The organism is Streptomyces odontotermitis, from assembly GCF_050510915.1.
In the GTDB taxonomy this organism is placed as follows: Bacteria; Actinomycetota; Actinomycetes; order Streptomycetales; family Streptomycetaceae; genus Streptomyces.
The window spans coordinates 1-54478 of the sequence record NZ_JBNJLS010000001.1; the positions used below are offsets into that span (position 1 = coordinate 1).

The 54478-nt window shown below is 71.5% G+C and carries 59 protein-coding genes (1 of these 59 cut by a window edge); 23 read left to right on the forward strand and 36 right to left on the reverse strand.

The features are described 5' to 3' along the window. Positions 1-284: 284 nt before the first annotated feature. Positions 285-926: a DNA-3-methyladenine glycosylase gene (locus tag ACQB60_RS00005; protein WP_496923692.1), complete on the reverse strand. Its 642-nt coding sequence runs from the start codon at positions 924-926 to the stop codon at positions 285-287. A 170-nt stretch (positions 927-1096) separates the two neighbouring features. On the opposite strand from ACQB60_RS00005, the gene ACQB60_RS00010 reads away from it, so the two are divergent. From ACQB60_RS00010 to ACQB60_RS00020, 3 genes are all read left to right on the forward strand, one after another. Continuing rightward, on the forward strand, positions 1097-1879 hold the full coding sequence (locus tag ACQB60_RS00010; RefSeq protein WP_384839616.1) for a sporulation protein: 783 nt from the start codon (positions 1097-1099) through the stop codon (positions 1877-1879). 47 nt (positions 1880-1926) lie between these two features. Continuing rightward, complete coding sequence (locus tag ACQB60_RS00015) at positions 1927-2469, forward strand: YbhB/YbcL family Raf kinase inhibitor-like protein (RefSeq protein WP_496923693.1); 543 nt, start codon at positions 1927-1929, stop codon at positions 2467-2469. A 158-nt stretch (positions 2470-2627) separates the two neighbouring features. After that, entirely contained in the window at positions 2628-3134 is a 507-nt protein-coding gene (locus ACQB60_RS00020; RefSeq protein ID WP_496923694.1) for an HNH endonuclease, read from the forward strand. Between the two features lie 80 nt (positions 3135-3214). Here the strand turns inward: ACQB60_RS00020 and ACQB60_RS00025 are convergent, their stop codons facing one another. The 3 genes from ACQB60_RS00025 to ACQB60_RS00035 all read right to left on the reverse strand — a co-directional run bounded on the left by ACQB60_RS00025 (position 3215) and on the right by ACQB60_RS00035 (position 5548). Further along, positions 3215-4153: an SPFH domain-containing protein gene (locus tag ACQB60_RS00025; RefSeq protein WP_496923695.1), complete on the reverse strand. Its 939-nt coding sequence runs from the start codon at positions 4151-4153 to the stop codon at positions 3215-3217. A 93-nt stretch (positions 4154-4246) separates the two neighbouring features. Next, the gene (locus ACQB60_RS00030) at positions 4247-4678 is read right to left on the reverse strand and encodes an NfeD family protein (RefSeq protein WP_384839628.1); all 432 of its coding nucleotides are present in this window, start codon (positions 4676-4678) and stop codon (positions 4247-4249) included. Positions 4679-4750: 72 nt separating this feature from the next. Then, positions 4751-5548 (reverse strand): ABC transporter ATP-binding protein, encoded by a 798-nt coding sequence (locus ACQB60_RS00035; protein WP_384839631.1) that lies wholly within the window; start codon positions 5546-5548, stop codon positions 4751-4753. 121 nt (positions 5549-5669) lie between these two features. Here ACQB60_RS00035 and ACQB60_RS00040 point away from each other — a divergent pair, with 121 nt between their 5' ends. Continuing rightward, positions 5670-6452, forward strand: a complete 783-nt coding sequence (locus ACQB60_RS00040; RefSeq protein WP_496923696.1) for an Rv1486c family protein — start codon at positions 5670-5672, stop codon at positions 6450-6452. A gap of 75 nt (positions 6453-6527) precedes the next feature. Here ACQB60_RS00040 and ACQB60_RS00045 read toward each other — a convergent pair whose 3' ends face one another. The 4 genes from ACQB60_RS00045 to ACQB60_RS00060 form a co-directional block, all read right to left on the reverse strand. Then, entirely contained in the window at positions 6528-6767 is a 240-nt protein-coding gene (locus ACQB60_RS00045; RefSeq protein ID WP_384839638.1) for a chaplin, read from the reverse strand. 250 nt (positions 6768-7017) lie between these two features. After that, on the reverse strand, positions 7018-7263 hold the full coding sequence (locus tag ACQB60_RS00050) for a chaplin (protein ID WP_384839642.1): 246 nt from the start codon (positions 7261-7263) through the stop codon (positions 7018-7020). Positions 7264-7420: 157 nt separating this feature from the next. Continuing rightward, on the reverse strand, positions 7421-8083 hold the full coding sequence (locus ACQB60_RS00055) for a response regulator (RefSeq protein WP_496923697.1): 663 nt from the start codon (positions 8081-8083) through the stop codon (positions 7421-7423). After that, entirely contained in the window at positions 8076-9221 is a 1146-nt protein-coding gene (locus ACQB60_RS00060) for a GAF domain-containing sensor histidine kinase (protein ID WP_496923698.1), read from the reverse strand. Before ACQB60_RS00060 ends, ACQB60_RS00055 begins: the two co-directional genes overlap by 8 nt. Positions 9222-9756: 535 nt before the next feature. Here ACQB60_RS00060 and ACQB60_RS00065 point away from each other — a divergent pair. Beyond that, the gene (locus tag ACQB60_RS00065; RefSeq protein WP_496923699.1) at positions 9757-10467 is read left to right on the forward strand and encodes a transglycosylase SLT domain-containing protein; all 711 of its coding nucleotides are present in this window, start codon (positions 9757-9759) and stop codon (positions 10465-10467) included. Between the two features lie 117 nt (positions 10468-10584). Here ACQB60_RS00065 and ACQB60_RS00070 read toward each other — a convergent pair whose 3' ends face one another. Then, the gene (locus tag ACQB60_RS00070) at positions 10585-13176 is read right to left on the reverse strand and encodes an ABC transporter ATP-binding protein/permease (protein WP_496923700.1); all 2592 of its coding nucleotides are present in this window, start codon (positions 13174-13176) and stop codon (positions 10585-10587) included. 265 nt (positions 13177-13441) lie between these two features. On the opposite strand from ACQB60_RS00070, the gene ACQB60_RS00075 reads away from it, so the two are divergent. Beyond that, complete coding sequence (locus ACQB60_RS00075; protein ID WP_496923701.1) at positions 13442-15286, forward strand: streptophobe family protein; 1845 nt, start codon at positions 13442-13444, stop codon at positions 15284-15286. Positions 15287-15434: 148 nt separating this feature from the next. Next, on the forward strand, positions 15435-16667 hold the full coding sequence (serB, locus tag ACQB60_RS00080; protein WP_496923702.1) for a phosphoserine phosphatase SerB: 1233 nt from the start codon (positions 15435-15437) through the stop codon (positions 16665-16667). A 191-nt stretch (positions 16668-16858) separates the two neighbouring features. On the opposite strand, the gene ACQB60_RS00085 is transcribed toward serB, so the two are convergent. The 4 genes from ACQB60_RS00085 to ACQB60_RS00100 form a co-directional block, all read right to left on the reverse strand. Next, positions 16859-17377: a SixA phosphatase family protein gene (locus ACQB60_RS00085; protein WP_496923703.1), complete on the reverse strand. Its 519-nt coding sequence runs from the start codon at positions 17375-17377 to the stop codon at positions 16859-16861. An 87-nt stretch (positions 17378-17464) separates the two neighbouring features. Further along, positions 17465-17689, reverse strand: coding sequence for a hypothetical protein (locus ACQB60_RS00090; RefSeq protein ID WP_496923704.1), 225 nt, complete (start codon positions 17687-17689; stop codon positions 17465-17467). Between the two features lie 176 nt (positions 17690-17865). Beyond that, positions 17866-17982, reverse strand: coding sequence for an SGM_5486 family transporter-associated protein (locus tag ACQB60_RS00095; RefSeq protein WP_107102012.1), 117 nt, complete (start codon positions 17980-17982; stop codon positions 17866-17868). Positions 17983-18038: 56 nt separating this feature from the next. Beyond that, positions 18039-19370 (reverse strand): CynX/NimT family MFS transporter, encoded by a 1332-nt coding sequence (locus ACQB60_RS00100; RefSeq protein WP_496923705.1) that lies wholly within the window; start codon positions 19368-19370, stop codon positions 18039-18041. Positions 19371-19466: 96 nt separating this feature from the next. Here ACQB60_RS00100 and ACQB60_RS00105 point away from each other — a divergent pair, with 96 nt between their 5' ends. Continuing rightward, positions 19467-20153, forward strand: a complete 687-nt coding sequence (locus ACQB60_RS00105; RefSeq protein WP_496923706.1) for a FadR/GntR family transcriptional regulator — start codon at positions 19467-19469, stop codon at positions 20151-20153. A 54-nt stretch (positions 20154-20207) separates the two neighbouring features. Here ACQB60_RS00105 and ACQB60_RS00110 read toward each other — a convergent pair whose 3' ends face one another. The 3 genes from ACQB60_RS00110 to fabG form a co-directional block, all read right to left on the reverse strand. Beyond that, positions 20208-20573 (reverse strand): hypothetical protein, encoded by a 366-nt coding sequence (locus tag ACQB60_RS00110; RefSeq protein ID WP_496923707.1) that lies wholly within the window; start codon positions 20571-20573, stop codon positions 20208-20210. Positions 20574-20700: 127 nt separating this feature from the next. Beyond that, positions 20701-21462: an enoyl-ACP reductase FabI gene (gene fabI / locus ACQB60_RS00115; RefSeq protein WP_496923708.1), complete on the reverse strand. Its 762-nt coding sequence runs from the start codon at positions 21460-21462 to the stop codon at positions 20701-20703. A gap of 5 nt (positions 21463-21467) precedes the next feature. Further along, positions 21468-22187, reverse strand: coding sequence for a 3-oxoacyl-[acyl-carrier-protein] reductase (gene fabG / locus ACQB60_RS00120; RefSeq protein WP_496923709.1), 720 nt, complete (start codon positions 22185-22187; stop codon positions 21468-21470). Between the two features lie 217 nt (positions 22188-22404). Between fabG and ACQB60_RS00125 the strand changes: the two genes are divergently transcribed. Genes ACQB60_RS00125 through tyrS form a run of 3 tightly spaced genes read left to right on the forward strand, consistent with a single transcriptional unit; the run spans position 22405 to position 26685 of the window. Then, complete coding sequence (locus ACQB60_RS00125) at positions 22405-23928, forward strand: TldD/PmbA family protein (protein WP_496923710.1); 1524 nt, start codon at positions 22405-22407, stop codon at positions 23926-23928. Next, on the forward strand, positions 23925-25364 hold the full coding sequence (locus ACQB60_RS00130; RefSeq protein ID WP_496923711.1) for a metallopeptidase TldD-related protein: 1440 nt from the start codon (positions 23925-23927) through the stop codon (positions 25362-25364). Before ACQB60_RS00125 ends, ACQB60_RS00130 begins: the two co-directional genes overlap by 4 nt. Before the next feature lie 52 nt (positions 25365-25416). Then, on the forward strand, positions 25417-26685 hold the full coding sequence (gene tyrS / locus ACQB60_RS00135) for a tyrosine--tRNA ligase (RefSeq protein WP_496923712.1): 1269 nt from the start codon (positions 25417-25419) through the stop codon (positions 26683-26685). Positions 26686-26787: 102 nt separating this feature from the next. Here tyrS and ACQB60_RS00140 read toward each other — a convergent pair whose 3' ends face one another. Beyond that, positions 26788-27063, reverse strand: coding sequence for a GlsB/YeaQ/YmgE family stress response membrane protein (locus ACQB60_RS00140; protein ID WP_384839692.1), 276 nt, complete (start codon positions 27061-27063; stop codon positions 26788-26790). Between the two features lie 212 nt (positions 27064-27275). Between ACQB60_RS00140 and ACQB60_RS00145 the strand changes: the two genes are divergently transcribed. Both ACQB60_RS00145 and ACQB60_RS00150 read left to right on the forward strand, forming a co-directional pair. Beyond that, positions 27276-27662: a DUF3099 domain-containing protein gene (locus ACQB60_RS00145; RefSeq protein WP_496923713.1), complete on the forward strand. Its 387-nt coding sequence runs from the start codon at positions 27276-27278 to the stop codon at positions 27660-27662. A gap of 188 nt (positions 27663-27850) precedes the next feature. Continuing rightward, the gene (locus ACQB60_RS00150; protein WP_496923714.1) at positions 27851-28084 is read left to right on the forward strand and encodes a hypothetical protein; all 234 of its coding nucleotides are present in this window, start codon (positions 27851-27853) and stop codon (positions 28082-28084) included. A 341-nt stretch (positions 28085-28425) separates the two neighbouring features. Here the strand turns inward: ACQB60_RS00150 and moaA are convergent, their stop codons facing one another. The 3 genes from moaA to ACQB60_RS00165 all read right to left on the reverse strand — a co-directional run bounded on the left by moaA (position 28426) and on the right by ACQB60_RS00165 (position 31603). Continuing rightward, positions 28426-29430 carry a GTP 3',8-cyclase MoaA gene (moaA, locus tag ACQB60_RS00155; RefSeq protein ID WP_496923715.1) on the reverse strand — a complete coding sequence of 335 codons (1005 nt, stop codon included), beginning with the start codon at positions 29428-29430 and terminating at the stop codon, positions 28426-28428. A 179-nt stretch (positions 29431-29609) separates the two neighbouring features. Beyond that, entirely contained in the window at positions 29610-31235 is a 1626-nt protein-coding gene (locus ACQB60_RS00160; RefSeq protein ID WP_496923716.1) for a monocarboxylic acid transporter, read from the reverse strand. Beyond that, complete coding sequence (locus ACQB60_RS00165) at positions 31232-31603, reverse strand: DUF485 domain-containing protein (protein ID WP_496923717.1); 372 nt, start codon at positions 31601-31603, stop codon at positions 31232-31234. Before ACQB60_RS00165 ends, ACQB60_RS00160 begins: the two co-directional genes overlap by 4 nt. Before the next feature lie 360 nt (positions 31604-31963). Between ACQB60_RS00165 and ACQB60_RS00170 the strand changes: the two genes are divergently transcribed. From ACQB60_RS00170 to ACQB60_RS00185, 4 genes are all read left to right on the forward strand, one after another. After that, entirely contained in the window at positions 31964-33523 is a 1560-nt protein-coding gene (locus ACQB60_RS00170) for a S8 family peptidase (protein WP_496923718.1), read from the forward strand. Positions 33524-33537: 14 nt separating this feature from the next. After that, the gene (locus ACQB60_RS00175; protein ID WP_496923719.1) at positions 33538-35121 is read left to right on the forward strand and encodes a S8 family peptidase; all 1584 of its coding nucleotides are present in this window, start codon (positions 33538-33540) and stop codon (positions 35119-35121) included. A 141-nt stretch (positions 35122-35262) separates the two neighbouring features. Further along, the gene (locus tag ACQB60_RS00180) at positions 35263-36669 is read left to right on the forward strand and encodes a CoA transferase (RefSeq protein ID WP_496923720.1); all 1407 of its coding nucleotides are present in this window, start codon (positions 35263-35265) and stop codon (positions 36667-36669) included. A gap of 81 nt (positions 36670-36750) precedes the next feature. After that, entirely contained in the window at positions 36751-37806 is a 1056-nt protein-coding gene (locus ACQB60_RS00185; RefSeq protein ID WP_496923721.1) for a CopD family protein, read from the forward strand. Positions 37807-37837: 31 nt separating this feature from the next. On the opposite strand, the gene ACQB60_RS00190 is transcribed toward ACQB60_RS00185, so the two are convergent. The 8 genes from ACQB60_RS00190 to ACQB60_RS00225 form a co-directional block, all read right to left on the reverse strand. Next, the gene (locus tag ACQB60_RS00190; RefSeq protein ID WP_496923722.1) at positions 37838-38881 is read right to left on the reverse strand and encodes a zinc-dependent alcohol dehydrogenase family protein; all 1044 of its coding nucleotides are present in this window, start codon (positions 38879-38881) and stop codon (positions 37838-37840) included. A 21-nt stretch (positions 38882-38902) separates the two neighbouring features. Next, positions 38903-39592: a lysoplasmalogenase gene (locus tag ACQB60_RS00195; RefSeq protein ID WP_496923723.1), complete on the reverse strand. Its 690-nt coding sequence runs from the start codon at positions 39590-39592 to the stop codon at positions 38903-38905. Further along, complete coding sequence (locus ACQB60_RS00200) at positions 39589-40485, reverse strand: sterol desaturase family protein (RefSeq protein WP_496923724.1); 897 nt, start codon at positions 40483-40485, stop codon at positions 39589-39591. Before ACQB60_RS00200 ends, ACQB60_RS00195 begins: the two co-directional genes overlap by 4 nt. 148 nt (positions 40486-40633) lie before the next feature. Continuing rightward, complete coding sequence (locus tag ACQB60_RS00205) at positions 40634-41368, reverse strand: VIT1/CCC1 transporter family protein (RefSeq protein WP_496923725.1); 735 nt, start codon at positions 41366-41368, stop codon at positions 40634-40636. A gap of 47 nt (positions 41369-41415) precedes the next feature. Continuing rightward, positions 41416-42651 carry an amidohydrolase family protein gene (locus tag ACQB60_RS00210; protein ID WP_496923726.1) on the reverse strand — a complete coding sequence of 412 codons (1236 nt, stop codon included), beginning with the start codon at positions 42649-42651 and terminating at the stop codon, positions 41416-41418. 14 nt (positions 42652-42665) lie between these two features. After that, positions 42666-43961, reverse strand: a complete 1296-nt coding sequence (locus ACQB60_RS00215; protein WP_496923727.1) for an amidohydrolase family protein — start codon at positions 43959-43961, stop codon at positions 42666-42668. A 17-nt stretch (positions 43962-43978) separates the two neighbouring features. Further along, positions 43979-44863, reverse strand: coding sequence for an SDR family NAD(P)-dependent oxidoreductase (locus ACQB60_RS00220; RefSeq protein WP_496923728.1), 885 nt, complete (start codon positions 44861-44863; stop codon positions 43979-43981). Next, positions 44863-45660, reverse strand: coding sequence for an acetoacetate decarboxylase family protein (locus ACQB60_RS00225; RefSeq protein WP_496923729.1), 798 nt, complete (start codon positions 45658-45660; stop codon positions 44863-44865). The genes ACQB60_RS00220 and ACQB60_RS00225 overlap by 1 nt, the downstream gene beginning before the upstream one ends. An 82-nt stretch (positions 45661-45742) precedes the next feature. Between ACQB60_RS00225 and ACQB60_RS00230 the strand changes: the two genes are divergently transcribed. The 5 genes from ACQB60_RS00230 (at position 45743) to ACQB60_RS00250 (ending at position 49468) form a co-directional block, all read left to right on the forward strand. After that, positions 45743-46378 (forward strand): TetR/AcrR family transcriptional regulator, encoded by a 636-nt coding sequence (locus ACQB60_RS00230; RefSeq protein WP_496923730.1) that lies wholly within the window; start codon positions 45743-45745, stop codon positions 46376-46378. 31 nt (positions 46379-46409) lie between these two features. Then, complete coding sequence (locus ACQB60_RS00235) at positions 46410-47420, forward strand: DEDDh family exonuclease (RefSeq protein WP_496923731.1); 1011 nt, start codon at positions 46410-46412, stop codon at positions 47418-47420. Positions 47421-47535: 115 nt separating this feature from the next. Continuing rightward, complete coding sequence (locus ACQB60_RS00240; RefSeq protein WP_384839753.1) at positions 47536-47769, forward strand: metallothionein; 234 nt, start codon at positions 47536-47538, stop codon at positions 47767-47769. A gap of 95 nt (positions 47770-47864) precedes the next feature. Next, entirely contained in the window at positions 47865-48647 is a 783-nt protein-coding gene (locus ACQB60_RS00245) for an SURF1 family cytochrome oxidase biogenesis protein (protein WP_496923732.1), read from the forward strand. A gap of 65 nt (positions 48648-48712) precedes the next feature. Beyond that, a complete protein-coding gene (locus ACQB60_RS00250; RefSeq protein ID WP_384839759.1) occupies positions 48713-49468 on the forward strand; it encodes an SDR family oxidoreductase in 756 nt (251 codons plus the stop codon). 33 nt (positions 49469-49501) lie between these two features. Here ACQB60_RS00250 and amaP read toward each other — a convergent pair whose 3' ends face one another. From amaP to ACQB60_RS00275, 5 genes are all read right to left on the reverse strand, one after another. Continuing rightward, positions 49502-50080, reverse strand: coding sequence for an alkaline shock response membrane anchor protein AmaP (amaP, locus tag ACQB60_RS00255; RefSeq protein ID WP_496923733.1), 579 nt, complete (start codon positions 50078-50080; stop codon positions 49502-49504). A 3-nt stretch (positions 50081-50083) separates the two neighbouring features. Further along, positions 50084-50776 (reverse strand): DUF6286 domain-containing protein, encoded by a 693-nt coding sequence (locus ACQB60_RS00260; protein ID WP_496923734.1) that lies wholly within the window; start codon positions 50774-50776, stop codon positions 50084-50086. Further along, complete coding sequence (locus ACQB60_RS00265; RefSeq protein ID WP_496923735.1) at positions 50773-51117, reverse strand: Asp23/Gls24 family envelope stress response protein; 345 nt, start codon at positions 51115-51117, stop codon at positions 50773-50775. The genes ACQB60_RS00260 and ACQB60_RS00265 overlap by 4 nt, the downstream gene beginning before the upstream one ends. A 3-nt stretch (positions 51118-51120) precedes the next feature. Beyond that, on the reverse strand, positions 51121-51309 hold the full coding sequence (locus tag ACQB60_RS00270) for a hypothetical protein (protein WP_496923736.1): 189 nt from the start codon (positions 51307-51309) through the stop codon (positions 51121-51123). A gap of 82 nt (positions 51310-51391) precedes the next feature. Continuing rightward, complete coding sequence (locus ACQB60_RS00275) at positions 51392-51880, reverse strand: Asp23/Gls24 family envelope stress response protein (protein WP_496923737.1); 489 nt, start codon at positions 51878-51880, stop codon at positions 51392-51394. A 103-nt stretch (positions 51881-51983) separates the two neighbouring features. On the opposite strand from ACQB60_RS00275, the gene ACQB60_RS00280 reads away from it, so the two are divergent. Next, the gene (locus ACQB60_RS00280; protein WP_496923738.1) at positions 51984-52733 is read left to right on the forward strand and encodes a nucleopolyhedrovirus P10 family protein; all 750 of its coding nucleotides are present in this window, start codon (positions 51984-51986) and stop codon (positions 52731-52733) included. A 109-nt stretch (positions 52734-52842) separates the two neighbouring features. On the opposite strand, the gene ACQB60_RS00285 is transcribed toward ACQB60_RS00280, so the two are convergent. The 3 genes from ACQB60_RS00285 to ACQB60_RS00295 form a co-directional block, all read right to left on the reverse strand. Continuing rightward, positions 52843-53622, reverse strand: a complete 780-nt coding sequence (locus tag ACQB60_RS00285; RefSeq protein ID WP_496923739.1) for an enoyl-CoA hydratase/isomerase family protein — start codon at positions 53620-53622, stop codon at positions 52843-52845. Between the two features lie 114 nt (positions 53623-53736). Then, a complete protein-coding gene (locus tag ACQB60_RS00290; protein ID WP_055550175.1) occupies positions 53737-53958 on the reverse strand; it encodes a helix-turn-helix domain-containing protein in 222 nt (73 codons plus the stop codon). A gap of 335 nt (positions 53959-54293) precedes the next feature. After that, positions 54294-54478 carry the 3' end of an ABC-F family ATP-binding cassette domain-containing protein gene (locus ACQB60_RS00295; RefSeq protein WP_496923740.1) on the reverse strand. It continues 1414 nt past the right edge of the window, so 185 of the gene's 1599 nt are visible here — the last part of the coding sequence; its start codon lies beyond the right edge, outside the window; the stop codon is at positions 54294-54296.

The following is a 54478-nucleotide window of genomic DNA, read 5'->3' on the forward strand; positions in this document are numbered from 1 at the left end:
TTTTATTCTTGCGTTTCCGACTCTATCAGACTCTTTCGTGTCCGATTCCCGGTCGGCGGGATTTGTCTTTTGGCCTCGCGGCCTTTCGACATTCACTACGTTAGCCGATTTCCCGAGCAACTCATAATCGAGGCCCGCGAGTTCGAATTCCGACATGCGGGCATGCGAAATACGGCCCCGCTGAGGGGAAGTCGTAGGTAGTGGTTGGCCGCTTCCGGCTGCTGGCTGAACGCCGTACCCGGTTCAAGCGGCTCGGGCTACATTACGGACCGGCCAGGGGCGCGTCAAGTTCGGCGGCGACGGGGCGTATGGGCCCGATAAGGGCTCACCGTAGGGTCGTTGGCGATCCAGAAGCGCCAGGGGTGGACGCCGCCCTCGCCCGCGACACCGGTGCGCGGTCCGCTTCTGACCTGGTCGGTGCGGGTGGCCGTACCGGTGAGGAGCGAGAACGGGGCTCCCCGGCCCGCGCAGACGTCGGCTCCGTCGAGGGATCGGTCCACGTCAAGGGCCGTGGCGAGGCGGGCCGGGCCTTTGGCCAGTTCCTTGTCGTTGCGGGCCGAGAGTCGTCGCTCGCGGGCGAGCTCGGCTCCGGTGGTGATCTCGCCCGCGCGCAGCAGCACCGCCCGTGCCTTGCCCTCGGGTCCGCACACCAGGTTCATGCAGTGCCACATGCCGTAGGTGAAGTAGACGTACACGTGTCCGGGCGGGCCGAACATCACGCCGTTGCGGGCGGTGCGGCCGCGATAGGCGTGTGATCCCGGGTCCGTCTCCCCCGCGTACGCCTCGACCTCTGTGAGGCGGAGCTCGATCGGCCCGTCCGGTGTGCTGCGCACGAGGATCCGGCCCAGCAGGTCGGGGGCGACCTCCAGGACGGGGCGGTCGAAGAAGTCCCGAGGCAGGGGCGTACGGTCAGGGGCCGCGATCATGGCGTACGAGCGTAGTGCAGGTAGTGCGGATGGTTCGAGCGGACGGTGGGCAAGGGGCCTTGGGCTTGCCAGGGTGAAGAAGCGGAACCGCGCACGGGCCCATCGCGTTTGTACGGGTCAGGAATTGAGCATCGAGTCGACCACAGGCCGGGGGCCTGGGGAGGAGAGTCATGGGGTTCAAGAAGCTGCTGGCGAGCCTGGGGGCCGGCGGGGCGTCGGTCGAGACGGTGCTGACCGAGGTCAATGTCGTGCCCGGTGGCATCGTCCAGGGCGAGGTGCGGATCCAGGGCGGCTCCGTCGACCAGCAGATCGAGGGGCTCTCCGTCGGTCTGCAGGCGCGGGTCGAGGTCGAGGGGCAGGACCAGGAGACCAAGCAGGACATCGAGTTCACCAAGGTGCGGCTCGGCGGGGCCTTCGAGCTCAAGGCCAACAACGTGCACGCGGTGCCGTTCGGGCTCGAGATCCCCTGGGAGACGCCCGTCACGACCATCGACGGGCAGCAGCTGCGCGGCATGAACATCGGTGTGACGACGGAGCTGGAGATCGCCCGCGCCGTGGACTCGGGCGACCTGGACCCGATCAATGTGCACCCGCTGCCCGCGCAGCAGGCGATCCTGGACGCCTTCATTCAGCTCGGCTTCCGCTTCAAGAGCGCCGACATGGAGCGCGGGCACATCCGGGGCACGCGGCAGAAGCTGCCCTTCTACCAGGAGATCGAGTTCTACCCGCCGCAGCAGTACCGCGGCCTGAACCAGGTCGAGTTGAGCTTCGTCGCGGACGACCGGGCGATGGACGTCATCCTGGAGATGGACAAGAAGCCGGGGCTCTTCAGCGAGGGCAGCGACAGCTACAAGTCGTTCCAGGTGGGTCTGCACGACTTCCAGGGCACCGACTGGTCGGCCTACCTGAACGAGTGGCTGTCCCAGGTCGGCAGCAAGCGCAACTGGTTCTAGGGTCGGTCCGGAGAGTTGTCGCCGATGCAGATCCAGGAGGTGTCGTCGTGACCGAGCAGGCCAAGAGGGCCCCGCTTCCCCATGACTTTCATCCGCAGGTGCCGTCCTTCACGGTGGTGAGCGAGGACTTCGAGCCCGGCGCGGTGCTCAAGGACGCTCAGGTCTACGCGGCCGGGAACACCTCGCCGCACCTGCGGTGGGAGGGCTTCCCGGCGGGGACGAAGAGCTTCGCCGTGTCGTGCTTCGACCCGGACGCCCCTACGGGGAGCGGCTTTTGGCACTGGTCCGTCTTCGACATCCCGGTGTCGGTGACGGAGCTGCCCACGGGTGCGGGCAGCGGCAAGTTCGAGGGGCTGCCCGAGGGCGCGGTGCAGGTGCGCAACGACTACGGGACGCGGGACTTCGGGGGCGCGGCGCCGCCGCCCGGGGATCCGGCGCACCGCTATGTGTTCACCGTGTACGCCGTGGACCAGGAGAAGCTGGGCCCGGACGCGGACGCGTCGCCGGCCGTCGTGGGCTTCAACCTGCGGTTCCACACGCTGGCTCGGGCGCAGGTGCTCGCGGAGTACGCGGCCCTTCCCGACAGCTGAGTTCAAGGCTGAGCGTTCACTGAACGTTTGCCCGCCCCTGGTCATGGAAGTGATCAGGGGCGGGCATTTTTATTGCGTTGTCCATCTCGGCGTGCCCGGCCAGAGTTGATCCAAGCCCGCCAGGGGTGGGCCGGTGCAAACGGGAGGTGGGCAGGGAAATGCGGGACACACTGGTGCTGAACGCGAGCTTTGAGCCGCTCTCGACGGTGACGCTCCATCGCGCCGTCGTCCTGGTGCTCCAGGACAAGGCCGTCGTCGAGCAGGCCCACCCCGGACTCCGTATGCGCGCGGCCGCCGTTGACATTCCGGTGCCCCGGGTGATCCGGCTCTGCCGGTACGTCCGGGTGCCGTTCCGAAGACAGGCTCCGTGGTCGAGGCGCGGTGTGCTGGTCAGGGACCAGCACCGCTGCGCGTACTGCGGCAGACGTGCGACGACCGTGGACCACGTGGTGCCGCGGTCCCAGGGCGGCGCGGACAGCTGGCTGAACACGGTGGCTTCGTGCTCGGCGGACAACCACCGCAAAGCGAACCGGACTCCGGAGCAGGCCGGCATGCCGCTGCTCCGGCAGCCGTTCGAGCCGACGCCTGCGGATGCGATGCTGCTGGCGCTGGGGCGCGAGGAGTTGGCCGCGCTGCCGAAGTGGCTGCACGAGTCGGCCGCCTGACCGGACCCCGTGTACGTGAAGGGGCCCACCTCCCTCTCGGAGGCGGGCCCCTTCACGTACGCCTGCGTGCGTGTGCCAGGTCAGTCCAGCGGCGGCTGTTCGCGGCGCTCGGTGGCGGTGGAGCCGCCGCCCGAACCGCCGCCCATGGGGTTGAAGTTGCCGATGGCGCCGCCGAGGCCCTTGAGGGCGTCGCCGATCTCGCTGGGCACGATCCAGAGCTTGTTGGCGTCGCCCTCGGCGATCTTCGGGAGCATCTGGAGGTACTGGTACGAGAGAAGCTTCTGGTCCGGGTCGCCGGCGTGGATGGACTCGAAGACCGTACGGATCGCCTGGGCCTCGCCCTCGGCGCGCAGCGCGGCGGCCTTGGCCTCACCTTCGGCGCGCAGGATCGCGGACTGCTTCTCACCTTCGGCGCGCAGGATCTCCGACTGCCGGACACCTTCGGCCTGGAGGATCGCGGCGCGCTTGTCACGGTCGGCGCGCATCTGCTTCTCCATCGAGTCCTGGATGGAGGTGGGCGGTTCGATCGCCTTGAGCTCGACGCGGTTGACGCGGATGCCCCACTTGCCGGTGGCCTCGTCGAGGACGCCGCGCAGGGCCGCGTTGATCTCCTCACGGGAGGTCAGGGTCCGCTCCAGGTCCATGCCACCGATGATGTTGCGGAGCGTGGTGACGGTCAGCTGCTCGATGGCCTGGATGTAGGAGGCGACTTCGTACGTGGCGGCGCGGGCGTCGGTCACCTGGTAGTAGATGACCGTGTCGATGTTGACGACCAGGTTGTCCTGGGTGATCACCGGCTGCGGCGGGAAGGGCACGACCTGTTCACGGAGGTCGATACGGTTGCGGATCGAGTCGATGAACGGGACGACGATGTTGAGGCCCGCGTTGAGCGTTCTGGTGTAGCGGCCGAACCGCTCGACGATGGCCGCGCTGGCCTGCGGGATGACTTGGATCGTCTTGATCAGGGCGATGAAGACCAGCACCACCAGAATGATCAGGACGATGATGATTGGTTCCATCGTGGTTCCCCGTGCCCTTCTTGCCTCGGCGCTCGCGGCGCTTCCGGAGTCTCTGGAAGATCTTGGAGATCTCGCGGGTCGAGTCTCTCAGAGTCAGAGGACGACCGCTGTCGCTCCGTCGATCTCGACGACGTCCACTTTCTGGCCCTTCTCATAACTCTTGTCGGCGTCGAGCGCGCGGGCCGACCAGATCTCGCCGCCGAGCTTGATGCGGCCGCCGGAGGCGTCGACGCGCTCCAGGACCACGGCCGTGCGGCCCAGCAACGCCTCGACTCCGGTGGCGAGTTGGGGGCGCTGCGTGCGATGGCGGTTGGCTATCGGCCGTACGACGGCGATGCCCGCGGCCGAGACCGCGACGAAGACGAGGGCCTGCATCACCGGGCCACCGCCGAACCCCGCGGCCACCGCGCCCGCGACGGCGCCCACGGCGAGCATGCCCAGCTCGGGCATCGCGGTCAGGACGAGTGCGATGCCGAGCACCGCCGCGCCGATCAGCCACCAGACCCATGCGTCGATGTTCTCCACAAGGTCATGGTAGGACCGCGGGTCCCCTTACGGACAGGGCGCCGATCAGCCCGGCGGGACCACTCGCGCCCGTCAGCTCAGGGGCAGGCCCGTGGCGCTCCAGCGCTCACCCTTCTGTTCGACGACCAGCGGCAGGCCGAAGCAGAGGGAGAGGTTGCGGGAGGTGAGCTCCAGCTCCAGCGGGCCCGCGGCCATGACCTTGCCCTGGCGGATCATGAGGACGTGGGTGAAGCCCGGGGCGATCTCCTCGACGTGGTGCGTGACCATGACCATCGAGGGGGCGATGGGGTCGCGGGCGAGGCGTCCGAGACGGCGCACGAGGTCCTCGCGGCCGCCGAGGTCGAGGCCCGCGGCGGGCTCGTCGAGCAGGAGCAGCTCGGGGTCGGTCATCAGGGCGCGGGCGATCAGCGTGCGCTTGCGCTCGCCCTCGGAGAGGGTGCCGAACTTGCGGTCCAGGTAGTCGGTCATGCCGAGGCGGTCGAGGAAGGCGCGGGCGCGCTGCTCGTCCACCTCCTCGTAGTCCTCGTTCCAGCCCGCGGTCATGCCGTAGGCGGCGGTGAGGACGGTCTGCAGGACGGTCTGGCGCTTGGGCAGCTTCTCGGCCATCGCGATGCCGGCGACGCCGATGCGCGGGCGGAGTTCGAAGACGTCCGTGCCGGGCTTGCCGAGGGTCTCGCCGAGGATCGTGGCGGTGCCCGAGCTGGGGTGGAGGTAGCTGGAGGCGACGTTGAGGAGGGTGGTCTTGCCCGCGCCGTTCGGTCCGAGGATGACCCAGCGCTCCCCCTCCTTGACCGACCAGGAGACCTGGTCCACCAGAGCCCGGCCCTCTCGGACCACGGATACGTCCTCAAGCTCCAGTACATCGCTCATGAGCGCGCTGTCTCCCAATGCAGTGTCGGTCGTCGCGTGCGTCTGTGGACGCAGCCCCCGGATAAAACCTACGCCACTGGCCGAGCACTCCCGTCGCCAGACCGGTCCTTAGGCTGTGGTCATGCTCTCGGAACCACGCTCAGGACGGTTGGCCTCTTGGGGAAATGCCCTTTTGGCCGGACTTATTTCACCGGATGACGCGGTGCTCGCGATCGTCGGCGAGGACGCGGTGCACCGGGTCGAGGGGCTTCCCGGCGAGTCGGCGCCCGTGGGGCTCACGCTCGCGCTCGGGCGGCTGCGTTCGCTCGGGGTGACCGGCTTCCGGGTCGCGCTGCCGGCACCGGGCCATCCCCTCGGGCTCAGCGGCCCGCCGGAGTTCAACGCGCGGGCGCTCGATGCGGAGGAGGCGGTCGTCGCGTTCGGGGCGCCGCACGGCCTGGTGCCGGAGGTGTACGAGGCGGGGCCCGAGGGCGACGTACACGTCGAAGTCGTCTGGCACTGCCTGCCCGTACGTGAGGCGCCGCCCGCCGACGTGCCCTCGCTGGGCGAGGCGGAGCGGGAGCTCGCGGAGGCGCTGCGGGAGGCCACGGCGGTCCTCTCGCGCCTTGACGTGGCGGGTTCGGGGCCGGTCGCGGAGGCGGCGGTCGACGCGTACCGGGCGCGGGCCGAGCGCGGCCGCGAGGTGCTCGCGCCGGGCTATCCCCCGCGGGCGGTACGGGTGTTGGAGCTGGCGCAGCGGGTCGGCCTGCTGGTCTCGGTGGCGTACGAGAACGGCCACGGCGGCGCCGTGAGCGCCTCCGAGATGGCCGCCCGGGCCCAGGCCCTGCGCCCGGTGGAACGGACGGCCAGGAGGGCCCAAGTGGCCGCCTACAACGCTTACGTGGAGGAGCGGGAGCGGAGCTGAGGGTGTGTTGTTCCGCACAGCAGAGGGCCCCACGGACCGGGTGGTCCGTGGGGCCCTTGTGCCTGTGGTGGCGCGTCAGCCGTTCGACGAGGTGTTGTCGAAGGTCGGGTTGAGGGCGCCGATCACGTTGCCGCTGTTGCCCGTGGCGTTGACCGGGACGTGGACCGGGACGGTCGCGGCGTTGCCCGCGCCGACGCCCGGGGAGTTCTCGGCCTTGGCGTTGCCGTCCGCGTCGGCGAACGCGGCACCGGCGGAGGCGCCCGCGGCGAGACCGGCGACGGCGATGGCCAGGGCGGCCTTCTTGGCGATGTTCATGGGAAGTGTTCCTCCAGCTATTTCGTAGCGACCCCAGCCGCGGAGTCGCACGCTGAGAAACGCCTGGGCCGACCGGATGACACGGGGCGGCTGGACGATGCCCCCGTTTGGATCAATAGGCCGACGATCTGCGGAACTTGAGGGCGCCCGGCGCGTTGGGAGGGTTCCTGCCGATGCCGTGCGCACACACCAGACCGGCCCCTCGGGAATCCCGAGGGGCCGGTGGTCACTGCTGGACCAGAGGCGTGCGTCAGCCGTTGAAGCCGTCGTTCGCGAAGGTCGGGTTGAGGCCGCCGATCACGGTGGCGGTGTTGCCCACGGCGTTCACGGGGACGTGCACCGGCGCCTGGACCAGGTTGCCCGAACCGACGCCCGGCGACTTGACGGCCTTGCCGTTGGCGTCCGCACCGTCGTGGGCGGAGGCGAGACCAGCGCCCGCGGCAACCAGTCCACCGGCCACCATGGTGATGGCCGCAGCCTTCTTCAGGTTCTTCATTCCTAGATCCTCCTTGCGATCGCCACGGCCAGCCGCCGCAGCATGCACTGGAGAACGCCCGGGCCCGCCGCAGGATGCGCCATCCGGGGGACATCCACACGACGGTATGAATCTCAGTCCGGAACTAGACGCTCCGCTCTGCCGGTTCGGCGCCTGTTCAGCCGGTCACGCCATGGCGTACGGCCCACAGGGCGGCCTGGGTGCGGTCCGCGAGGTCGAGCTTCATCAGGATGTTCGAGACGTGCGTCTTGACGGTCTTCTCGGAGAGGACGAGGGCACGGGCGATCTCGCGGTTCGAGCGGCCGTCCGCGATCAGGCCGAGGACCTCGCGCTCCCGCTCGGTGAGCGAACCGCCCCTGCCCTGGCCGCCGTTGGCGTCCTCCTGCGAGAGCAGGGCGCCCGCGACCTCGGGCTGGAGCAGGACGTGGCCCGCGTGCACCGAGCGGATGGCGCCGGCGAGGGCCTCCGGGTCGACGTCCTTGTAGACGTAACCGGCGGCGCCCGCGCGCAGGGCCGGGACCACCGTGCGCTGCTCGGTGAAGCTGGTGACGATCAACACGCGTGCAGGGTTGGACAGTTCGCGGAGCTTGCGGAGCGCCTCGACGCCGTCCATGCCGGGCATCTTGACGTCCATGAGGACGACGTCGGGCTTCAACTCCTCGGCGCGCTCGACCCCTTCGGCGCCGTCCGACGCCTCGCCGACGACCTCGATGTCGTCCTGGATCTCCAGGAACGTGCGCAGACCGCGGCGGACCACCTGGTGGTCGTCGACCAGCAGCACCCGGATCCCTGCCGCGGGGCTCGACTCGGACTCAGCCACCGGGCACCTCCATCTCGATCGTGGTGCCCTTGCCGGGCGCCGATTCCACGGTCAGCCGTCCGCCGACCCCACCGGCCCGGTCCCGCATGGAGACCAGGCCCAAGTGCCGTCCCGCGCGGCGTATGGCCCGCGGGTCGAAGCCGCTGCCGTCGTCCGTGACGCTGAGGACGGCGGCCTGGCCGCGCTTCTCCAGGACCACGGAGACCGCGCCCGCCCCGGAGTGCCGCAGGGCATTGTGCAGGGCCTCCTGGGCGACCCGGAGCATGGCCTCCTCCTGGGCCGCGGGCAGGGCGCGCACACCGCGGCTCTCGAAGGTGACGGCGGCGGAGTGGGCGCGGTCGAGGACCTGGATGTGGGTGCGCAGGGTCGCGACCAGGCCGTCCTCGTCCAGGGCCGCGGGGCGCAGCTCCACCACGGCGGCGCGCAGCTCGTCCGCCGCCTCCGCCGCGAGGGCCGCCACCTGCTGGAGCTCGCCCTTGGCGCGCGTGGGGTCGCGGTCCACCAGGGCGGCCGCGGCCTGGGCCGTCAGGCGCAGCGAGAAGAGCTTCTGGCTGACCGCGTCGTGCAGCTCGTGGGCGAGGCGGGAGCGCTCCTCGGCGATGGTGAGCTCGCGGCTGCGCTCGTACAGGCGGGCGTTGGTCAGGGCGATCGCGGCGTGCTGGGCGAGGATGCCGAGCAGCTCCTCGTCCGCCGCCGTGAAGCCGCAGCCGCCTTCCGGCTTCGGGCACCGCTTGTTGGCGAGGAAGAGCGCGCCGAGCGTCTCGTCCCCGTACCGGATGGGGAGGCCGAGGAAGTCGGACATGTCGGGGTGGGCGGCGGGCCAGCCCTCGAAGCGGGGGTCCTCACGGACGTCGGCGAGGCGCTCGGGCTCGGCCCTCTGCAGCATCGCGGCGAGGATGCCGTGCTGGCGGGGCAGCGGGCCGATGGCCTTCCACTGCTCCTCGCTGACGCCGTCGACGACGAACTGGGCGAAGCCGCCGTGGTCGTCGGGGACCCCGAGTGCCGCGTACTCCGCGTCGAGCAGCTCGCGCGCGGAGGCCACGATCGTCTTGAGCACGTCGCGCACCTCCAGGTGGCTGCTCATGGCGAGGAGTGCGGAGCTCACCGCGGTCAGCCCGGTCCGGGGTCCTTGACTCATGGCCTCACCGTACCGGCGGGCCGCGAGGAGGCGGATCGGACCTGGGACGGCCGCCGCCTAGGGCTCGCGGCGTAGGCCGTGGGTCCCTCTCCCCTATATAGCGATGAGGGAGACCCCTATATAGGCAGTACGGACGCTTTGTCCGTTCTCTGCCCTTGGGAGGAGCCTGGCGCCGGGGGCCTCCTACTTCCGGATGAGGGTGCTCACGGAGAGCGTTGCTTCGGCAACTACTGGTGAGACTGTTACGTGTTCGATGTGAGCCCGCACATAGGGCGCACATCACGTACGAAGGCGCCTAGTTGATGAGAATGTCCTTTACAGGCGGGGCGGGGGCGGGGCGCGGGTGAGGACGGCCACCCCGTGATCCACTACCTCGGATCGTACGTCACACCTTTGCCACAGAATTTTGCGGCCGCTAAGAATTGCTCCCGTCGCTCGGCGCCGCGGTCTTCGCACCGCGGCGTTTGTGCCGGAGAAGCAACCTGTCCCCCGCCGGACGAGAGCGACCTCCGCTATTTCGAAGAGGTCCACTGCCATGTCCAAGCACGCCACTCCTGGTCATAGTCGCAACACCCTGACCAAGGCCCAGAAGCTCTCGATCGCCGGTGTCGCCACCCTCGGTGCCGCGGCCCTCGCGTTCTCCCTGGTTCCGGGCGCGGGCAGCGCCACGGGCGATGCCGCGCAGTCCGTGGACGCCGCCCCGGTGGCCTTCGCCGCCCCGGCCGACGCGCAGCAGGCCACCCACGCCAACGTGACGAAGCAGCTGGCCAACGCCGACAAGCAGGCCGAGGCGAAGAAGAAGGCCGACGAAGAGGCCGCCGCCAAGAAGAAGGCGGACGAGGAGGCCGCGGCCAAGAAGAAGGCCGAGGACGAGCGCAAGGCCAAGGAGGCCGCCAGCCGCGCCGCCGCCCGCAAGCCGGTCTACGCCAACAACCTCGACGGCTGGATCCGCCAGTCCCTGGACATCATGAAGGCCAAGGGCATCCCCGGCAGCTACGAGGGCCTGCACCGCAACATCATGCGCGAGTCCACGGGCAACCCGAACGCCATGAACGGCTGGGACGTGAACGCCCAGAACGGCACCCCGTCGATCGGCCTGCTCCAGGTCATCCAGCCGACGTTCGACGCGTACCACGTCGAGGGCACCGCCAACAACATCTACGACCCGGTCGCCAACATCACCGCCGCGGCCAACTACGCCGCCGACAAGTACGGCTCGATGGACAACGTGAACGGCGCCTACTGAGCCCCTGAACAAGGGGACCTCTTCAGCGAGGCTCAGCGAACGACGCCGAAGGGCGGCACCCCGTGCGGGGTGCCGCCCTTCTCGCATGTGCGCGCGCCGCTACCTGTGCGCGTGCCGTTACTTGCGCATGACCTCCGGCTCGTGCCGCCGCAGCAGGCGGGCGACCGCGAAGCCGCAGGCGACGCCGAGCAGCAGCAGGACCGTGATGTTGAGGCCCCACTGGCCGACCGAGTGCTCCCACAGCGGGTCCAGGTCGTTGGGCTTCTTCACGTCCCACGGCGGCATCAGGTGCGCCAGGTCGAGCGTGGAGCCCGCGCCGGCGATGGCCCAGCGGGACGGCATCAGCCAGGCGAACTGCTCGAGGCCGGGCGAACCGTAGATCTGGAAGAGCACGCCGGTGAAGACGACCTGGACGATCGCGAACATCACCAGGAGCGGCATGGTCTTCTCGGCGGTCTTCACCAGCGAGGAGATGACCAGGCCGAACATCATCGAGGTGAAGCCGAGTGCGATGATCACCAGGCAGATCTCGACGGCCGGCGGCATGATCAGGCCCTCTTCGGGCAGCTCCCGGGGCGCGAAGCCGATGGCGCAGATGATGACGCCCTGGAAGGCCGTGATCACGCCGAGGACGATGACCTTGGACATCAGGTACGCCGAGCGGGACAGGCCGGTGGCCCGTTCGCGCTCGTAGATGACCCGCTCCTTGATCAACTCTCGTACGGAGTTGGCCGCGCCGGAGAAGCACATGCCGACCGCGAGGATCAGCATGATCGTGCCCGCGTCGCCGTTGAACTTCACCGGTGGCTTCGGCGGGGCCAGGCCGAAGTCGGCCGGGATCACGACGCTGACGATGCCGAGGACCGCGGGCAGGATCACCATCAGGCCCATGAAGCCCTTGTCGGAGGCGATCACCGAGGTGTAGCGGCGGATCAGCGTCCACAGCTGGGAGCCCCAGCCCTGCGGCTTCGGCGGCCGGACCGCCTGGGGCGGCGGCATCTGCGCCGACTGCGGGGCGACGGCGTCGATGTCCGCGGCGTACATCTGGTAGTGCTGCGAGCCCTTCCAGCGGCCCGCCCAGTCGTAGTCGCGGTAGTTCTCGAACGCCGAGAAGACGTCGGCCCAGGTGCTGTAGCCGAAGAAGTTGAGCGCTTCCTCCGGCGGACCGAAGTAGGCGACCGAACCGCCCGGCGCCATCACCAGGAGCTTGTCGCAGATCGCCAGCTCGGCCACCGAGTGCGTGACGACGAGGACCGTGCGGCCGTCGTCGGCGAGGCCGCGCAGCAGCTGCATGACGTCGCGGTCCATGCCCGGGTCGAGGCCGGAGGTGGGCTCGTCCAGGAAGATCAGGGACGGCTTGGTCAGCAGCTCCAGGGCCACGGAGACGCGCTTGCGCTGGCCACCGGAGAGGGAGGTGACCTTCTTCTCCTTGTGGATGTCCAGCTTGAGCTCGCGCAGGACCTCGTCGATGCGGGCCTCGCGCTCGGCCTCGGCGGTGTCGCCGGGGAAGCGGAGCTTGGCCGCGTACTTGAGGGCCTTCTTGACGGTCAGCTCCTTGTGCAGGATGTCGTCCTGCGGGACCAGACCGATGCGCTGGCGCAGCTCGGCGAACTGCTTGTAGAGGTTCCGGTTGTCGTAGAGGACGTCGCCCTGGTCGGCGGGGCGGTAGCCCGTGAGCGCCTTCAGGAGCGTCGACTTGCCGGAGCCCGAGGGGCCGATGACCGCGATGAGCGACTTCTCCGGGACGCCGAAGGAGACGTCCTTGAGGATCTGCTTGCCGCCGTCGACCGTGACCGTGAGGTGGCGGGCCGAGAAGGAGACGTCACCGGTGTCGACGAACTCCTCGAGCTGGCCGCCGACGAGGCGGAAGGTCGAGTGGCCGACGCCGACGATGTCGTTCGGGCCGATCAGGGCCGTGCCGGACTTCGCGATCGGCATACCGTTGACGTACGTGCCGTTGTGCGAGCCGAGGTCGCGGATCTCGAAGCGGCCGTCGGGCGTCGCCGTGAACTCGGCGTGGTGCCGGGAGACCTGGAGGTCGGAGACCACCAGCTCGTTCTCCAGCGCACGGCCGATGCGCATCTTGTGGCCGAGCGCCAGCTGGTGGAACGTCGTCGGGCTGCGGTCGCCGTAGACCGGCGGCGCCCCCGCGACTCCGCCGGAACCCATGCCCGCGCCGTGGCCGCCCTGCTGCGGCGGGACGTGCGCCTGCTGCGCGGGGGGCTGCTGCGGCTGCTGCTGCCAGCCCTGCTGCTGGGGCACCTGCTGCTGTTGCTGCTGGTACTGCTGCGGCTGCTGGGGGGCCTGCTGCGCCGCCCAGCCGGGGGCGTTCTGCTGCGGCGCCTGCTGCGGTGCGGCCTGGGCCGACTGCTGCTGCGGAGCGGAGACGGCGGCGGCCGCGCCCGCCGCACCGGACGCGCTGCCCGAGACGTTGATCCGCGGGCCGTCGGTGGCGTTTCCGAGATGGACGGCCGAACCGGGCCCGATCTCCATCTGATGGATCCGCTGCCCCTGCACGAAGGTGCCGTTGGTCGAGCCGTGATCCTCGATGACCCAGCTGCGGCCGCCCCAGCTGATCGTGGCGTGCCGCCACGAGACCCTGGCGTCGTCGAGCGCGATGTCTCCCTGGGGATCGCGCCCGAGGGTGTATGCCCTGGACTGATCGAGCGTCCAGGTCCTGCCATTCAATTCCAGTACGAGTTCCGGCACTCCAGCCCCACTGAGTTGTCCCCCGAGCTAGCCCCCATCGATGGGGAGTCTAGGGATGTCGAACATCGGGAGGAACTATTTCAGGCGGAGGGCTCTGACCGAAAGTCGGGCCTTGTGAAGAGTGCGTACGGGCCCTGAGGGTTGCCCCGTTGACGGGGCAGAAACCTGCCCGGAAAGTAGTAAGCGCCCATTGGTGGGGACGGATCATGCGCATCAGGCGCATTCCGTACGAATGGGACAACGCGCTGTGGTTCGGGGGGTCTTGATGGAGACCGGCGAGTACAGGGGCGGACGGAAGAGCGTGCGCTGGGGTGACGTGCTGCTCTCCGCGGTGGCCTCGGTGAGCTGGGCCTTCGTCGGCATGGCGGGAACGGCCGCGCTCGGCCTGCATCTGCTCGGCGCCGACGCGGCGGGGTCCCTCGGCCCGATGACGGCGGCGGCGATCGCGCTCGGCGTGGGCGGATCGGTCACCCCGTCCGGGGATGTGTCGGCTTTCGGCCTCAAGGGGGCCGAGGCGCACACCGCGATCGATGTCATGCCGCTCGGGGTGGGGCTCGCGGGGGCGGTACTGCTCGCCTTCTTCTTCTTACGGTCCTTGCGCGGGGCGGGAGTTGTGATCACGCCGGGCGAACTGGTGGCACGCGCGGGCGCCGTGATCGCTCTCTTTGTGGCGCTGCTCGGCGGGCTCGCCTGGGCCGGTCACGACATCATCACGATCGACGGCGAGAAGCTCGGACTCGACAAAGGCATCGACAAAGGACTCGATGAACTACCAGGGGGCATAGGCGACAAACTGCCCGGCGGAATCGGAGACATCGGCGGACTTCTGCCCGACCGGATCGGCGACCTCGTGAAGGCGAAGGCCGCGGTCGGCTTCACGGTGGACACCGGCGCCACCCTGCTCGCCGGCGCCGTCTTCGCGGCCGGGGTGATCCTGATCGCGCTGCTCGCCTCGCGCCGCACCCCGCTCCCGTACGCCCTGGACGGACTGCACCGGGTGGTGCGGCCCGCCGCGTCCGCGCTCGTCACCGTGCTGCTGGTCGCGGTCCTCGCGGGGCTCGCCGCCGCGGCGTACGCGGCGATCGGGGACGCGCACCCGAAGCGGATCGCGGGCGCCGCGCTGCTCGGGGCGCCGAACGGGGTGTGGCTCGGGGTGCCCCTCGGCCTCTTCGTGCCCTGGGACGGCACGGCCTCCGGCCAGCTCACCCAGGTCCTGCCCGACCCCGTGGACGACCTGCTCGCGGGCAAGACGGACGAGCCGCTCACCCTCGGGCGGCTCGCCGAACTCGACGGCAGGGTATGGCTGTTGGGGGTCGCGGCGGCGCTGATGATCCTTTTCGCCGGGGTGCTCACGGCGGTACGGACGCCGGTTCCCGGACGCGGGCCGGGGACGTCCGGGCGCGAGGGGGGCGCTCTCGGCTTCGCCGGGCGCTGCGCGCTGCGGCTCGGGGCGGTGACGGCGCTCGCCCTGCCGCTCCTCGTGTGGCTGACCGGGGTGTCGGCGGACGCCTCGCTGTCGGTGCTCGGCTTCGACGCGGTCGGGGCCGGGCTCGAACTGCACGGGCACTCGGCGATGGCGCTGGTCCTGGGCGCCGCGTGGGGGGCCGGGGCGGGCGCGGCCGGGGCGCTGCTCGCGTGGGCGACGGGGGCGGCCGGTGGCGGGGTGGCGCCGGCGGCGGTCGCGGGGGGCTCGGAGGTGGCGGAGGCCGAGGGTGCGCGGGAGCCTGCGGACGTACGGGGGTCGGCGGGGCTGCGGGGGGATGCGCGGGCCGGGCGGCAGGCGGGGCCGTACGAGCCGGGTGAGCCTTCGTACCGGCCGCCGAACCCGGACACGAACCCGTACCTGCGGCCGCAGGGCGCACAGCCGCCGCAGCGTGACGAGAGCGCACGGCCGCCGTCGCGCCGTGACGAGAGCTCCGGGGCGCCGCCCGACGACGTCGCCGGGGCGCCGACCATGGTGGGCCCCATCGCTCCCCCGCCCCGCCCGAAGCCCCCGCCCCGGAACCGGCCGCGCCCGCAGCGGGACGGCGAGTGGCCACCGCCGCCCCCGCCACCACCGCCACCGCCCAAGGGCGGGCCGCCCCGTCGGCGGCCGCGCGGGGAGCAGTGACCTCGAGGACGCGAGAGCTCGAAACGGACGAACTTGTCCGTTCGGTTGCGTGCGGCTGTCCCCCGCCCGTCGGGCGCCTGTCGCCCGTCTGTCCACCACACGGACCAGCGCTCCCGGGCCACAGGGCGGGGGATACCGTAAGGGCACCATGAGCGCTTCGAAGCCACCTCAGCCCGTCGCTGCCCCGGCGACCGCCGACGTCCCGACTCTCCTCGTCAAGATCTTCGGCAAGGACCAGCCCGGTCTCACCGCCGGGCTCTTCGACACCCTCGCCGCCTACTCCGTCGATGTCGTCGACATCGAGCAGGTCGTCACCCGTGGCCGGATGGTGCTGTGCGCGCTCATCACCGCGCCGCCCACGGGCATGGAGGGCGATCTGCGGGCCACCGTGCACAGCTGGGCGGAGTCCGTGCGGATGCAGGCCGAGATCATCTCGGGCCTCGGCGACAACCGCCCGCGCGGCTCCGGCCGTTCGCACGTCACCGTGCTCGGGCACCCGCTCACCGCTGAGTCGACGGCCCGGATCGCCGCCCGCATCACCGCGACCGGCGGCAACATCGACCGGATCTTCCGGCTCGCCAAGTACCCCGTGACCGCCGTCGAGTTCGATGTGTCCGGCGCGGAGACCGAGCCGCTGCGCACCGCCCTCGCGACGGAGGGCGCCGCGCTCGGCGTCGATGTCGCGGTGGTCGCCTCGGGGCTGCACCGCCGGGCGCAGCGCCTGGTCGTGATGGACGTCGACTCGACCCTGATCCAGGACGAGGTGATCGAGCTCTTCGCGGCGCACGCGGGCTGCGAGGACAAGGTCGCCGAGGTGACCGCGGCGGCGATGCGCGGCGAGCTCGACTTCGAGCAGTCGCTGCACGCGCGCGTGGCGCTCCTCGCGGGGCTCGACGCCTCGGTCGTGGAGAAGGTGCGCAGCGAGGTGCGGCTCACCCCGGGCGCCCGCACCCTGATCCGCACCCTGAAGCGGCTCGGCTACCAAGTGGGCGTCGTCTCGGGCGGGTTCACCCAGGTCACGGACGATCTGAAGGAGCGGCTCGGCCTCGACTTCGCCCAGGCCAACACCCTGGAGATCGTCGACGGCAGGCTGACCGGCAAGGTCACCGGGGAGATCGTGGACCGGGCGGGCAAGGCCCGGCTGCTGCGCCGCTTCGCCAAGGAGGCGGGGGTGCCGCAGGAGCAGACGGTGGCGATCGGCGACGGCGCGAACGACCTCGACATGCTCAACGCGGCCGGTCTCGGTGTGGCGTTCAACGCCAAGCCGGTGGTGCGCGAGGCGGCGCACACGGCGGTCAACTTCCCCTTCCTCGACACCGTGCTGTACCTCCTCGGCGTCACCCGTGAAGAGGTCGAGGCGGCGGAGACGCACGCGGGCTGAGGGGCACACACGGACTGAGCGGTCTCCCTCGGGCGGACTCGGGCGGATCGCTCGCCCATTCGTCGGCGCGGATCGCCCGCCCGTACGTCGGTGCGGATCGCTCACCAATACGTCGGCGGGGCCCGGCACTTCGGTGCCGGGCCCCGTTTCCGTACTTTCCGTACTCTCCGTACGACGTGTGCGAGCCGTCGCTACTCCGACGGCGCCCAGTAGTCGGCCAGGGTCGCGGTGCCGGGCTCCAGGCCCTTCCACGAGCCGGTGTACGTCAGGACGGCGAAGGCCGAGGTCGGGAAGCCGCGGCGGTTCATCCGCACCTGGGCGTCGCCCTCGGAGTCGCCGGCGAGGACGTCGGCGAGGCCCTGCACTCCGGGGTTGTGGCCGATCAGGATCAGGTTCCGCACGTCGTCCGGGGTTTCGTTGAGCACGGCGATGAGCTCTCCGGGCGATGCCTCGTAGACCCGCTCCTCGTACACCGTCCTGGGGCGGCTCGGGAGCTCCTGGACGGCGAGCTTCCAGGTCTCGCGGGTCCTGGCGGCCGTCGAGCACAGGGCCAGGTCGAAGGGGATGCCGCTGTCGGCCAGCTTGCGGCCGGCGACGGGGGCGTCCTTGCGGCCGCGCTCAGCGAGCGGACGCTCATGGTCGGACACCTGCGGCCAGTCGGCCTTCGCATGCCGGAAAAGGACAATCCTGCGGGGTTCTGCGACGCTCATGCGTCCCAGCTTCGCATGAAACGCGCCACAGGGCGCAGGGAGTTGACGTGCTCCCCCGGCAAGAGTGACGGCGTGTGCGCAGGGGTGTCAGGAGGCGAGCCTGACGATCGTCTCCTGTATCCGGTCGACAAGGTGGGCGAGGGTGGGCTCGCTGCCCGCCGCGTGCGCGTCCGCCGGGTTGAGGATCAGCGCGAGCAGGGCCACGAAGGCGATGACGGGGAGCGCGACGGCCCACCAGGGGAGCCGGATCTGGACGGGGCCCGCATCGGCCGGGGATCCCGCGCCGCGCGAGGTGTGCGTACGGGCCGACATGATGCCTCCGTGGTGTCCGTGGTCTTCGACTGGTGCGCGACCGCCACGCGCGGCCACATCTCGAAGGTACGGACTCCGGGTCCCTCAACCCATCCGGTGATCCACCCACTTGACCCTGACACTGACCCCCTAGGGGATGGGGGTGCTAGCCCCACCATCCCGGTCCGGCGGCGGGGTCACGGTGACGCGACGGACGCCACGATGCCGATGATGACGGTGATGGCCAGCATCGCGCCGAGCACGATGAGGAGCTTCTTCTGGCCGTTCTGGGGGTTCGGGTCGAGGACGGGCATACGGAGAGTCTCGCACCCTTTGTCCGGGGGCCGGGCCCCGGGGTCGGCCCCCGGAGTCAGGGCCTCTTCGCGGCGACGATCCTGGAGGCGGCCGCCGCCTCTTCCTCGACGGTGCGGTTGCGCCCGGCGAGGCAGCCGACGACGATCTGCGGGACCATCAGGGCCGCCATGAACGAGATCGGCAGCCCCCAGCCGCCGCTGTGCTGGTTGAGCACGCCCACCAGGAGCGGCCCGGGGATCGAGATCAAGTAGCCGGTGCTCTGCGCGAACGCGGAGAGCTTGGCGACGCCGACGCTGCTCTTGGCGCGCATCCCGACCATCGTGAGGGCCAGCGGGAAGGCGCAGTTGGAGACGCCGAGCAGCAGCGCCCAGGCCCAGGCACCGCCCGCGGGGGCGAGGTAGAGGCCCGCGTATCCGGCGAGGCCGCAGCTGCCGAGGACGACCACGACCGGGCCCTGGTTCGGCAGCCGGGTGGCGACCTTGGGGATGACGAAGGCGAGCGGGACGCCCATCGCCATCGTGGTGGCGAGCAGCAGACCCGCCTCACCGGCCGGGACGCCCGCGTCGCGGAAGATCTGCGGCATCCAGCCCATGGTGATGTACGCGGCGGTGGCCTGGAGCCCGAAGAAGACGGCGAGCGCCCAGGCGGTGCGGCTGCGGGTGACGCGGAGCGCGTCGTCCTCGCCGCGCACCTCGGCGCTGACGTGCTCTGCCGGAGCCGGCGCGGAGGGGTTGCCCCGCTCCCGTACGAGCGGGATCCAGGGCAGCACGGCGACGGCGGCGAGCACGCCCCAGACGGCGAGGCCGGTGCGCCAACTGCCGCCCAGGGCATCGGTGAGGGGCACCGTCGTGGCCGCGGCCAGGGAGGTGCCGAGGGCGAGCGCCATCGAGTAGAGGCCGGTCATGGAGCCGACGCGGTCCGGGAACCAGCGCTTGACGATCACCGGCATCAGGACGTTGCTGACCGCGATGCCCATGAGGGCGAGGGCGCTGGCGGCGAGGAAGCCCACGGTGCCCCCGGCGAAGGGCCGGATCACCACGCCCGCGGCGATGGCCACCATGCCCGCGCAGACCACGGCGCCGGGCCCGAAGCGGCGCGCGAGCCGGGGCGCCATGATCCCGAACACCGCGAAGCAGAGCGGCGGTACGGAGGTGAGGAGCCCGGCGAGGGTGCCGCTCATGCCGAGTCCGTCGCGCACCTCTTCGAGGAGGGCGCCGAGGCTGGTGATGGCGGGGCGGAGGTTGAGGGCGGCGAGGACGATGCCGACGATCACGAGACGCGTCGCCCACGCGCGTGCGTGCGGCTCCTTCGCCCCGGTGGGCGCGGGCGTCTCGGTGCGTATCGGGCGCTGCGTCATCGTCGTCGTCTCGGTTTCCTCACTGACCATGGAGCCATCATAGAATCATGGGATGATTGGTTGTCCAATCCCTTGTCGCACACTGAGTCCCCTCCCCTGTCCGGCTCTCCCGCACGAAGGAACGTCATGCCGCTGACTTCCCCGCGCCGCTCGGCGCTGTCCGAGCAGGTCATCTCCGAGCTGCGCAACCAGATCTCCTCGGGCGAGTGGCCGGTGGGCAGCCGCATCCCCACCGAGCCGGAGCTGGTGGAGCGCCTCGGGGTGGCCCGCAACACGGTCCGCGAGGCGGTCCGCGCGCTCGCGCACAACGGCCTCCTGGACATCCGGCAGGGCTCGGGCACCTATGTGGTCGCGACCAGCGAGCTGGCGGGCGTGATGCACCGCAGGTTCGCCGACGCCGACCCCCGGCACGTCGCGGAGCTGCGCAGCACGCTGGAGTCGAGCGCGGCGAAGCTGGCCGCGGAGCGCCGCACGGAGCGCGACCTCAGGCAGCTGGACGGGCTCCTGGAGCGGCGCGAGAAGGCGTGGGCGTCGGGCAACGCGGAGAACTTCGTGACGGTGGACGCGACCTTCCACATGGCGGTCGTGGCGGCGTCCCACAACGACGTCCTGACGGCCCTGTACGCGGATCTGGGCGAGGTTCTGCGGGACTGGCTGCGCGAGGACGTGGGGCAGACCCTGACGCCCGAGACGCACATGGACCACGCCCGCCTGGTCGAGGCGATCCGCGAGCAGGACGCGGAGGCGGCGGCTTCGGAAGCGGCGGGCTACCCGTTCCTGTGCCGCCCGGAGCTGTTCACCGACGAGCACTGAGCCGGTCGCGGGGAGCGCCGCACGAGGCGGTCGTCGTGCGCGGACGGCCCGAAGTCACCGTTCGTGGCTGACCCAGGCCGACCTGACCTCTTTCCAGCACCGCCCGGTGAGCCGCACCGTCTGCGCGGGCCCCGCCTCCACGGGGGCGGCGTCGGTGTCGATGTCCCACCACCGGTCGCACTCGATGTGCAGCCGGACCCGGTCGGTGTCCGGGTAGGGGTTGTGGCAGTACGCGACCACGCGCGAGCCCTCGACGGCGTTGCGGCACTCCGCGCCGAACGGCCGCTCTTCCTGAGCGCGGCTGTCGGCCACGCGCGCGCGTGCCTGCTCCGCCGTACCGCCGGTCAGGGACACGGCGTCGTACGGCAGGGCGAGCAGGAGGGCGAGAGCGGCGAGCACCGCACGAGGTGACAGGCGCACACTTCAGAGTGCGCGGCACCAGGGGGGCGGCGCCCGGCCAGGGGGCCGAACGGGCGACGCCCCGCCGCCCGCGCGATGCGGGCGACGGGGCGTCGAAAGCGTCCCGGAGGGCGGGAGAAGGCGCAGGTCAGGCGCCCATCATGTGCACGCCGCCGTCGACGTGGACGATCTCGCCGGTGGTCTTCGGGAAGAAGTCCGAGAGCAGCGCGACGATGCCGCGGCCCGCGGGCTCCGGGTCGGCCATGTCCCAGTTCAGCGGGGAGCGGGTGTTCCAGACCTCCGCGAGCTCACCGAAGCCCGGGATGGACTTGGCCGCCATGGAGCCGATCGGGCCCGCGGAGATCAGGTTGCAGCGGATGTCCTCCTTGCCCAGGTCGCGGGCGAGGTAGCGGCTCGTGGCCTCCAGGGCGGCCTTGGCCGGGCCCATCCAGTCGTACTTGGGCCAGGCGTACTGCGCGTCGAAGGTGAGGCCGACGACCGAGGCGCCGTTCTCGAACAGCGGGCGGCAGGCCATGGTGAGCGACTTCAGGGAGTACGCGGAGACGTGCATCGCCGTCGAGACGTCCTCGAAGCTCGCCTCGAGGAAGTTGAAGGCGCCCTGCGGCGCGAAGCCGATGGAGTGCACGATGCCGTCGAGGCCGCCGAGCTCCTCCTTCACGACGCCCGCGAGACCGTCCAGGTGCTCCTGGTTGGTCACGTCGAGCTCGATGACCTTGGCGGGCTTGGGGAGCTTCTTGGCGATGCGCTCGGTGAGCGTCGGCCGCGGGAACGCGGTCAGGATGACCTCGGCGCCCTGCTCCTGAGCCACCTTCGCGGCGTGGAAGGCGATGGATGCCTCCGTCAGCACGCCGGTGACCAGGATGCGCTTGCCGTCGAGAATTCCGCTCATGGTGATCAGTGACCCATGCCCAATCCGCCGTCAACAGGGATGACGGCTCCAGTGATGTACGAGGCGTCGTCGGAGGAGAGGAACTTCACCGCGGCGGCGATCTCCTCCGGCTGCGCGTAGCGGCCGAGCGGCACGTTGGACACGATGTTCGCGCGCTGCTCGTCCGAGAGTGCCTTGGTCATGTCGGTGTCGACGAAACCCGGCGCGACGACGTTGAAGGTGATGTTGCGCGAGCCGAGCTCACGGGCGAGGGAGCGCGCGAAGCCGACGAGGCCGGCCTTCGACGCGGCGTAGTTCGCCTGCCCCGCCGAGCCCAGCAGGCCGACGACGGAGGAGATCAGCACGACGCGGCCCTTCTTGGCGCGCAGCATGCCGCGGTTGGCGCGCTTCACGACACGGAAGGTGCCGGTGAGGTTGGTGTCGAGGACGGAGGTGAAGTCCTCCTCGGACATCCGCATGAGGAGCTGGTCCTTGGTGATGCCCGCGTTGGCGACGAGCACCTCCACCGGTCCGTGCTTCTCCTCGATCTCCTTGTATGCCTGCTCCACCTGTTCGGTGTCGGTGATGTCGCACTTCACCGACAGAACACCCGCCTCGGCGAGGACCCGGGGTGGCTCTCCCGAACGGTAGGTGATCGCGACCTGGTCTCCCGCGTCGGCGAACGCGCGGGCGATGGCGAGGCCGATGCCCCGGTTTCCTCCGGTGACGAGAACCGAGCGGCTCAACGGATCACCCTTTCGGTAGCGGTCTGGTACATCGGAAACCTATCGGTCCCGCACCTCTTCCGGAGAATCCGCCTCCGACAGTGGCTCAGAGGACTCCCTGTCGGGTCCCTACAGAAACCGACGGCAAGGGTTCCCCCATGGAGTGGCCCCGGCACCCCCGCGCGCGACATGATTCGGGCCCTACGGTTCGCTTCCGCATCAGCCGACAGGAGACACCGTGCCTCATACCCTCGACGCAGCCTTCACGGCGCTGCCGCTTAGGGCTCTGGCCGACGCCGCACTCGCCCGCGCGCGGGCGCTCGGTGCCACGCACGCGGACTTCCGCTTCGAGCGGGTGCGCAGCGCCTCGTGGCGGCTGCGGGACGCCCAGCCCGCCGGGTCCTCGGACACCACCGACGTGGGGTACGCGGTGCGGGTGGTGCACGGCGGGGCGTGGGGGTTCGCGTCGGGCGTCGACCTGACGATGGACGCGGCCGCGCGGGTCGCCTCCCAGGCCGTGGCGATGGCGCAGCTGTCCGCCCAGGTCATCGCCGCCGCCGGGTCGGACGAGCGCGTGGAGCTCGCCGACGAGCCGGTGCACGCGGACAAGACCTGGATCTCCTCGTACGAGATCGACCCCTTCTCCGTACCGGACGAGGAGAAGAGCGGGCTGCTCGCGGAGTGGAGCGCGCGGCTGCTCGCGGCCGACGGGGTCGCGCACGTCGACGCCTCGCTGCTCACCGTGCACGAGAACAAGTTCTACGCGGACACGGCGGGCACCGTCACCACCCAGCAGCGGGTGCGCCTGCACCCCCAGCTGACCGCCGTCGCCGTCGACGAGTCGAGCGGTGAGTTCGACTCCATGCGTACGCTGGCTCCGCCGGTCGGCCGGGGGTGGGAGTACCTCACCGGGACCGGCTGGGACTGGGACGGCGAACTCGCGCGGATCCCCGAGCAGTTGGCCGAGAAGATGCGGGCGCCCGGCGTCGAGCCCGGCGCGTACGACCTCGTGGTCGACCCGTCCAACCTCTGGCTGACCATCCACGAGTCCATCGGCCACGCCACCGAGCTGGACCGCGCGCTCGGCTACGAGGCGGCGTACGCGGGCACCTCGTTCGCCACCCTCGACCAGCTCGGCAAGCTGGCGTACGGCTCGCCGATCATGAACGTGACGGGCGACAGGACCGCCGAGCACGGCCTCGCCACCATCGGCTACGACGACGAGGGCGTGGCCGCTCAGTCCTGGGACCTGGTCAAGGACGGCACCCTGGTCGGCTACCAGCTGGACCGGCGCATCGCGCGACTCACCGGCTTCGAGCGCTCCAACGGCTGCGCCTACGCGGACTCCCCCGGCCACGTCCCGGTGCAGCGCATGGCCAACGTCTCCCTGCAGCCGGACCCGGGCGGGCTCGCCACGGAGGACCTGATCTCCGGCGTGGACCGCGGGATCTACGTGGTGGGCGACCGGTCGTGGTCCATCGACATGCAGCGCTACAACTTCCAGTTCACCGGACAGCGCTTCTACAAGATCGAGAACGGGCGCCTGACCGGGCAGCTGCGCGACGTGGCGTACCAGGCGACGACCACCGACTTCTGGGGCTCCATGGCCGCGGTGGGCGGCCCGCAGACCTACGTCCTGGGCGGCGCCTTCAACTGCGGCAAGGCCCAGCCGGGCCAGGTCGCATCGGTCTCGCACGGCTGCCCGTCCGCCCTCTTCCGGGGCGTCAACATCCTCAACACGACGCAGGAGGCCGGGCGATGAGCTCGTCGAGTCGTACGACCAAGCCGCACGAGATCGTCGAGCGGGCCCTCGAGCTGTCCACCGCCGACGGCTGCGTGGTCATCGCCGACGAGGAGTCGAGCGCGAATCTGCGCTGGGCGGGCAACGCGCTGACCACCAACGGGGTCACCCGCGGCCGCACCCTCACCGTCATCGCGACCGTCGACGGCAAGCAGGGCACCTCCTCCGGCGTCGTCTCGCGGTCCGCGGTGACCGCCGACGACCTGGAGCCGCTGGTGCGGGCCGCCGAGGACGCCGCCCGGGGTGCGGGGCCCGCCGAGGACGCGCAGCCGCTGGTGACCGGGGTGCCCCACTCCCCCGACTTCACCGAGGCGCCCGCCGAGACCTCCTCGGCCGTCTTCGCCGACTTCGCGCCCGCGCTCGGGGAGTCCTTCGCGGTGGCCCGCGCGGGCGGGCGCGAGCTCTACGGCTTCGCCAACCACGAGATGGTCTCCAGCTACCTCGGCACGTCGACAGGTCTTCGGCTGCGGCACGACCAGCCCAACGGGACGCTGGAGCTCAACGCCAAGTCGACGGACAGTTCCCCAAGCTCTCAACTTCGTTCGAGCAGGGGAGGCCCCATCCGCTCGGCGTGGGCGGGGCGGGCGACGCGGGACTTCAAGGACGTCGACCCGGCGGCGCTCGACGCCGAGCTCGCCCAGCGCCTGGGCTGGGCCGAGCGGCGCGTGGACCTGCCCGCGGGCCGCTACGAGACGCTGCTGCCGCCGACCGCCGTCGCGGACCTGCTGGTGTACCAGCTGTGGTCGTCGGCGGCCCGGGACGCCGGGGAGGGCCGCACGGTCTTCTCCAGGCCGGGCGGCGGCACCCGCGTCGGCGAGCGCCTCACCCGGCTCCCGCTCACGCTGCGCAGCGACCCGCGGGAACCGGGCCTGGAATCCGCCCCGTTCGTGCTCGCGCACACCTCCGGCGACGACGCCTCGGTCTTCGACAACGGCCTGCCCCTCGAAGCCACCGAGTGGGTGCGCGCGGGCGAGCTCGCGCACCTGACCACCACCCGGCACAGCGCCGCCCTCACCGGCCTCCCGGTGGCCCCCGCCATCGACAACCTCATCCTGGACGGCGGCACCGACCGCTCCCTGGACGAGATGGTCGCCGACACCCGCGACGGGCTCCTGCTGACCTGCCTCTGGTACATCCGCGAGGTCGACCCGGCGACGCTGCTGCTCACCGGGCTCACCCGGGACGGCGTCTACAAGATCGAGAACGGCGAGGTCGTCGGCGAGGTGAACAACTTCCGGTTCAACGAGTCGCCGGTGGATCTGCTCGGCCGCACGACGGAGGCCGGGCGCACCGAAAAGACGTTGCCGCGGGAATGGGGCGATTGGTTCACTCGGGCAGCGATGCCCGCGCTCCGGGTGCCGGACTTCAACATGAGCTCGGTCAGCCAGGGCGTATGACGCCCATAGACTGGCGGGTATCCATCGGAACCGTTCAAGGAGACACAGGACCGTGACGGACATCGTCGACGAGCTGAAGTGGCGCGGGCTCTTCGCCCTCTCCACTGACGAAGATGCACTGCGCAAGGCGCTCGCGGACGGCCCCGTCACGTTCTATTGCGGCTTCGACCCGACCGCGGCCAGCCTGCACGTCGGCCACCTGGTCCAGGTCCTCACGGTCCGCCGCCTCCAGCAGGCGGGCCACCGCCCGCTGGCCCTGGTGGGCGGCGCCACCGGCCAGATCGGCGACCCGCGGCCGACCGCCGAGCGCACCCTGAACGACCCCGAGACGGTCGCGAACTGGGTGTCCCGGCTGCGCACGCAGATCGAGCCCTTCCTCTCCTTCGAGGGGGAGAACGCGGCGACGATGGTCAACAACCTGGACTGGACCGCGGGCATGTCCGCGATCGAGTTCCTGCGCGACATCGGCAAGCACTTCCGCGTGAACAAGATGCTCACGAAGGACTCGGTCGCCCGCCGTCTGGAGTCCCAGGAGGGCATCTCCTACACGGAGTTCAGCTACCAGCTGCTGCAGGGCATGGACTTCCTGGAGCTGTACCGGCGCCACGGCTGCACCCTGCAGACCGGCGGCAGCGACCAGTGGGGCAACCTCACGGCGGGCATCGACCTGATCCACCGCCTGGAGCCGGAGGCCACGGTGCACGCCGTCGGCACCCCGCTGATGCTCAAGTCGGACGGCAGCAAGTTCGGCAAGTCCGAGGGCGGGGCCGTCTGGCTCGACCCGGAGATGACCACGCCGTACGCCTTCTACCAGTTCTGGCTGAACGTCGAGGACAGCGAGGTCTCGACGTACATGCGCATCCTCTCCTTCAAGTCCCGCGAGGAGCTGGAGGAGATCGAGAAGCAGACGGAGGAGCGTCCGCAGGCGCGCGCCGCCCAGCGTGCGCTCGCCGAGGAGCTGACGACGCTGGTGCACGGCGCCGACCAGTGCGCCGCGGTCATCGCCGCGTCCAAGGCCCTCTTCGGCCAGGGCGAGCTCGCCGACCTCGACGAGTCGACGCTGGCCGCCGCGCTCTCCGAGCTGCCGCGCGTCCAGGTCACCGAGCTCGGCCCGGTCGTGGACCTGCTCGCGGAGGTCGGCCTGGTGGCGAGCAAGTCCGCCGCGCGCCGCACGGTGAAGGAGGGCGGGGCCTACGTGAACAACGTGAAGGTGGCCGCCGAGGACGCCGTGCCGGCCCGCGAGGACCTGCTGCACGGCCGCTGGCTGGTGCTGCGCCGGGGCAAGAAGAACCTGGCGGCGGTGGAGGTCACGGGCGCCTGAGCGCCCACTGCGCCAAGCACAGGAAGCGGTGCGCCGAGCGCAGGAAGCGGGGCCGGTCCTCAAGGACCGGCCCCGCTTCCCGTGTGTCCGCCGCCGACCGCGCTAGGCCGCCTGTCTGTCGCCCTTGATCGCCTTGTAGATCACGTCTCCGACACCGACGATGACCACGGCCGCCGCGAGCTGCAGCGCGTGCCGCCCCCAGTCGATGCCCTTGGTCTCGTTGATGCCGAACTTGGTGGCGAGCCAGTTGCCCAGGACTCCACCGATGATGCCGAACACGGTGGTCAGCCAGAGCGGGCTGTGCTGCTTGCCGGGCAGGATCGCCTTGGCGATCAGCCCCAGCACGAGTCCCACGATGATCGCCCACAACCAGCCCATAGCTGCCTCCTCATACGGCTCGACATGAGCAGTACGCCCAGTTTCGACCCGTCCGCCATACGGCGCATGTCGGACACCGCCATACGTGGCACGGCGCAGCTACGTCGCCGAGGTCAGAGGTGCCCCGGTCTCGTAGGCGGCGGAGCCGCGGCGTAACGTGAGGGATGTCCGGGCCGGGGAGAGCTCGGCGACAGGGCAGGTGGTGGAACGTGATGCGGAAGCAGAGCAGCGCCGAGGTCTTCCGGATCACGGGGGCCAGGCAGGGGCTCGCGGACGACGTGCGCGGCAGGCAGCGCCGGTACGTGATCTCCATGTCCGTGCGTACGGTTTCGGTCATTGCGGCGGCCGTGCTGTGGAACGTGGAGCGTCACGTCGCCCTGGTCGCACTGGTGCTCGGCATCTTCCTGCCGTACGTCTCGGTGGTGATCGCCAACGCGGGCCGGGAGAACGCGCCCTCGCTGCCGTCGACCTTCGTACCGGCGCCGTCGCGGCCGATGCTCGCGGCACCGTCACCGGGCGGAGCCGCGGAACCCGTCCCGGAGGATGCCGCGGGCGCCCCACGCGAGGAGCGCGGCGCTTCCGCGCCGGAGCAGGGCTGACCGTCGACGATGCGCCAAGCTCAAAGAAAGCTCAGATCAATCATGAAGTTCCGGTGCCAGGCACCGGGTCCCCCATGACATACTTCGTACGCGCTCCGCATCCCCCGTCGGAGCGACAGACCGACGCCGGGCAGCTCCCCCCGTGGCTGCTCGGCGTCGCCTTGTTTTGAACGCACTTGGATGTACGTGTGAGTGACGAAATCCCGATCTGTTCCGCCAAGGGCTGCCGCGCCGCCGCGGTGTGGGTACTGGCTTGGAACAACCCGAAGATTCACACCCCGGAACGCCGCAAGACATGGCTCGCATGTGAGGAACACCGCGAGCACCTCTCCCAATTCCTGGGCGTGCGCGGGATGTTGAAGGAAGTGGTGACTCTCGAGGAGTGGGAGTCCCGCGACGACGACCCGGGCGCGGAGCGCTGAACGGCCGGACACGGAGCGCCGAGCGGACCACCCCCGTACACCAACTCCCCGCCCTTCAGGGGCTGTTGAGCCGCTCTGACCTGCCGCCAAGCTCAAGAAAAGCTCACATCAATCATGTAGTTCCGGTGGACCGGCCCCGAGAAGTGGCAGGTCTCCATCGGACTGCTCGGCTTACTCGTAGCGATCACCGGATGTGTGGGGCAGTTCGTCCAGTAGGACGCCCACCCACGAGACGGGCGCGAAGACCGGTGCTGCGCATGCAGCGAGCCCGGTCGAGTGTTGGGCGACCGGGCTCGTGAACTACTGCGCGGAGGGCCTCACTCTTGCCGGAGTTATAAGGGTCATCCACCGATCGCCGACATCGGCCTCTCCGGCTGCAGGAACGACGGGTCGTCCAGGCCCGAGCCCGCCTTCTTGCCCCACATCGCGAGCTTCCAGATGCGGGCGATCTCCTCGTCCGCCGCCTCGGTGTCGGTGGTCTCGGTGCGCAGGGCCGCTCGCAGGTCCGTCTCCTCCGTGGCGAACAGGCAGGTGCGGACCTGGCCGTCGGCGGTGAGGCGGGTGCGGTCGCAGGCCGCGCAGAAGGGGCGGGTCACGGAGGCGATGACGCCGACGCGGTGCGGGCCGCCGTCCACGATCCAGCGCTCGGCGGGGGCGGAGCCGCGCTCGCCCGTGCCCTCCTCCGTGAGCTCGAAGCGGGTGCGGAGCGAGGCCAGGATGTCACCGGCGGTGATCATGCCCTCGCGCTTCCAGCCGTGCTGGGCGTCCAGGGGCATCTGCTCGATGAAGCGGAGCTCGTAGTCGTGCTCCACGGCCCAGGCGAGGAGGTCGGGGGCCTCGTCCTCGTTCAGGCCCGGCATCAGGACCGTGTTGACCTTCACCGGGGTGAGTCCCGCGTCGCGGGCGGCTTCGAGGCCCTCCAGGACGTCCTTGTGGCGGTCGCGGCGGGTGAGGGTCTTGAAGACGTCGGGGCGGAGGGTGTCCAGGGAGACGTTGACCCGGTCGAGGCCGGCGGCCTTGAGGGCCTTCGCGGTGCGCTTCAGCCCGATGCCGTTCGTCGTCAGGGACATTTTCGGGCGGGGCTCCAGCTGGGCGCAGCGCTCGACGATGCCGACGAGGCCGGGGCGCAGCAGGGGCTCGCCGCCGGTGAAGCGGACTTCCCTGATGCCGAGGCGGGTGACGGCGATGCGGACGAGGCGGACGATCTCGTCGTCCGTCAGCAGGTCCGGCTTGGCCAGCCACTGGAGGCCCTCTTCGGGCATGCAGTACGTGCAGCGGAGATTGCACCGGTCGGTCAGTGAGACCCGCAGATCGGTGGCCACTCGGCCGTAGGTGTCGATGAGCACGTGGGCCCCCTCCCCTGTTCCGGATCAGTAGTTCGGCTCTGCGTCTTCGAGCCTACGTGACGGCACTGACACGAGCAGGGGCCCGATCCCACGAGGAGCGCGCGGGCCGTGTCGTAGAGATCTACGATTCTCTACGACACGGCCTCTGACGTGCGCGGATCCGGTTATCCCCGGTTCACTCAGTGCGCCCCGGTGCCGGTGAGGGAGCGCACCTCCAGCTCGGCGTACTTGCCCTTGTCCGGCTCCTCCTTCGAGAGCATCGTGCCGAGCCAGCCGAGCAGGAAGCCGACCGGGATCGAGATGATGCCGGGGTTCTCCAGCGGGAACCAGTGGAAGTCGACGCCCTTGAACATCGACGACTTCGGGTTGCCGGAGACGACCGGGGAGAAGAGGACCAGGAAGACCGCCGTGAACAGGCCGCCGTAGATCGACCACAGCGCGCCCTGGGTGGTGAAGCGCTTCCAGAAGAGGCTGTAGAGGATCGTCGGGAGGTTGGCGGAGGCGGCGACCGCGAAGGCGAGGGCGACCAGACCGGCCACGTTCATGTCGCGGGCGAGCGCGCCCAGGGCGATGGAGACGACACCGATGACGACGGTGGCCCCGCGCGCGGCGTTCAGCTCCTGCTTCTCCGTGGCCTGGCCCTTCTTGATGACGTTCGCGTAGATGTCGTGCGCGAACGACGAGGACGAGGCGAGGGTGAGGCCCGCGACGACCGCGAGGATCGTGGCGAAGGCGACCGCCGAGATGGTGGCGAGCAGGATGGCGCCCCAGTTGGAGTCCGTGCCGCCCAGATGGAGTGCGAGCAAGGGGGCCGCCGTGTTGCCCGCCGGGTTGGACTTGATGATCTCGTCGGGCTTGATGAGCGCGGCGGCGCCGAAGCCGAGCGCGATCGTCATCAGGTAGAAGGCACCGATGATGCCGATCGCCCAGTTCACGGACTTACGGGCGGCCTTGGCCGTCGGCACCGTGTAGAAGCGGATCAGGATGTGCGGCAGGCCCGCGGTGCCGAGGACCAGGGCGATGCCGAGCGAGATGAAGTCCAGCTTGCTGGTGCCCGTCTTGCCGTATTTGAGGCCGGGTTCGAGGAACTTGCTGCCCTGGCCGCTGTTGTCGGCCGCCGTGCCGAGCAGGTCCGAGATGTTGAAGTCGAACTTCAGCAGGACCAGGAAGGTCAGCAGCAGCGTGCCCGCGATGAGCAGGACGGCCTTGACCATCTGCACCCACGTGGTGCCCTTCATGCCGCCGATCGTCACGTACACGATCATCAGGACGCCGACGAGGGCGACGATGCCGACCTTGCCCGCGTCGCTCTTGATGCCGAGCAGCAGCGAGACGAGGACGCCCGCGCCCGCCATCTGCGCGAGCAGGTAGAAGATCGAGACGACGATGGTGGAGGTGCCTGCCGCCGTGCGTACCGGGCGCTGGCGCATGCGGTACGCGAGGACGTCGCCCATCGTGTACCGGCCGGAGTTGCGCAGCGGTTCGGCGACCAGGAGCAGGGCGACCAGCCACGCGACGAGGAAGCCGATCGAGTAGAGGAAGCCGTCGTATCCGAAGAGGGCGATGGCGCCCGCGATGCCGAGGAACGACGCGGCGGACATGTAGTCGCCGGAGACGGCGAGGCCGTTCTGGAAGCCGGTGAACTGGCGGCCGCCCGCGTAGAAGTCGGCGGCGTCCTTGGTCTGGCGGCCCGCCCAGACGGTGATGACCAGGGTCGCGGCGACGAACACCGCGAACAGGGTGATGATCAGCGGCCGGTGCTCGCTGGCCTCGCCGGCGGCGGCCAGGGTGATTGCGGGGCTCATGCGCCGTCCTCCATACGGGACTTGATGGCCTCGGCCTTGGGGTCGAGCTTGGTCGCGGCGTGCCGCGAGTACCACCAGGCGATGAGGAACGTGGTCAGGAACTGGGCGAGGCCGAGGACGAGGGCGACGTTGATGTTGCCGACGACCTTGGTGCCCATGAAGTCGCCCGCGTAGTTCGACAGCAGCACGTACACCAGGTACCAGGCGATGAAGGCGACGGTGAGCGGGAAGGCGAACGAGCGGTGGGCGCGGCGCAGTTCACCGAACTCGGCGCTCTCCTGCACCGCGATGAACTCCTCCGTGGTCGGCCCTTGGGGAGCGGCGGGGGCCGGCCCGTCCGGGGGTGGTGGTGTCGCGTCGGTGGCCACGGAGTCTTCTCCTCGTGGTGCGGGTGTGATGGGGACGGACTTCTGGTCCATGTGCGCTCTCTTGCTCGAGTGGCTCGAATGCGCTCGAACCACTTGGGGAGTGACGAGGATCACGCGGACCGAGGATGGTGATGCTAAGGCCCCGGCGCGTGATCCGACAGGGGGTTGATGTTGCTTCTCGCGCTGCTCAACGTCGCGGCGGCGCGCCCGGCGTCAGCCAACTCCACGGTTTCTTCAAGAAGTCGTTGCTGACCAGGGAGTTCGAGGGATAACTTCACCCTGAACCACCCGTCATGCACCTGACTGCCCGAGCACCAACTGTGTTCGGGCAGCTCCGTTTCCGGATGATGTGGAGATCCCATGGCTCATCTGCGTTCCAGACGCCGGCTCGCCCTGACCGTGCCCCTCGGCATGGCGCTCGCCGCCACGCTCGGCTTCGCGCCCGGCGCCGCGACAGCCGCCCCGGCGGGCGCTCCGGCGCGCGCGACGGCCGCGGACGCGGACGCCCCGAAGCTGGCGTACGTCGTCAACACCCGCCCGGATCACCGGACGGTGGAGTACGTGAAGAAGGCCATCGCCAAGGCGGACGGCACCGTCGTCGCCACGTACCCGAAGATCGGCGTCATCGTCGCGCACTCCGCGAACCCGGACTTCGGGAAGCGAATACGGGACGTGCGCGGCGTGCAGTCGGCCGGCGCGACGCGCACCGCTCCGCTGACGGCGGCGGGCACGACGCAGGACGGCGCCCCGGAGTTCGTGTCGAAGGCGCGGGCGAAGGCCCTGAACGCCAAGTCCGCCGGGCGGAGCGGCGGTTCGGCCGCGGACGCCGAGCCCATGGAAGCCGATCAGTGGGACCTGCGCGCGATAGGCGCCGACAAGGCCGCCGCGATCAACCCGGGCAGCAAGAAGGTGACCGTCGGCGTCATCGACACCGGCGTGGACGACAGCCACCCCGACCTCGCCCCCAACTTCTCGCCCTCGCAGTCCGCGAGCTGTGTCGGCGGCAAGGCGGACACCTCGCCCGGCGCCTGGCGCCCGGCGAAGAAGGAGCACTACCACGGCACGCACGTGGCCGGTGAGATAGCCGCCGCCCGCAACGGGATCGGCGTCGCGGGCGTGGCGCCCGGCGTGCAGGTCGCGGGCATCCGCGTGGCCGACCCGGCCACCGAGCTGTTCTACCCGGAGAGCGTGGTCTGCGCCTTCGTGTTCGCCGCCGACCACGGCGTCGAGGTCACCAACAGCAGCTACTACGTGGACCCGTGGCTCTACAACTGCATGGACGACCCGGACCAGCGGGCCATCGTCGACGCGGTCAACCGGGCCCAGCTGTACGCCCAGAAGAAGGGCACCCTGAACCTCGCCTCGGCGGGCAACTCCAACCACGACCTGGACTCCGACGCGATCGTCGACGACTCCAGCCCCGACGACTCCACCCCCGTCCCGCGCACCATCGACCCGCACAAGTGCTTCGACGTGCCGACCCAGCTGCCGGGTGTCGTCACGATCAGCGCGACGGGTGTGAAGGGCGCGAAGTCGTACTACTCCAGCTACGGCAACGGCGTCGTGGACGTGGCGGCCCCGGGCGGCGACCGCAAGTACCAGATCCCGGACACCCCGTCGAAGAACGGCGGGATCCTCTCGACGATGCCGGGCGGCGAGTACGCCTACCTCCAGGGCACGTCGATGGCGTCCCCGCACGCGGCCGGGGTGGCCGCGCTGCTGAAGTCCACGCACCCGAAGGCGGGCCCGGCCCAGCTGCAGCGGATGCTCAAGTCCCAGGCGGACAACCCGGGTTGCCCGACCGCCCCGTACGACCCGGACGGCGACGGCAAGGTCGACGCGGTCTGCAAGGGCGACAAGAACAGGAACGGCTTCTACGGCTACGGGATCGTCGACGCGCTCGACGCCGTGAAGAAGTGAGGGGACTCCACACCATGACCGCACCTCTCGCGCGCTCCCGGCGCGCCCTCGCCCTCCCGCTCGGCGTCGCGGCCGTCGCGGCGCTCGCCCTGCTGCCCGGCTCGGCGTCGGCGCGGCCCGCGCTGCCGGACACCTCCGGCCCGGCCTCCGGGGCCGTCGGCGCCTCAGCGGCCTTCGGGTCCCTCGGGGCGCAGGCCGCGGACGCCTCGTCGATGAGCTATGTCATCAACCTCCGCTCGAAGCACGGCAGTTCGCGGGAGGTGGAGAAGGCGATCGCCAAGGCGGGCGGCACCGTCGTCATCGCGTACAAGCAGATAGGCGTGATCGTCGCGCACTCCGCGAACCCGGACTTCGCGAAGACGCTGCGGAAGGTCCGCCAGGTGGCCTCCGCGGGCGCCACGCGCACCGCGCCGCTGTCCGCGCAGGCCGACGACGCGACCGACGCGGAGCGGACGCTGACCGCCGCCGAGGCGAAGAAGGCGGCGGGCGGCGCCAAGGCCGGTCAGGACGAACTCGAGCCGCTGCAGTGGGACTTGCCCGCGATCAAGGCGGACAAGGCGCACGAGGTCTCGCTGGGCAGCCGGGACGTCACCGTCGGCGTGCTCGACTCCGGCGTCGACGACACGCACACGGACATCGCCCCCAACTTCGACCGCAAGGCGTCCGCGAGCTGCCTGGGCGGCGTGCCCACGCAGAAGGGCGACGCGTGGCGCCCGGTGGCCGGGGAGAGCGACCACGGCATGCACGTGGCGGGCACCATCGCCGCCGCGAAGAACGGCACGGGCGTCACCGGTGTCGCGCCGGGCGTGAAGGTCGCGAGCCTGAAGGTGGCCGAGCCCGCCACCGGCATGTACTACACGGAGGCCGTGGTCTGCGGCTTCCTGTGGGCGGCCGACCACGGAGTGGACGTCACCAACTCCAGCTACTACACCGACCCGTGGCTCTTCAACTGCACGACGGACGCGGACCAGAAGGCCCTCGTCGACGCCGTGGGCCGGGCCACCCGGTACGCGGAGCGCAAGGGCGCCGTGAACGTGGCGGCGGCCGGGAACGCGGAGACGGACCTCGCCCAGGAAGAGCTCGTCGACGACTCCAGCCCCGACGACACGACGCCCACCAAGCGGACCATCAAGACCGCCGACTGCTTCGACATCCCCTCGCAGCTCCCGGGTGTCGTCACGGTCTCCGCCACGGGCGCGAAGGGCCTGAAGTCCTCGTACTCGAACTACGGCAACGGCGTCGTCGACATCGCGGCGCCGGGCGGTGACTCCACCAAGTACCAGCCGCCGCAGGCCCCGGCCGTCAACGGCGGCATCCTGTCGACGCTGCCGGGCAACAAGTTCGGCTACAAGTCCGGCACTTCGATGGCATCCCCGCACGTCGCGGGCGTCGCGGCCCTGGTCAAGTCGGCCCACCCGCACGCCTCGGCCCGCCAGGTGAAGGCGCTCCTGTACCGGGAGGCAGACGCCACCAAGTGCACCAACCCGTACGACATCGACGGCGACGGCAAGGTCGACGCGGTGTGCGAGGGCGGCAAGAACAAGAACGGCTTCTACGGGGTCGGCATGGCCGACGCCTTGGACGCCGTGCGCAAGTAGCCCACGGAGTGGGTGAGTCGGGCCGGGCGGCCGTGGCCGCCCGGCCCTTCGCGCGCGCGGAGACATCGGCGGGACCCGGTGAGAGCGGAGAACCCGCACGAGTGGCCGACACGGCACCGCGCCGGGCGGCATAGTGCTTGCATGACGCACTCAACCATGTCCCCCCTCGACGGAACCCGTTCCGTCTGGGCCGCCCTGGGCGGTGACCCCGCCCTGCCCGCGCACGTCTCGACCGTCGTACGGGAGGGGGCGCTGCCCGCGCGGCTGCCCGCCATGGAGCTGGCCCGCGCCTGTGTGGGGGCCTGCGCGCTGGCCGCCGCCGAACTGACGGCGGTGCGTACCGGACGGGCCGCCGTGCCCCGGGTCCGGCTCGACGACGGAGCGGTGGCGACGGCCTTCGCCAGTGAGCGGCACCTCCTGGTGGACGGGCGGGCGCCGGTCACGTTCGCGCCGCTGTCCCGCCTGTGGCGCACCGCGGACGGCTGGGTGCGCACCCACGCCAACTACCCGCACCACCGGGCGCGGTTGCTGGCCGCGCTCGGTCTCGGCGGGGACGACGCGCCGGTCGAGGTGGTGGCCGCCCGCATCGCGGAGCGCCCCGCCGTGGAGGTGGAGGACGCCGTGTACGCGGCCGGGGGCCTCGCCGTCGCGCTGCGCACCCCGAAGGAGTGGGCCGCGCATCCGCAGGGCGCCGCGGTGGCCGAGCGGCCGCTGGTGGTGCGGGAGCGCGTGGGCGAAGGGCCGGTGCGGGGGCTGTCCGCGCTCGACGGGGACCCTCTGCTGCCCGCCGCCGGGCTCCGCGTGCTCGACCTCACCCGCGTCATCGCGGGCCCCGTCGCGACCCGCACCCTCGCGCTGCTCGGCGCCGACGTCCTGCGGATCGACTCGCCCCGCCTGCCCGAACTCCCCGACCAGCACGCGGACACCGGCTTCGGGAAGCGCTCCGCGGTGCTCGACCTCGAAGGGCCCGCGGACCGGCGTACGTTCGAGGAGCTCCTCGACCGGGCCGACGTCGTGGTCACCGGCTACCGGCCGGGCGCCCTCGACCGGTTCGGGCTGGCTCCGCAGGCGCTGGCCGAGCGGCGGCCGGGCCTCGTGCTCGCCCGGCTCTCCGCGTGGGGCGACCAGGGGCCGTGGGCGGGGCGGCGGGGCTTCGACAGCCTCGTGCAGGTGGCCACGGGGATCGCCGCGGTGGAGGGGACCCCCGACCATCCGGGTGCGCTGCCCGCGCAGGCGCTGGACCACGGCACCGGGTATCTGCTGGCGGCCGCCGTGCTGCGCGCGCTGACCGAGCAGGCCCAGGGCGGCGGCACGCATTCCGTACGGCTCGCGCTCGCGCGGACGGCGGGTCTCCTCGTCGGCGGGCTCGGCGCGCGGGGCTTCGGGAGCACCGGCACCGCGTACGACCCCGCGCCCTGGCGCACCGAGACGGACAGCCCGCTGGGGCACCTCCGGCACGCGCTGCCCCCGGTCACCTTCACCGGCGGACCGGACAACTGGGCGTGCCCGCCGGGCCGTTGGGGCGCCGACGCACCCGAGTGGCACTGAGACGGCGGCGCCCGGCGGAACGGCATTGCGCCAGTTGTTTGCCAGGACTTGCCCGTTGTGGGCACCCCTGGTGAAGATCTTGTGGTGAGTTCCATACGACCGTCAGCCGAACCCGGAGGCGAGGCGACCGCCGAAGCCGCCCCCGCGCGCCCCTCGGCCCGCGGCACCCACCGCCGCCCGTCCTCGGGCACCGCCGTCGCCGTGCTCGTCCTGGTGGCGGTGGCCGCCCTGGTCCCGCTGCTCGGCCCCTCGACGGCGCTGCGCGGCACCGGGGAGGCCGAGGCGCCGGGCACGCCGGGCATCACGCTTCTGCGGGGCGTGCTGTTCGCCGCGCTCTGTGTGCAGCTGGGCGAGGTGTTCGCGACGCGGCTCGCGCGGCGGGTGCCGGGGGCGCCGCTGGGGCGGGCGCCGGAGGGCTGGGGGGCGTACGCGGCCTGGGCGGGGTTCGTGGCGGCGCTCGGGCTCGCCTCGGTGGTGGCGACCGGCAACCTCGTGCCGCACAGCCTCTCGGACATGGATGTGGGCGGCCTCTACCAGTCGCGGGACGGCCGGCTCGCCCTCCTGGAGGTCAACGCCTTCCTGGTGGCGGCCCTGTGCGGGCGTTCACGGCGCCCCTCGACGGCCGCCCTGCCGCTGGCCGCCGTGATCGTCGCGGAGGCCCTGCGCGCCCACCCGCCGGTGGAGGACAGCCCGCTCGTCGGCTCCGGGCTCACCCTGGTGCACCTGACGAGCGGGGCACTGTGGGCGGGCGGGCTGCTGTATGTGCTGCGGACGCTGCGCCGCTGGCGGCAGTCCGCCCCGGAGGCGGCCGCAGGGGTGCTCGGCCTGTACGCGCGCGTGGCCGCCGTGCTGTTCGCCGCGATCACCGCGACGGGCGTGTGCAGCTCGCTGCGCCGGATGCCGCCCGGCACGATCCTCGACCAGCTCACCGAGACGGCGTACGGGCGCGTGCTGGTGGCCAAGCTGCTGTTCGTGGTGGCCGTCGCGGTGCTCGCGGTGCTTGCCCGGCGGCGGCTGCGGGGCGGCGGCGACCGGCTCGCCGCCTACTCCCCCGCGCGCGGCGAGGTGATCGCGCTCGGCGTGGTGGTGGCCGTGTCGGCGCTGCTGACGGCGGTGCCGGTGCCGATCAGGTGGTGAAGTCCCGGCGCGCGCCGATCCGTTGGGCCGGTCAGTTGGTGACGAGCACCTTCAGGGCCGTGCGCTCGTCCATCGCCTTGTAGCCGTCCGGCACGCCCTCCAGGCCCACCGTCATGTCGAAGACGGGCGAGGGGTCGAGGGTGCCGTCGAGCACGTCGGGGAGCAGCTCCGGGATGTACGTCCGCACGGGGGCGACACCGCCGCGCAGCGCGATGTTCCGGTCGAACATGGCGCTCAGGTCGAGCCCGCTACCGCTGCCGTGCGGGACGCCTACGAAGCCGATGGCGCCGCCGTCCCGGGTGACGTGCACGGCGGTGCGCATGGACTGCTCGGTGCCGACCGCCTCGACGACGGCGTGCGCGCCCTGTCCGCCGGTCAGTTCGCGGACGGCCGCCACGGCCTCCTCGCCGCGCTCGGCGACGACGTCGGTGGCGCCGAAGCGGCGTGCGATGTCCGTACGGGCCTGGTGGCGGCCGAGCGCGATGATCCGCTCGGCGCCGAGGCGCCTGGCCGCGAGGACCGCGCACAGGCCGACCGCGCCGTCCCCGACGACCACCGTCGTGGCGCCGGGCCGCACCCCCGCGCCGAGCGCCGCGTGGTGCCCGGTGCCCAGCACGTCGGAGAGGCTGAGCAGCGCGGTCAGCAGCCGCTCGTCGGATGCCGCCTCCGAAGGCAGCGTGACGAGGGTGCCGTCCGCGAAGGGGACCCGCACGGCCTCGCCCTGCCCGCCGTCGTACCCGACCGAGCCCCAGAACCCGCCGTGCTCGCACGACGTCGTCAGGCCCTCGCGGCAGTAGTCGCACACCCCGTCGGACCACATGAAGGGCGCCACGACCAGGTCGCCGCGCCGGACGCCGGAGACCTCGGCCCCGGTCTCCTCCACGATTCCGAGGAACTCGTGGCCGATCCGCTGCCCCGGCTGCCGCGCGGCCTCGCCCCGGTACGCCCACAGGTCGCTGCCGCAGATGCAGGCCCGCAGCACCCGCACCACCGCGTCGGTGGGCAGCTGGATCACGGGCTCGGGTACGTCCTCCACCCGCATGTCGTAGGGGGCGTGGATGGTGGTGGCGCGCATGGGGTGGTTCCTTTGTGCAGGTCAGGCGGTGGTGCTCGGGGTACTCCTGTCACGGTACGCCGGGGCCGGCAGAGTGCGCGCCCCGGCCGCCCCGAGGACGGCGCTCGCCAGCAGATACTGCGCCACGAGATACGTGAGCATGATCCAGAGGTCCGGCCTGGGCGCCTGCGGCCACTCGGCGACGCCGGTCGCGATGAGTGTGTCCGACAGCAGGAAGAGCGCGCCCCCGGCCGCCGCCGTGAGCCCGAGCCTGCTCGCCCCGAAGGCCATCGCGGTGAGCAGCAGGCTGTACCCGGCGACGGGCCCGCGCATGTCGGCGGGCAGGTCGGGCCAGAGCAGCGCGACGGTGGTGACGAGGGCCAGGGCGTACGCGGTGACGAGCAGGCTTGCTCGCGGGTTCGGGTGCGGGGTGCCGTGGCGGCGGAACAGGAGGAGGTAGCAGACGTGGCCCGCCGCGAAGGAGCCCATTCCGGCGAGGAAGGCGGGGTCCTTGTCGGACAGGAGCAGGGTGTCGCCGCCCCAGCCGAAGAGGAGGGCGGCGGCGAGGAGGCGGGGGCCCCGCCTCGCTACCACGTACGCCACGAGCAGGGGCATGAGCAGCGGCTTGAGTATGACGTGGCCGCCGTGCCAGCCGACCGCGAGGCTCGCCAGGTCGCCCAGGCAGACAGCGGTGAACGTGCTCAACAGGGCGCCCGGCGAGGGGAGTTTCACGCCGCCGACTCCGTCGCGCGCTCAGGCTGCGGCTGCGCCGGCACCGGTGGTGTCGGCGTCTGCTTCGGCTGCCACCCCGGTCCCCCGAACACCCTCCCCGCCCGCTCCCGCCAACTCTCCGCCGCCTTCAGGTCCTTGGCGATCGACACGTACTCGTGCGTGGCGACGCGCAGCGGGTTGTACGTGGAGATGTTCTTCGTCAGGCCGTACACGGGGCGCTCGGTCTCGGCGACCCAGGAGCCGAACATCCGGTCCCAGATGATCAGGATGCCGCCGAAGTTCCGGTCCAGGTAGCCGCCTTGGGAGGCGTGGTGGACGCGGTGGTGGGAGGGCGTGTTGAAGACGTACTCGAAGGGGCGCCACATCTTGTCGATGCGTTCGGTGTGGATCCAGAACTGGTAGACGAGGTTGGCCGACGAGCAGAAGGCGAGCGCCGCGGGGTGCACGCCGCAGGCGATGAGCGGCAGGTAGAACGGCCAGACCGTGAGGCTCGTCCAGGGCTGGCGCAGCGCCGTCGTGAGGTTGAACTTGCGGCTGGAGTGGTGCACCACGTGGCAGGCCCAGAGGATGCGGATGACGTGGTGGCCGCGGTGGGACCAGTAGTAGAAGAAGTCCTGCGCGAGCAGCATCAGCGGGATCGTCCACCACAGGACCGGCACGCGCAGTGGCGTCAGCGCGTACACGCCCGAGTAGATCGCGACGATCGGGATCTTCCACAGGAAGTCGAAGACGAGGCTGCCGAGGCCCATGGTGATGCTGGTGGCGGCGTCCTTCGTCTCGTACCCGGCGGCGTCCTCGTCGGGATGGATCCGGTGGCTGACGATCTCGACGATCGTGAGCAGCACGAAGGCAGGTATGGACCACAGCACGACATCGGGCAGGTTCGGCGGCATGCGTGCACCGTAGAACGGGTGGTGGGCCGCGGCTAGGGGTTGTTACCGACAAGTATTACCGGGGGTACGCGGGCAGTTGTTGGCGATCTCCGCCAAAGGCCCGTCCGCAAACCTTTGGAACACCCGCGGAGGTCGCGGGCCCCCGGGATCACACCCCGACCGCCCCGAGCAGCGCCCCCGCCCCGTACGTCACGGCCATCGCGAGCGCCCCGCCCGCCATGTTCCGCACCACGGCGGGGCCCACGGCCGCCGAGCCGAGGCGCGCGCTGGACCAGCCGGTGAGGGCGAGGGCGGCGAGCACGGAGATCACCGTGACGGGCAGCCGCCAGGCGGCGGGCGGCAGCACGATGGCGAGGAGCGGAAGCAGCGCGCCGCAGGTGAAGGCGACGAAGCTGGCCGCCGCAGCGTGCCAGGGGTTGGTGAGGTCGTCGGGGTCGATGCCGAGCTCCACGCGCGCGTGGGCGCGCAGCGCGTCCCGCTCGGTGAGCTCGCGAGCGGCCTCCCGGGCCACGTCGCCGCTGAGCCCGCGCTGCTCCAACAGCTCGGTCAGCTCGGCCAGTTCGGCCTCGGGCTGCTCGCGCAGCTCCCGCTTCTCCAGGGCGAGCGCGGCCTTCTCCGAGTCGCGCTGGGTGGAGACCGAGACGTACTCGCCCGCGGCCATCGACATGGACCCGGCGAGCAGCCCGGCGAGGCCCGCCGTCAGGAGGGCGCCGCGGTCGTCGGTGGCGCCCGCGACGCCCACGACGATGCCGGCGGTGGAGACCACGCCGTCGTTGGCGCCGAGGACCGCGGCCCGCAGCCAGTTGAGCCGGGCGCCGAGCGCACCGCCGTGCGCCTCGTCGTGGGTGGGAGCCGCTGGGTTCTCGCTTGGCTGGTCGCTCACCCGGGGAGGTTCTCATCCCGGGTGAGCGAACGCAGCCGGGCACGCCGTCACCAGACGCGCACCGACCCTCCCGCCGCGAACACGGGGCTGGTCGCGTCGGCCGGCGGCTCCTTCAGCGGCTCCGACAGCTCCGCGACGGTCGGGCCGACCGTGGCGGCGAGCGCGTCGAGGCGGTCCAGGTCGAAGCCGTAGACGCGGGCCGCGTTGCCGCCCACCATGGCGGCGACCTCCTCCTTGGGCAGGCCCGCGTAGGCGAAGCGGAGGCCCTCGCGGGAGTACGGGTAGGTGCCCTCGTCGTGCGGGTAGTCGCTGCCCCACATGACCTTGTCGAGGCCGATGCGGTCGCGCAGGGCCGCCTCGTGCGGGCGCATGAAGCTCGCCCCGACGAAGCAGTTGTCGCGCCACACCTCGGAGGGCCCCTTGCCCATCGAAGAGGCGAGGCCCTGGCCGAACTTGGACTCGGCCGTGTCCGCCTTCGTCGCCGCCGCGACCAGCCGCCCGTGGTAGTAGTCCAGCATGTCGAGCACCCCGGGGATCCAGCCGGAGCCCTGCTCGGTCAGGACGAGCTTCAGGTCCGGGTGGCGCCGGAAGGCCCCGCCGAACACCAGGTGCCACAGGGCGCGGTGCGAGAACCAGGTCGTCTCCACCATGAACACCGCGCGCGCGGCGGGCTCTTCACCGAGCGGCGGCGAGGCCGAGCCCGCGTGGTGGTTGACCACCACGCCGCGCTCCGCGCAGGCGGTCCAGATCGGGTCGTACGTCTGCGAGTACAGCTCGGGCAGTCCGGAGCCGGGCGGGGTGCCGGGCAGCAGCAGACCGCCGGTGAGGCCCGCGTCGGCGGCCCAGTGGATCTCCTTGACGGCCTCCTCGACGTCATTGAGGAGGATCTGGAAGACGCCCGCCCTGCGTCCGGGCGCCGCCGCACAGAAGTCCGCGAGCCAGCGGTTGTGGGCGCGAAGGCCGGCCCAGCGCTGCTGGAACTCCTCGCGCGTGGGCGCGGGCGCCATCAGGGAGGCCGACGGGAAGAACGGCGGGATGGTGTTGGGGAACACCACCTCGGCGACGATGCCGTCCTCCTCCATCTCGGCGAGGCGGCGCTCCGAGTTCCAGTTCTTGTCGGCCGTGTCGGCGAGGAGGTCCTCGTACGGGTTGACGTAGGTGGCCGCCCACGCGTCGAAGGCGTCGTGGTGCCGGGACTCCAAGTAGGGCTTGTAGTCGAGGAGATCGGCGCCCGCGTGGCAGTCGGCCGAGATCACGGTGTAGCGCTCGCTCGCCCCAGTCATTGTGCGCGTCTCGCTCATGAGGTCACCCCCAGCGTCGGGAAGTCGTGGTCGGTCAGCCAGTGGCGGCCCACCTCGCGCGAGCGGGCCCAGGACGCCTCGACGGCCGCCTGGCCCGACGCGTCCGCGTCCTGGCCGAGTTCGGCGGGGGTCGGGCCGATGCGGGCGGCCAGCGGGGCCAGCTTCTCGGTGTCGAAGCCGAAGACCTCGGCGGCGGCGAGGCCCAGCATGCGCCGGGTCTCCGCGATCGGGATGTCGTGGAACGTCTTCTTCAGCCACGCGCGCGTGTCGGGCCAGGTGCCTTCGGGGTGCGGGAAGTCGCTGCCCCAGAGGATGTTGTCGACGCCGATCTCGTAGCGCTGGGCGAGCTCGCGGCGCTTGGTGTTGGTGGCGCAGACGAAGACCTGCCGGTCCAGGTACTCGTGCGGGGCCCGCTTCAGCTCCGCGAACGGCGAGAGCTTCTTGCCGCCGTGCGCCCCCAGGTAGAGCCGGTCCATGAACCACAGGAGGTTCGGCAGCCACCAGCAACCGGATTCCGCCACCCCGAACTTGAGCCCCGGATGGCGCTCGAAGACCCCGGACCAGAGCAGGAACCACAGCGGCCGCGCGGGCCACCAGGTCACTTCGGAGACGTAGATCCCGAGGTGGTCGCCGTACTCGTGGCGCGGCGCCGCCCCGGAGTGGGTGACCAGGGGCATGGCGCACTCGGCGGCCGCGGCCCACACCGGGTCGTAACGGCGGTCGTGGTAGGGCGCCTTGTCGACCCACATGGAGGGGATCATCAGGGCGCCGAGCCCGGACTCCTTGGCCCGGTGGACCTCGGCGACGACCCGGTCGATCTCGCCGGTGACGGGCAACAGGGCGACGCCGCAGTGCCGTTCGGGGTGCTCGGACACGAACTCGGCGAGCCAGCGGTTGTGCGCCTGCGCGCCCGCCATGCCGAGCTCGGGGTCCTGGTCGCCGGAGAGGCCGAGGCCCACGCCGAAGGGCGCGGCGGTCTGGCTGTCGACGGCGTCCGCGTCGGGGAAGACGACCTCGGCGGCCACCCCGTCGCCGTCGAGCTCCTTGACGCGCTGTGCGGCGTCCCAACCGCCGCGCAAGCCCTCTTCGTTGTCGTTGAACCACTTCTCGGCGAAGGCGTCGTTGCGGATGCCGAGGCGGGTCGACTCCTCACGGCGGGCCTGCGCCTGGCCCAGGAACTCGTCGAACTGTCGGTGGAAGCGGCTGTCGAGGTAGGGCCGGTACTCCTCGGTGGGAAGCCCGGCGTGGCAGTCGGAGGAGATGATCAGGTACGGGTCGTTCTGCTCAGCCATCACACGTCCCTCAGTCCTCAGTCGAGAATGAAGCTCTCCAGGTACGCCGGGTTCTTCCGCTCCAGCATCGAGGCGGACCTGGCCTTGATCTGCCGGTCGCTGTGCTCGCTCTCGGGCAGCAGCCAGAAGCGGTCCTTCGTGATCCCCTCCGCCACGAAGTCCGCGACCTCCTCGACGGGCGTGAACGCGACCTCCTGGCCCGCCTCCTTCATCGCCGACTCCCACTGCGCGAGGCTGCGGTACGGGGTCTTGCGGGGCCGCTCCTTGGCGTACCGGTCGGGCCGGTTGCGGTGCGACTCCCACAGCCCGGTGCGCAGCATGTGGGGCCCGGGGAACAGCACGGAGGCACCCACGCGCGCGTGCTCCGCCTTCAGGTGGGCGTACAGGGACTCGGTCATCGTCACGACGGCCGCCTTGGTGACCGCGTACACGGAGGCGGTGGGCAGCGGGGCGATGCCGCCGTCGCTGGAGGACGTGTTGACGACGTGGCCGGGCTCGCCGCCCTCGATCATGCGGGGCAGGAACGCCTGGATGCCGTGGAAGACGCCCCACACGTTGACCTCGAACGCCCACTTCCAGTCGTTGGGTTCGTGCTGCCACATGCGGCCCTCGGCGCCCGAGCCGACGCCCGCGTTGTTGCAGAGCACGTGCACGGCGCCGAACTTCTCGTACGCCGCGTCGGCGAGGTCCAGCACCTGCTGCCGGTCGCCGACGTCGACCACGCGCGCGTGCACCTCGGCCCCGTCCTCGCGGAGCCCGGCGGCGGCCTTCTCCAGGGCGCTCTCCTCGACGTCCGCGAGCACGACCCGCATGCCCTCCGCCGCGAACCGCCGCACCAGGGCGAGCCCGATGCCGCCTGCCGCTCCGGTGACGACGGCGACCTGTCCGGCCTCGAGCCGCATCAGACGCTCCCCTCGGGCGGCCCGTCGAGGATCTGCTGCGGGTCGTCGTAGCGCTGGTGGATGTAGGGCAACAGCGCCTGTGCGCTGACCCGTTCGACGACCTTGCCCTTCTGGTCGGTGGTCTTCTCGCCGATGGTGATCTCGACGACGGTCCGGACAGGCAGGTCGGCGATCGGGTCGTACATGGACTCGCGCAGCACGACGTCGCCGGTGATCTGCTCCAGCTTGCGGACCTTCTCGTTGCGCACGCAGTGCACCAGGACCGGGTCCGCGTCGAAGCCCGAACCGTCCACCGCGGGCAGGAACTTGAAGTAGAAGTCGGTCTTCTGGGCGGGCTCGGGCAGCGGCAGCGGGCCGCTGACGGCGCCGCGCACCTCCACGAAGGCGATGCCGTGCCGGGCGAGCGCCGCCCGCACCACGAGCCCGTCGCGCTCCACCTCGACCTCGCCGAGCTTCTTCGGCTCGCCGAAGACCTCGCGGCCGCCGATCAGGGCCCGCTCATGGGTCATCGGCATCACGAGCGGATACCAGCCCTCGACACCGCCGTGCTCGGCGGCGACGGCGACCGAACCCGCGCCCAGGGGGTAGCCGGGCAGGTCGACCTTGCTGATGTTGGCCCGCACCAGGGGGCGTGCGGTGGGCTTGAGCGGCGGCGGCAGGACGGCCGCCACCGCGTCCGGGTCGCTCTCCCAGACGGCGACGACGCCGGTGGACCAGATGTCGGGAAGCTTCGAACTCGCGGTGCGCGCGGCGGCGATCTCCGCCTCGGTCCGCGCCCCGTACCGTACGCGTGCCATGTCGTACCACCCTTCGTCTGCGCGGAGTCGACTCCGCTACCGGGACTTGCGGGGGTTCTGTAACACAGTTACAACAGGACTCGTGAAGGGTAAAGAGACGCGTACACATCTGGACCGGGAGCAGGTCCTCGAGGCCGCCGCGGCCCTCGTGAAACAGCACGGTCCGCAGTCCCTGACGATGCGTAAGCTCGCCGCCGAGCTCGGCACCGCCGTGACCTCGATCTACTGGCACGTCGGCAACCGCGAGTCGCTCCTGGACGCCCTCGTCCTGCGCACCGTCGCCGACCTCGGCGAGATCCGCGCCACCGGCACCACCCCCGCCCGCCGCATCGTCTCGGTGGCCCGCGCCCTGCGCCGCCAGCTGCGCACCCACCCGCACCTGGTGGCGATGGTCCACGAACGCGGCCTCACCGAGCGGATGTTCCTGCCCGCCCAGCAGGTCCTGGTGCACGAGGTGCACGCGGCGGGCCTGCGCGGCGCCCGGGCCGCGGCCGTCGTACGGGCCGTCCAGGTGCACGTCGTCGGGCACGTCCTGGTCGAGCGGAACCGCGAACGGGCCCCGGTGCAGCGCCCCGGCGAGGAGGAGCTGTGGACGCCCGAGACCGCCGAGCACGACCCGGAGCTCGCCCGCGCGCTGGCCCGCCCCGTCGATCCGGAGGCGCTGTTCACGACATCCGTGCGCGCGCTTGTGGCCGGACTGCTCGGACCGGGGAGCTGACTGTCGGTCGTGGCCCGTATCCTCATGGACCATGCTCGAAGACCGCACGACCGCAGCGTCCGCAGCCCCCTGGCCGGCCGCGTACCCATCGGGGTACGCGGTCGTCGACGTGGAGACCACCGGCCTCGCCAGGGACGACCGGATAGTGTCGGCCGCCGTCTACCGAGTCGACGCCCGGGGCGAGATCGAGGACCACTGGTACACACTGGTCAACCCGCAGCGCGATCCCGGCCCGGTGTGGATCCACGGCCTGACGACCGCGATGCTCACGGACGCGCCCCTGTTCGGCGACGTCGCCGAGGAGTTCGCCGCCCGCCTGGACGGCCGCGTCCTCGTCGCGCACAACGCGGTCTTCGACTGGTCGATGATCGCCCGGGAGTACGCGCGCGCGGAGCGCACCGCCCCGGTCCGCCAGCGCCTGTGCACGATCGCGCTCTCCAAGGAGCTCGGCCTGCCGCTGCCCAACCACAAGCTGGAGTCGCTCGCCGCCCACTTCGGAGTGGAGCAGCGGCACGCGCACAACGCCCTGGACGACGCACGCGTGCTCGCCGAGGCGTTCCGGCCGAGCCTGCGCGCGGCCGCCGCGGGCAACGTCCGCCTGCCCCTGCTCGAGTGCCGTCCGCTCACGGAGTGGTCGGACTCGGGCCCCCGCATCGTCCGCCAGCCCTCCGGTCCCGCCGCCGGGAACCCCGCGTACTCCTCGTACCGCCAGGGCAGTTGGCGCCCCTCCCGCAAGCGCCCGCCGTGCCCGTATCCGAACCCGGGCCGGTACGAGCCGGGCAGCCCCCTGAAGCAGGGCATGCGCGTGGCCTTCTCCGGGGACACCTCGGTCGACCGCGAGCTCCTGGAGGACCGGGCGGTGGAGGCCGGCCTGCACATCGCCACCAGCGTCTCCCGGCTCACCAGCCTCCTGGTGACGAACGACCCGGACTCGGGCACCTCCAAGACCACGAAGGCCCGCGGCTTCGGCACCCCGGTCATCGACGAGGCGGCCTTCGGCCAGCTCCTCCAGGACGTCGCACCGGCGGACAAGAAGAGCTAGCGCGCCGAGGAGAGCCGGAGACCGGCCCGCGCGCGGGCGTTCAGACGGGTGATTGTCGGGCGGGCTCCCGCCTGCCCGCTCGCTTGCGCGCGCCGGGCGCCCCACTCTGTGGCGCATGGCACGTTGCGAGGTCTGCGGAAACGACTACGGCATGTCCTTCGAGGTGCACGCGCAGGGCGCGGTGCACGTCTTCGACTGCTTCTCCTGCGCCATCCACCGCATGGCGCCCATCTGTGAGCACTGCCGCTGCCGGATCATCGGCCAGGGCGTCGAGGTCGAGGGCCACTGGTACTGCGGCGGGCACTGCTCGCGCGCGGAGGGGCGGGTGGGCATCGTCGACAAGGTGTGAGCCGAAGACCGCCCGAACTGCCCGAACTGTCCAGGCCGAGCCCCCGACGGGACCCTCCCGTCGGGGGCTTCACGCGCGGGGGGTACCGTCGAGCCGTGTACCGCTTCCTGTTGTCCCGGCAGTGGGTGATCCTCACCCTCATCGCTCTCGTGCTCATCCCCGTGATGATCGAGCTGGGCTTCTGGCAGCTGCACCGCCACGAGCACCGCGTCGCCCAGAACAAGCTGATCTCCGACGCGCTCGCGGCCGAGCCCGTCCCGGCCGAGCAGCTCACCTCGCCCGGCCACGCCGTCTCCCGCTCGGAGCTGTACCGCCGCGTCACCGCGACCGGCACCTTCGACACGAAGCACGAGGTCGTGGTGCGGCGCCGCACCAACTCCGACGACCAGGTCGGCGCGCACGTCCTGACCCCCTTCGTCCTCAAGGACGGCAAGGTCCTGCTCGTGAACCGCGGCTGGGTCGAGGCCAACGGCCCGCAGACCGCGTTCCCGAAGGTCCCCGCCCCGCCGAAGGGCGAGATCACGGTCACCGGTCGCCTCATGGCCGACGAGACCTCCGCCGAGAGCGGCATCAAGAACGTCAAGGGACTGCCGGACCGTCAGATCATGCTGATCAGCAGCGGTCAGCAGGCGCAGGCCCTCGGCAAGCAGGTCCTCGGCGGCTACATCGAGCAGACCGCGCCCGAGGCGGACTCCCCCGAGCTGATCGGCGAGCCCAACCACAGCGACATCGGCCCGCACATGGCGTACGCGGTGCAGTGGTGGCTGTTCGCGGCCGGTGTCCCGGCGGGCTGGGTGGTCCTCGTCCGCCGCGAACGCCGCGACCGCGCCCAGGCCGCGGCGAACGAGACCCCCGAGGCGACGCCCGCCGCGGTGTGACGCGGACCGGGGTCTGACGCGGACCGGGGTGTGACGCGGCCGGGGTCAGGCGGCAGGATGGGGCCATGGATCTTGGACTGAAGGACCGTGTCTATGTCGTCACCGGGGCCACCCGCGGCCTCGGCAACGCCGCCGCCCGCGAGCTGGTCGCCGACGGCGCGAAGGTCGTCATCACCGGGCGCAGCGAGGAGTCCGTGACCGCCGCCGCCGAGGAGCTCGGCCCGAACGCGGTCGGGGTCGCCGCCGACAACGCGGACCCGGCCGTCGCGAGCCGTCTCGTGGCCGCGGCCCGCGAGCACTTCGGCGGCTTCGACGGCGTACTGATCAGCGTCGGCGGCCCCGCCCCAGGCTTCGCCGCCGACAACACCGACGAGCAGTGGCAGACGGCCTTCGAGTCCGTCTTCCTCGGCGCCGTCCGCCTCGCGCGCACCGCCGCCGCCGAACTCGGCGAGGGCGGCGTCATCGGCTTCGTCCTGTCCGGCTCCGTGCACGAGCCGATCCCGGGCCTGACCATCTCGAACGGGCTGCGCCCCGGTCTCGCCGGCTTCGCCAAGTCCCTCGCCGACGAGCTGGGCCCGCGCGGCATCCGCGTGCTCGGGCTGCTCCCGGCCCGCATCGACACGGACCGGGTGCGCCAGCTGGACGGCCTGTCCGCCGACCCGGAGGCGACCCGCGCCGGCCACGAGTCCCGCATCCCGCTGCGCCGCTACGGCACGCCGGAGGAGTTCGGCCGCACGGCCGCGTTCCTGCTGTCGCCCGCGGCCTCGTACCTGACGGGCATCATGCTGCCGGTCGACGGCGGCTTCCGGCACGGCTTCTAGCGCCCCGCGACGTCCGGAGCCCGTGCGGAACGCTCAACTCACCCGCTCCGCCCGGTGCTTGACCGCGCGGAGCCGGACCGTCGCGGGCAGCCGGTCGAGGCCCGCCGAGTCGCGGGCGTGCTCCAGGGCCTGGGAGGACAGCTGGTGCAGCGCGTCGCCGGGGGCGGCATGGGGCTCCAGGACGAGCCCCACCCGCGCCTGCGGCGCGTTCCGCCGCCCGGTGAGCGCGACCTGGGCGCGCTCCACCCCGTCGAGGGCCTCGGCCTCCCCCGTCAGTACGTTCTCCAGGGCCCGCCCCCGCAGCAGCGCGCCCTCCCCGTCGCCCGTCTCCACCAGGACCTCCGCGAGGCGGCGGCGCCGCAGCTGGGCCGAGAGCCACCACACGGCGAGCAGCACACAGACCGCGAGCACCGCGATGACCGTGGGCCACCACCAGCCGTCGCCGCGCCAGCGGGCCCGGTCGGCATCGCTGAGCAGCACGTCGTGCCGCCCGTCGTGGACCCACCAGGAGGGCGGCTTCAGGCCGAGGCCGATGGCGAGCACCGAGCCGCCGGCCACCACGAGGACGAGCCCGACGAGCCCGAGGACCACCCGGTTGACCGTGCTCAGCATGGCTCAGTCCCTTCTGCCCGGCCGGGCGACCCGCACCGAGAGCGCGGGCCCCCGGGTCAGGCCGAGGTCCCGGATGCCGTCGGCGAGTGTGGTGTCCAAGTCGGCCCGCACGTCGTCGAGTTCACGGAAGTGCGCGTAGGCGCGGACGTCGACCTTGGAGCGGGTCATGCGGACCCGCACGGACTGCACGCCCGAGACGTCCATGGCCCGGTCCCGCAGGACCATCGCGGCCGCCGCCCGGTGCAGCCCCGCCCGCACGTCGGCGTGGGTGCGGCGCATCGGGAGCACGGCGCGCAGTCCGGGCGTCGCGGCGAGGACGATCAGCCACACCCCGAGGAGGGCGGCGACGGCGGCCCCGGCGAGCACCGGGGCGCCGTCGAGGTGCCGTTCGGCGAGCTCTCGGGCGAGGGCGCGGCGCCAGTGCATGGCGGGGTGCCCGGCCCGCACCGCCACGACGTCGTACAGCAGCAGCCCGGCCCCGCCGAGGATCACCAGGGCGAGCAGGACCGCGGGGGTGCGCCGCTGCGACCAGAAGCGCTCGGCCCTGCCCTCCTCGGCCAGCGTGGGCGGCGCCTTGTAGGCGGCCGCGGACAGCGACTGGTCGGCCGGGTCGGGGTCGGGCCCGCCCGCCTTCTCAAGCACCGGTACGGGCTGGGTGTTCCCGTTCCCGCCCAAGGTGCCCTCGGGGTCGCTCATCGTGTCCTCCCCTGTGCCGCGCCGCGCACGTGTGCCGAGTGCAGCCGCTCCACCTGGACGGTCACCTCGGGCACCTCCATCCCCGCCAACGCCTTTACCCGCTGGGCGACTTGGCGACGCACGGAGCCGCACTGGGCGCCGATGTCGGAGGGGTAGTCGAGTTCGAGACTGATCCGGACGCGGGCCACCTCGTGGTGCACGGTGACCGTGGCGTGCGGCGCGGAGCCGCCCTCGGGCACCGTGTCCAGGGCCTCGCGCGCCGCGTGCGCGGCGATCTTCGCCACGACCCGGTCGGCGATCCGGGTCGCGCCGCGCTCTCCCGGTGCGACCTGGGGCGGCACCGGTCACCGCCGCCGGTCGTCGCCGCGGCTGCGGAAGAAGTCGCCGGGCTCCAGGTCCCCTTCCAGGAACCGGCCCGCGACGAAGCCGATGGCGCCGAGCGCCGCCACCAGGAGGAAGGCCCCGAACCCGCCGAAGTACCCGGCGAAGCCGAGGGCCATCCCCGCCACCATGCCGATCACGGCCATGCTCATCGTGCGCTCCTTCGCTGCTGAGCGAGTACGCGACCGTACCGGGCGGGACCCCGGGGGTGCCGGGGTCCCGTACGGAACGGTCCTACTGGAGCCGGCCCTGAGGTTCGTCGTCTTCCTCGTCCGGCAGCTTCACATCGCTCACCGCGATGTTGACCTCGACGACCTCGAGCCCGGTCATGCGCTCGACGGCCGCGATGACGTTCTCTCGCACCGCGCGCGCGACATCGGCGATCGACACGCCGTACTCGACGACGACCTCCAGGTCGAGCGCCGTCTGGACCTCACCGACCTCGGCCTTCACGCCCCGCGACACCGAGGACTTCGATCCTCCCGGCACCCGGTCCCGCACGGCCCCGAAGGTCCGGGCGAAGCCGCCGCCCATGGCGTGCACGCCGACCACGTCGCGGGCGGCGAGCCCGGCGATCTTCTCGACGACGCCGTCCGCGATGGTGGTGCGCCCCCGGGTGGCGGGGTCGCCGCCGCCGCGCCTGGTGGCGGAAGGGGCCTTGACCGCGGCCTCGTTCCGCGACTCCTGCTCAGTCGTCAGGCTCTTCTGTCCGGTGTCGGTCATCGCCTGTCGTCCCTTTCGGAGGGGGATCTGCGGATTCTGCTCCTTCGCCCCACACTAAGCGCGGCCGGGCGCAAGCGCGCCGGGGATGCGGCAGGCTGGAGCAATGACGGCTGACGGATGGACCGTGGCGGTACGTGAACAGCTCGGCCTGGGGCGGCTGCTGCCCCTCGGCGGGGCGGGGGACGGCGCGTGGATCGCGGAGTCCGCGGCGGGCGGGGTGCTGCGCCAAGCGGCGCAGCACCTGGCCGGCGTACGTCTCGGCGTGCTCCGCCTCGGCCCCGTGGACCCGGAGGGCACAGAGAGCTCGGCGGTACCCCCACCGCCGAGCGCACTGCCGGTGGGGGCGCTGCGGATCACCGCGGACTTCTCGGCGTCGGCGAGCGAACCGCTCCCGACGGCGGCGGAGCGGCTCCGCGCGGCACTGGCCACGACCGCGGCGGACGGGCTCGGGCTCGACGTGACCGAGGTCGACCTGCGGGTGACGGGGCTGCTCGACGCGGACGAGCCCGCTGAGGCGTACGAGGGCGGGGACCCGGCCGACGTACGAGAGACGGAGAAGGAAGCGGAGGCACCGGCCCCCGAGGGGGACGAGGACCGGGCGGGGCAGGCCGCCCTCGCCGTGCCGGGCGTGACCCGGCTGACCGGGACCCTCGGCGGCCTCGGCCGGGCGGTGCGCCTGGAGGAGCGCGCGGCGCCGGGCGCGCTGGCCGCGCGGCATGTGCGGGTGGAGATCGCGGTGGACCGGGCCCACCGCGCTCTCGATGTGGCGCTCGAGGTCCGGCGGCACGTCGCCGACGCGCTGCCGGACCACCCGTCGGTGGCCGTGGTGATCACGGCAACCGACGCGCCCTGAAGGGGCGCGGGGCTCTGACATGTGCGGCTCCGCCGCGTGAGCGCGACCAGCCACAGCGGACCCGCAGTCGAAGAAGGACCTACGGCCAGGGCACCCCGTGCGAGGGCGTCTACTCCCCGAGACCGGCCAGGTCTCGCAGACGGCGCCCCTGCGCGGCCCGCTCGGCCACCCGCTGTTCCTCGGCCGAACGGCCCGCCGCACCCTGCAGCAGCACCTTCGTCTCGATGACGGCGTCCCGGGGCGCGGCAAGGAGCGCCGCCGCCAAGTCCCGTGCGGCGCCGTCGAGTTGGTCGCCGGGCACGACGAGGTTGGCGAGGCCCACCCGCTCGGCCTCGTCCGCGTGCACGAAGCGGCCCGTGGCGCAGATCTCCAGGGCGCGGGCGTAGCCGACCAGGTTCACCAGCGGATGTGTGCCGGTGAGGTCGGGCACCAGGCCCAGGCTGGTCTCGCGCATGGCGAACTGCGCGTCGTCGGCGACGATCCGCAGATCACACGCGAGGGCAAGCTGGAAGCCCGCACCGATCGCATGGCCCTGGACGGCGGCGATGGACACGATGTCGCCGCGCCGCCACCAGGTGAACGCCTCCTGGTACTCGGCGATCGTGGCGTCCAGGACGCCGTCGTCGCCTCGTGCCAGGTCGATGAAGGACGGCTCGCCGTCGAAACCTTCGGGCGTGAACGCCTGTCGGTCGAGTCCGGCGGAGAAGGACTTGCCCTCACCACGCAGCACCACGACCCGGACGCTGCCCGGCAACAGCTGTCCCGCCTCGGCCAACGCCCTCCACAGCGCGGGAGATTGGGCGTTCCGCTTGGCCGGATTGGTCAGCGTCACCGTGGCGACGGCCTCGTCGATGGTGAGGCGTACGCCGTCCTTGTCGAGTACAGCCATGGGTGGCCTCCGATGGTGTGCGGTCGGACCGGACGCACGAGCGCCCGTAAGTGACTGCACAGTAACCACCCGGTCGACCGGCTGATCGACCGGGTGGCCACCATCGGACCACCGTCAGCCGGCAGCGGCCTTCTTGCCCCGCGTCGCCCCGCCGCGTCCCCGCAGCGTGACTCCCGACTCGCTGAGCATCCGGTGCACAAAGCCATAGCTGCGGCCGGTCTCCTCGGCCAACGCCCGGATGCTCGCACCGCCGTCGTACTTCTTCTTCAGGTCTGCCGCGAGCTTGTCGCGCGCGGCGCCGGTTACCCGGCTGCCCTTCTTCAGAGTCTCGGCCACCCGTGCCTCCTCATGGGAAGTGCGCTCTGGACTTCTCATGATCACCCCTCCCGGGCTTCCTGGCCACCCATTCGGCAAGGTCCGTGGGACCGGGTTTCCCGCACCAGAAGGCGCCCGCACGAGCGGAATGAACGATTCCGCGATCCCCGGCCGATACGGCCGTTCGGGTAGCGCGGAGAACCGGCAGGTCAGCGCGGCGGCAGCCGCCCAGGCGGCCGCATGCCCGGCGGGGCGGCGAAATCCGTGTACACCACACCGCGGTACGAGGAGACCTCACACAGATGAAGGATCACGGCTCGGCCGAATGATCCATACGCAGTGGATCAATGGTTCGATCAAGCGAGGGCGACGAGGTCCGCGTAGTCCGCGCCCCACAGGTCCTCGACGCCGTCGGGCAGCAGAATGATCCGCTCCGGCTGCAGCGCCTCCACCGCGCCCTCGTCGTGGGTGACGAGGACGACGGCTCCCTTGTAGGTGCGCAGGGCGCCGAGGATCTCCTCGCGGCTGGCCGGGTCGAGGT

What these genes read in the sequence shown, in the direction of transcription:
- ACQB60_RS00035 (WP_384839631.1), bottom strand. Translation starts at nt 5,548, where the DNA reads ATGAGCGATGTACTGGAGCTTGAGGACGTATCCGTGGTCCGAGAGGGC.
- ACQB60_RS00160 (WP_496923716.1), bottom strand. Translation starts at nt 31,235, where the DNA reads ATGAGCCCCGCAATCACCCTGGCCGCCGCCGGCGAGGCCAGCGAGCAC.
- ACQB60_RS00075 (WP_496923701.1), top strand. Translation starts at nt 13,442, where the DNA reads ATGGAGACCGGCGAGTACAGGGGCGGACGGAAGAGCGTGCGCTGGGGT.
- ACQB60_RS00140 (WP_384839692.1), bottom strand. Translation starts at nt 27,063, where the DNA reads ATGGGCTGGTTGTGGGCGATCATCGTGGGACTCGTGCTGGGGCTGATC.
- fabI (WP_496923708.1), bottom strand. Translation starts at nt 21,462, where the DNA reads ATGAGCGGAATTCTCGACGGCAAGCGCATCCTGGTCACCGGCGTGCTG.
- ACQB60_RS00260 (WP_496923734.1), bottom strand. Translation starts at nt 50,776, where the DNA reads ATGAGCGACCCCGAGGGCACCTTGGGCGGGAACGGGAACACCCAGCCC.
- ACQB60_RS00095 (WP_107102012.1), bottom strand. Translation starts at nt 17,982, where the DNA reads ATGCCCGTCCTCGACCCGAACCCCCAGAACGGCCAGAAGAAGCTCCTC.
- ACQB60_RS00175 (WP_496923719.1), top strand. Translation starts at nt 33,538, where the DNA reads ATGACCGCACCTCTCGCGCGCTCCCGGCGCGCCCTCGCCCTCCCGCTC.
- ACQB60_RS00235 (WP_496923731.1), top strand. Translation starts at nt 46,410, where the DNA reads ATGCTCGAAGACCGCACGACCGCAGCGTCCGCAGCCCCCTGGCCGGCC.
- ACQB60_RS00020 (WP_496923694.1), top strand. Translation starts at nt 2,628, where the DNA reads ATGCGGGACACACTGGTGCTGAACGCGAGCTTTGAGCCGCTCTCGACG.
- ACQB60_RS00200 (WP_496923724.1), bottom strand. Translation starts at nt 40,485, where the DNA reads ATGCCGCCGAACCTGCCCGATGTCGTGCTGTGGTCCATACCTGCCTTC.
- ACQB60_RS00285 (WP_496923739.1), bottom strand. Translation starts at nt 53,622, where the DNA reads ATGGCTGTACTCGACAAGGACGGCGTACGCCTCACCATCGACGAGGCC.
- ACQB60_RS00210 (WP_496923726.1), bottom strand. Translation starts at nt 42,651, where the DNA reads ATGACTGGGGCGAGCGAGCGCTACACCGTGATCTCGGCCGACTGCCAC.
- ACQB60_RS00280 (WP_496923738.1), top strand. Translation starts at nt 51,984, where the DNA reads ATGACGGCTGACGGATGGACCGTGGCGGTACGTGAACAGCTCGGCCTG.
- ACQB60_RS00060 (WP_496923698.1), bottom strand. Translation starts at nt 9,221, where the DNA reads ATGAGTCAAGGACCCCGGACCGGGCTGACCGCGGTGAGCTCCGCACTC.
- ACQB60_RS00130 (WP_496923711.1), top strand. Translation starts at nt 23,925, where the DNA reads ATGAGCTCGTCGAGTCGTACGACCAAGCCGCACGAGATCGTCGAGCGG.
- ACQB60_RS00005 (WP_496923692.1), bottom strand. Translation starts at nt 926, where the DNA reads ATGATCGCGGCCCCTGACCGTACGCCCCTGCCTCGGGACTTCTTCGAC.
- ACQB60_RS00100 (WP_496923705.1), bottom strand. Translation starts at nt 19,370, where the DNA reads ATGGTCAGTGAGGAAACCGAGACGACGACGATGACGCAGCGCCCGATA.
- ACQB60_RS00010 (WP_384839616.1), top strand. Translation starts at nt 1,097, where the DNA reads ATGGGGTTCAAGAAGCTGCTGGCGAGCCTGGGGGCCGGCGGGGCGTCG.
- ACQB60_RS00085 (WP_496923703.1), bottom strand. Translation starts at nt 17,377, where the DNA reads ATGAGCGTCGCAGAACCCCGCAGGATTGTCCTTTTCCGGCATGCGAAG.
- ACQB60_RS00250 (WP_384839759.1), top strand. Translation starts at nt 48,713, where the DNA reads ATGGATCTTGGACTGAAGGACCGTGTCTATGTCGTCACCGGGGCCACC.
- ACQB60_RS00180 (WP_496923720.1), top strand. Translation starts at nt 35,263, where the DNA reads ATGACGCACTCAACCATGTCCCCCCTCGACGGAACCCGTTCCGTCTGG.
- ACQB60_RS00215 (WP_496923727.1), bottom strand. Translation starts at nt 43,961, where the DNA reads ATGGCTGAGCAGAACGACCCGTACCTGATCATCTCCTCCGACTGCCAC.
- ACQB60_RS00050 (WP_384839642.1), bottom strand. Translation starts at nt 7,263, where the DNA reads ATGAAGAACCTGAAGAAGGCTGCGGCCATCACCATGGTGGCCGGTGGA.
- ACQB60_RS00170 (WP_496923718.1), top strand. Translation starts at nt 31,964, where the DNA reads ATGGCTCATCTGCGTTCCAGACGCCGGCTCGCCCTGACCGTGCCCCTC.
- amaP (WP_496923733.1), bottom strand. Translation starts at nt 50,080, where the DNA reads ATGCTGAGCACGGTCAACCGGGTGGTCCTCGGGCTCGTCGGGCTCGTC.
- ACQB60_RS00240 (WP_384839753.1), top strand. Translation starts at nt 47,536, where the DNA reads ATGGCACGTTGCGAGGTCTGCGGAAACGACTACGGCATGTCCTTCGAG.
- ACQB60_RS00275 (WP_496923737.1), bottom strand. Translation starts at nt 51,880, where the DNA reads ATGACCGACACCGGACAGAAGAGCCTGACGACTGAGCAGGAGTCGCGG.
- ACQB60_RS00045 (WP_384839638.1), bottom strand. Translation starts at nt 6,767, where the DNA reads ATGAACATCGCCAAGAAGGCCGCCCTGGCCATCGCCGTCGCCGGTCTC.
- serB (WP_496923702.1), top strand. Translation starts at nt 15,435, where the DNA reads ATGAGCGCTTCGAAGCCACCTCAGCCCGTCGCTGCCCCGGCGACCGCC.
- ACQB60_RS00145 (WP_496923713.1), top strand. Translation starts at nt 27,276, where the DNA reads ATGCGGAAGCAGAGCAGCGCCGAGGTCTTCCGGATCACGGGGGCCAGG.
- ACQB60_RS00190 (WP_496923722.1), bottom strand. Translation starts at nt 38,881, where the DNA reads ATGCGCGCCACCACCATCCACGCCCCCTACGACATGCGGGTGGAGGAC.
- ACQB60_RS00025 (WP_496923695.1), bottom strand. Translation starts at nt 4,153, where the DNA reads ATGGAACCAATCATCATCGTCCTGATCATTCTGGTGGTGCTGGTCTTC.
- ACQB60_RS00225 (WP_496923729.1), bottom strand. Translation starts at nt 45,660, where the DNA reads ATGGCACGCGTACGGTACGGGGCGCGGACCGAGGCGGAGATCGCCGCC.
- ACQB60_RS00090 (WP_496923704.1), bottom strand. Translation starts at nt 17,689, where the DNA reads ATGTCGGCCCGTACGCACACCTCGCGCGGCGCGGGATCCCCGGCCGAT.
- ACQB60_RS00040 (WP_496923696.1), top strand. Translation starts at nt 5,670, where the DNA reads ATGCTCTCGGAACCACGCTCAGGACGGTTGGCCTCTTGGGGAAATGCC.
- ACQB60_RS00065 (WP_496923699.1), top strand. Translation starts at nt 9,757, where the DNA reads ATGTCCAAGCACGCCACTCCTGGTCATAGTCGCAACACCCTGACCAAG.
- ACQB60_RS00220 (WP_496923728.1), bottom strand. Translation starts at nt 44,863, where the DNA reads ATGCGGCTCGAGGCCGGACAGGTCGCCGTCGTCACCGGAGCGGCAGGC.
- ACQB60_RS00270 (WP_496923736.1), bottom strand. Translation starts at nt 51,309, where the DNA reads ATGAGCATGGCCGTGATCGGCATGGTGGCGGGGATGGCCCTCGGCTTC.
- ACQB60_RS00105 (WP_496923706.1), top strand. Translation starts at nt 19,467, where the DNA reads ATGCCGCTGACTTCCCCGCGCCGCTCGGCGCTGTCCGAGCAGGTCATC.